This window comes from Lysinibacillus fusiformis, from assembly GCF_016925635.1.
Classification (GTDB): domain Bacteria; phylum Bacillota; class Bacilli; order Bacillales_A; family Planococcaceae; genus Lysinibacillus; species Lysinibacillus fusiformis_F.
In genome coordinates, this window is the sequence record NZ_CP070490.1 from 980,414 (window position 1) to 1,038,084 (window position 57,671).

Annotated in this window: 58 protein-coding genes and 1 riboswitch (2 of these 59 running past the window's edge); of the genes, 19 read left to right on the plus strand and 39 right to left on the minus strand. The window is 37.7% G+C overall.

Annotation, left to right across the window (positions count from 1 at the left end):
- From JTI58_RS05000 to mutY, 6 genes are all read right to left on the minus strand, one after another.
- Positions 1-581, minus strand: the 5' portion of a protein-coding gene (locus JTI58_RS05000) for an ABC transporter ATP-binding protein (protein WP_205445605.1). Its footprint begins 400 nt before the window's first position; only the first 581 of its 981 coding nucleotides appear in the window; the start codon lies at positions 579-581; the stop codon falls past the left edge of the window.
- On the minus strand, positions 556-1,569 hold the full coding sequence (locus JTI58_RS05005) for an ABC transporter ATP-binding protein (RefSeq protein WP_205445606.1): 1,014 nt from the start codon (positions 1,567-1,569) through the stop codon (positions 556-558). The genes JTI58_RS05000 and JTI58_RS05005 overlap by 26 nt, the downstream gene beginning before the upstream one ends.
- A gap of 295 nt (positions 1,570-1,864) precedes the next feature.
- Entirely contained in the window at positions 1,865-3,610 is a 1,746-nt protein-coding gene (locus JTI58_RS05010) for an ABC transporter ATP-binding protein (protein WP_279381305.1), read from the minus strand.
- 183 nt (positions 3,611-3,793) lie between these two features.
- Entirely contained in the window at positions 3,794-4,342 is a 549-nt protein-coding gene (gene ntdP / locus JTI58_RS05015) for a nucleoside tri-diphosphate phosphatase (RefSeq protein ID WP_205445608.1), read from the minus strand.
- A 333-nt stretch (positions 4,343-4,675) separates the two neighbouring features.
- The gene (locus JTI58_RS05020; protein WP_008173504.1) at positions 4,676-4,852 is read right to left on the minus strand and encodes a gamma-type small acid-soluble spore protein; all 177 of its coding nucleotides are present in this window, start codon (positions 4,850-4,852) and stop codon (positions 4,676-4,678) included.
- Between the two features lie 80 nt (positions 4,853-4,932).
- Positions 4,933-5,982: an A/G-specific adenine glycosylase gene (mutY, locus tag JTI58_RS05025; protein WP_205445610.1), complete on the minus strand. Its 1,050-nt coding sequence runs from the start codon at positions 5,980-5,982 to the stop codon at positions 4,933-4,935.
- 197 nt (positions 5,983-6,179) lie between these two features.
- On the opposite strand from mutY, the gene JTI58_RS05030 reads away from it, so the two are divergent.
- Entirely contained in the window at positions 6,180-7,166 is a 987-nt protein-coding gene (locus JTI58_RS05030) for a metal-dependent hydrolase (RefSeq protein ID WP_205445612.1), read from the plus strand.
- A gap of 35 nt (positions 7,167-7,201) precedes the next feature.
- Here the strand turns inward: JTI58_RS05030 and JTI58_RS05035 are convergent, their stop codons facing one another.
- Genes JTI58_RS05035 through recX form a run of 3 tightly spaced genes read right to left on the minus strand, consistent with a single transcriptional unit; the run spans position 7,202 to position 8,601 of the window.
- Entirely contained in the window at positions 7,202-7,471 is a 270-nt protein-coding gene (locus tag JTI58_RS05035; protein WP_205445613.1) for a YfhJ family protein, read from the minus strand.
- The gene (locus JTI58_RS05040) at positions 7,472-7,801 is read right to left on the minus strand and encodes a YfhH family protein (RefSeq protein ID WP_205445615.1); all 330 of its coding nucleotides are present in this window, start codon (positions 7,799-7,801) and stop codon (positions 7,472-7,474) included.
- Entirely contained in the window at positions 7,798-8,601 is an 804-nt protein-coding gene (gene recX / locus JTI58_RS05045; RefSeq protein WP_205445617.1) for a recombination regulator RecX, read from the minus strand. The genes JTI58_RS05040 and recX overlap by 4 nt, the downstream gene beginning before the upstream one ends.
- Before the next feature lie 209 nt (positions 8,602-8,810).
- On the opposite strand from recX, the gene JTI58_RS05050 reads away from it, so the two are divergent.
- The 3 genes from JTI58_RS05050 to rlmD all read left to right on the plus strand — a co-directional run bounded on the left by JTI58_RS05050 (position 8,811) and on the right by rlmD (position 12,043).
- Positions 8,811-9,719, plus strand: a complete 909-nt coding sequence (locus JTI58_RS05050) for a TIGR01777 family oxidoreductase (RefSeq protein ID WP_205445619.1) — start codon at positions 8,811-8,813, stop codon at positions 9,717-9,719.
- A gap of 67 nt (positions 9,720-9,786) precedes the next feature.
- Complete coding sequence (locus JTI58_RS05055; protein ID WP_205445621.1) at positions 9,787-10,611, plus strand: polysaccharide deacetylase family protein; 825 nt, start codon at positions 9,787-9,789, stop codon at positions 10,609-10,611.
- Between the two features lie 37 nt (positions 10,612-10,648).
- Complete coding sequence (gene rlmD / locus JTI58_RS05060) at positions 10,649-12,043, plus strand: 23S rRNA (uracil(1939)-C(5))-methyltransferase RlmD (RefSeq protein ID WP_205445623.1); 1,395 nt, start codon at positions 10,649-10,651, stop codon at positions 12,041-12,043.
- 599 nt (positions 12,044-12,642) lie between these two features.
- On the opposite strand, the gene JTI58_RS05065 is transcribed toward rlmD, so the two are convergent.
- The 3 genes from JTI58_RS05065 to JTI58_RS05075 all read right to left on the minus strand — a co-directional run bounded on the left by JTI58_RS05065 (position 12,643) and on the right by JTI58_RS05075 (position 15,828).
- On the minus strand, positions 12,643-13,281 hold the full coding sequence (locus JTI58_RS05065) for a hypothetical protein (RefSeq protein ID WP_205445625.1): 639 nt from the start codon (positions 13,279-13,281) through the stop codon (positions 12,643-12,645).
- Positions 13,282-13,769: 488 nt separating this feature from the next.
- On the minus strand, positions 13,770-14,405 hold the full coding sequence (locus JTI58_RS05070) for a hypothetical protein (protein ID WP_205445626.1): 636 nt from the start codon (positions 14,403-14,405) through the stop codon (positions 13,770-13,772).
- A 238-nt stretch (positions 14,406-14,643) separates the two neighbouring features.
- On the minus strand, positions 14,644-15,828 hold the full coding sequence (locus JTI58_RS05075) for an MFS transporter (RefSeq protein WP_205445628.1): 1,185 nt from the start codon (positions 15,826-15,828) through the stop codon (positions 14,644-14,646).
- Positions 15,829-16,201: 373 nt separating this feature from the next.
- On the opposite strand from JTI58_RS05075, the gene JTI58_RS05080 reads away from it, so the two are divergent.
- Positions 16,202-16,387 (plus strand): SE1561 family protein, encoded by a 186-nt coding sequence (locus JTI58_RS05080; RefSeq protein ID WP_016995373.1) that lies wholly within the window; start codon positions 16,202-16,204, stop codon positions 16,385-16,387.
- Between the two features lie 40 nt (positions 16,388-16,427).
- On the opposite strand, the gene JTI58_RS05085 is transcribed toward JTI58_RS05080, so the two are convergent.
- Positions 16,428-17,228: a YwqG family protein gene (locus JTI58_RS05085; protein WP_205445629.1), complete on the minus strand. Its 801-nt coding sequence runs from the start codon at positions 17,226-17,228 to the stop codon at positions 16,428-16,430.
- 155 nt (positions 17,229-17,383) lie between these two features.
- Here JTI58_RS05085 and JTI58_RS05090 point away from each other — a divergent pair, with 155 nt between their 5' ends.
- Both JTI58_RS05090 and JTI58_RS05095 read left to right on the plus strand, forming a co-directional pair.
- Complete coding sequence (locus JTI58_RS05090; protein WP_205445631.1) at positions 17,384-18,922, plus strand: fumarate hydratase; 1,539 nt, start codon at positions 17,384-17,386, stop codon at positions 18,920-18,922.
- Positions 18,923-19,196: 274 nt separating this feature from the next.
- Positions 19,197-21,101: a heavy metal translocating P-type ATPase gene (locus JTI58_RS05095; RefSeq protein WP_205445632.1), complete on the plus strand. Its 1,905-nt coding sequence runs from the start codon at positions 19,197-19,199 to the stop codon at positions 21,099-21,101.
- 191 nt (positions 21,102-21,292) lie between these two features.
- Here the strand turns inward: JTI58_RS05095 and JTI58_RS05100 are convergent, their stop codons facing one another.
- Together JTI58_RS05100 and JTI58_RS05105 are read right to left on the minus strand one after the other, a co-directional pair.
- Positions 21,293-22,210 (minus strand): YihY/virulence factor BrkB family protein, encoded by a 918-nt coding sequence (locus JTI58_RS05100; RefSeq protein WP_205445633.1) that lies wholly within the window; start codon positions 22,208-22,210, stop codon positions 21,293-21,295.
- Between the two features lie 22 nt (positions 22,211-22,232).
- Positions 22,233-22,559: a YtxH domain-containing protein gene (locus JTI58_RS05105; RefSeq protein ID WP_205445635.1), complete on the minus strand. Its 327-nt coding sequence runs from the start codon at positions 22,557-22,559 to the stop codon at positions 22,233-22,235.
- 177 nt (positions 22,560-22,736) lie between these two features.
- On the opposite strand from JTI58_RS05105, the gene JTI58_RS05110 reads away from it, so the two are divergent.
- Positions 22,737-22,958, plus strand: a complete 222-nt coding sequence (locus JTI58_RS05110; RefSeq protein ID WP_016995366.1) for a DUF1128 domain-containing protein — start codon at positions 22,737-22,739, stop codon at positions 22,956-22,958.
- Positions 22,959-23,025: 67 nt separating this feature from the next.
- Here the strand turns inward: JTI58_RS05110 and motB are convergent, their stop codons facing one another.
- Together motB and motA are read right to left on the minus strand one after the other, a co-directional pair.
- Entirely contained in the window at positions 23,026-23,778 is a 753-nt protein-coding gene (gene motB, locus JTI58_RS05115; RefSeq protein ID WP_004225581.1) for a flagellar motor protein MotB, read from the minus strand.
- The gene (motA, locus tag JTI58_RS05120; RefSeq protein WP_205445636.1) at positions 23,762-24,565 is read right to left on the minus strand and encodes a flagellar motor stator protein MotA; all 804 of its coding nucleotides are present in this window, start codon (positions 24,563-24,565) and stop codon (positions 23,762-23,764) included. The genes motB and motA overlap by 17 nt, the downstream gene beginning before the upstream one ends.
- A 189-nt stretch (positions 24,566-24,754) precedes the next feature.
- Here motA and JTI58_RS05125 point away from each other — a divergent pair, with 189 nt between their 5' ends.
- From JTI58_RS05125 to JTI58_RS05130, 3 genes are all read left to right on the plus strand, one after another.
- Positions 24,755-25,996: an aminopeptidase gene (locus JTI58_RS05125; RefSeq protein WP_205445638.1), complete on the plus strand. Its 1,242-nt coding sequence runs from the start codon at positions 24,755-24,757 to the stop codon at positions 25,994-25,996.
- Between the two features lie 140 nt (positions 25,997-26,136).
- Positions 26,137-26,271, plus strand: coding sequence for a hypothetical protein (locus tag JTI58_RS25030; protein WP_004225590.1), 135 nt, complete (start codon positions 26,137-26,139; stop codon positions 26,269-26,271).
- A 178-nt stretch (positions 26,272-26,449) separates the two neighbouring features.
- Positions 26,450-27,013, plus strand: coding sequence for a beta-class carbonic anhydrase (locus JTI58_RS05130; protein ID WP_205445640.1), 564 nt, complete (start codon positions 26,450-26,452; stop codon positions 27,011-27,013).
- 73 nt (positions 27,014-27,086) lie between these two features.
- Here JTI58_RS05130 and JTI58_RS05135 read toward each other — a convergent pair whose 3' ends face one another.
- Positions 27,087-27,674, minus strand: coding sequence for a GNAT family N-acetyltransferase (locus tag JTI58_RS05135; protein ID WP_205445642.1), 588 nt, complete (start codon positions 27,672-27,674; stop codon positions 27,087-27,089).
- A gap of 160 nt (positions 27,675-27,834) precedes the next feature.
- On the minus strand, positions 27,835-28,659 hold the full coding sequence (locus JTI58_RS05140) for a polyphosphate kinase 2 family protein (protein ID WP_205445644.1): 825 nt from the start codon (positions 28,657-28,659) through the stop codon (positions 27,835-27,837).
- 199 nt (positions 28,660-28,858) lie between these two features.
- Between JTI58_RS05140 and JTI58_RS05145 the strand changes: the two genes are divergently transcribed.
- A complete protein-coding gene (locus JTI58_RS05145) occupies positions 28,859-29,572 on the plus strand; it encodes a TspO-related membrane protein (RefSeq protein ID WP_205445645.1) in 714 nt (237 codons plus the stop codon).
- Between the two features lie 28 nt (positions 29,573-29,600).
- Here the strand turns inward: JTI58_RS05145 and map are convergent, their stop codons facing one another.
- Together map and thiT are read right to left on the minus strand one after the other, a co-directional pair.
- Positions 29,601-30,356: a type I methionyl aminopeptidase gene (gene map, locus JTI58_RS05150; RefSeq protein ID WP_205445648.1), complete on the minus strand. Its 756-nt coding sequence runs from the start codon at positions 30,354-30,356 to the stop codon at positions 29,601-29,603.
- A gap of 162 nt (positions 30,357-30,518) precedes the next feature.
- Positions 30,519-31,079: an energy-coupled thiamine transporter ThiT gene (thiT, locus tag JTI58_RS05155; RefSeq protein WP_205445649.1), complete on the minus strand. Its 561-nt coding sequence runs from the start codon at positions 31,077-31,079 to the stop codon at positions 30,519-30,521.
- A 133-nt stretch (positions 31,080-31,212) separates the two neighbouring features.
- A riboswitch (TPP riboswitch) is annotated at positions 31,213-31,320 on the minus strand.
- 127 nt (positions 31,321-31,447) lie between these two features.
- Between thiT and JTI58_RS05160 the strand changes: the two genes are divergently transcribed.
- Positions 31,448-31,771, plus strand: a complete 324-nt coding sequence (locus JTI58_RS05160) for a magnetosome magnetite crystal formation protein family (protein ID WP_205445651.1) — start codon at positions 31,448-31,450, stop codon at positions 31,769-31,771.
- Between the two features lie 55 nt (positions 31,772-31,826).
- Positions 31,827-31,949 carry a hypothetical protein gene (locus JTI58_RS25035; protein ID WP_279381306.1) on the plus strand — a complete coding sequence of 41 codons (123 nt, stop codon included), beginning with the start codon at positions 31,827-31,829 and terminating at the stop codon, positions 31,947-31,949.
- Between the two features lie 42 nt (positions 31,950-31,991).
- Here JTI58_RS25035 and JTI58_RS05165 read toward each other — a convergent pair whose 3' ends face one another.
- From JTI58_RS05165 to JTI58_RS05205, 9 genes are all read right to left on the minus strand, one after another.
- Complete coding sequence (locus JTI58_RS05165; protein WP_205445652.1) at positions 31,992-35,072, minus strand: SbcC/MukB-like Walker B domain-containing protein; 3,081 nt, start codon at positions 35,070-35,072, stop codon at positions 31,992-31,994.
- Positions 35,069-36,226 (minus strand): exonuclease SbcCD subunit D, encoded by a 1,158-nt coding sequence (locus tag JTI58_RS05170; RefSeq protein WP_205445654.1) that lies wholly within the window; start codon positions 36,224-36,226, stop codon positions 35,069-35,071. The genes JTI58_RS05165 and JTI58_RS05170 overlap by 4 nt, the downstream gene beginning before the upstream one ends.
- A gap of 141 nt (positions 36,227-36,367) precedes the next feature.
- Entirely contained in the window at positions 36,368-37,270 is a 903-nt protein-coding gene (locus tag JTI58_RS05175; protein WP_205445656.1) for an SGNH/GDSL hydrolase family protein, read from the minus strand.
- A gap of 31 nt (positions 37,271-37,301) precedes the next feature.
- The gene (locus tag JTI58_RS05180) at positions 37,302-38,531 is read right to left on the minus strand and encodes an aminopeptidase (protein ID WP_205445657.1); all 1,230 of its coding nucleotides are present in this window, start codon (positions 38,529-38,531) and stop codon (positions 37,302-37,304) included.
- Between the two features lies 1 nt (position 38,532).
- A complete protein-coding gene (locus JTI58_RS05185) occupies positions 38,533-39,681 on the minus strand; it encodes a DEAD/DEAH box helicase (protein ID WP_205445659.1) in 1,149 nt (382 codons plus the stop codon).
- Between the two features lie 223 nt (positions 39,682-39,904).
- A complete protein-coding gene (locus tag JTI58_RS05190; protein WP_205445660.1) occupies positions 39,905-40,606 on the minus strand; it encodes a cysteate racemase in 702 nt (233 codons plus the stop codon).
- A complete protein-coding gene (locus JTI58_RS05195; RefSeq protein WP_205445662.1) occupies positions 40,603-41,835 on the minus strand; it encodes a carboxylate--amine ligase in 1,233 nt (410 codons plus the stop codon). The genes JTI58_RS05190 and JTI58_RS05195 overlap by 4 nt, the downstream gene beginning before the upstream one ends.
- Before the next feature lie 59 nt (positions 41,836-41,894).
- The gene (locus JTI58_RS05200; protein ID WP_243456318.1) at positions 41,895-42,980 is read right to left on the minus strand and encodes a C39 family peptidase; all 1,086 of its coding nucleotides are present in this window, start codon (positions 42,978-42,980) and stop codon (positions 41,895-41,897) included.
- Positions 42,981-43,114: 134 nt separating this feature from the next.
- Positions 43,115-44,611, minus strand: a complete 1,497-nt coding sequence (locus JTI58_RS05205; RefSeq protein ID WP_205445664.1) for a class I adenylate-forming enzyme family protein — start codon at positions 44,609-44,611, stop codon at positions 43,115-43,117.
- A 243-nt stretch (positions 44,612-44,854) separates the two neighbouring features.
- Here JTI58_RS05205 and JTI58_RS05210 point away from each other — a divergent pair, with 243 nt between their 5' ends.
- Complete coding sequence (locus tag JTI58_RS05210; RefSeq protein ID WP_205445665.1) at positions 44,855-45,448, plus strand: metallophosphoesterase family protein; 594 nt, start codon at positions 44,855-44,857, stop codon at positions 45,446-45,448.
- A 605-nt stretch (positions 45,449-46,053) separates the two neighbouring features.
- Here the strand turns inward: JTI58_RS05210 and JTI58_RS05215 are convergent.
- The 5 genes from JTI58_RS05215 to JTI58_RS05235 form a co-directional block, all read right to left on the minus strand.
- Positions 46,054-47,805, minus strand: coding sequence for a methyl-accepting chemotaxis protein (locus tag JTI58_RS05215; protein ID WP_205445666.1), 1,752 nt, complete (start codon positions 47,803-47,805; stop codon positions 46,054-46,056).
- A gap of 287 nt (positions 47,806-48,092) precedes the next feature.
- Positions 48,093-48,677, minus strand: coding sequence for a DUF305 domain-containing protein (locus JTI58_RS05220; protein ID WP_205445668.1), 585 nt, complete (start codon positions 48,675-48,677; stop codon positions 48,093-48,095).
- A 102-nt stretch (positions 48,678-48,779) separates the two neighbouring features.
- A complete protein-coding gene (locus JTI58_RS05225) occupies positions 48,780-48,968 on the minus strand; it encodes a cysteine-rich CWC family protein (RefSeq protein WP_205445669.1) in 189 nt (62 codons plus the stop codon).
- A gap of 77 nt (positions 48,969-49,045) precedes the next feature.
- On the minus strand, positions 49,046-49,243 hold the full coding sequence (locus JTI58_RS05230) for a gamma-type small acid-soluble spore protein (RefSeq protein ID WP_205445671.1): 198 nt from the start codon (positions 49,241-49,243) through the stop codon (positions 49,046-49,048).
- 14 nt (positions 49,244-49,257) lie between these two features.
- Complete coding sequence (locus tag JTI58_RS05235) at positions 49,258-49,467, minus strand: hypothetical protein (protein WP_004225632.1); 210 nt, start codon at positions 49,465-49,467, stop codon at positions 49,258-49,260.
- A 506-nt stretch (positions 49,468-49,973) separates the two neighbouring features.
- Here JTI58_RS05235 and JTI58_RS05240 point away from each other — a divergent pair.
- A complete protein-coding gene (locus JTI58_RS05240) occupies positions 49,974-50,468 on the plus strand; it encodes a L,D-transpeptidase family protein (RefSeq protein WP_205445672.1) in 495 nt (164 codons plus the stop codon).
- Positions 50,469-50,758: 290 nt separating this feature from the next.
- Positions 50,759-52,432, plus strand: a complete 1,674-nt coding sequence (locus JTI58_RS05245; RefSeq protein WP_205445674.1) for a ribonuclease J — start codon at positions 50,759-50,761, stop codon at positions 52,430-52,432.
- 45 nt (positions 52,433-52,477) lie between these two features.
- Here JTI58_RS05245 and JTI58_RS05250 read toward each other — a convergent pair whose 3' ends face one another.
- A complete protein-coding gene (locus JTI58_RS05250) occupies positions 52,478-53,131 on the minus strand; it encodes a restriction endonuclease subunit S domain-containing protein (RefSeq protein WP_205445676.1) in 654 nt (217 codons plus the stop codon).
- Between the two features lie 214 nt (positions 53,132-53,345).
- Between JTI58_RS05250 and JTI58_RS05255 the strand changes: the two genes are divergently transcribed.
- Complete coding sequence (locus JTI58_RS05255; protein ID WP_004225641.1) at positions 53,346-53,735, plus strand: helix-turn-helix domain-containing protein; 390 nt, start codon at positions 53,346-53,348, stop codon at positions 53,733-53,735.
- 40 nt (positions 53,736-53,775) lie between these two features.
- On the opposite strand, the gene JTI58_RS05260 is transcribed toward JTI58_RS05255, so the two are convergent.
- The gene (locus JTI58_RS05260; protein WP_205445677.1) at positions 53,776-54,651 is read right to left on the minus strand and encodes a radical SAM/SPASM domain-containing protein; all 876 of its coding nucleotides are present in this window, start codon (positions 54,649-54,651) and stop codon (positions 53,776-53,778) included.
- Positions 54,652-54,847: 196 nt separating this feature from the next.
- Here JTI58_RS05260 and JTI58_RS05265 point away from each other — a divergent pair, with 196 nt between their 5' ends.
- Positions 54,848-55,261: a hypothetical protein gene (locus tag JTI58_RS05265; protein WP_205445679.1), complete on the plus strand. Its 414-nt coding sequence runs from the start codon at positions 54,848-54,850 to the stop codon at positions 55,259-55,261.
- 885 nt (positions 55,262-56,146) lie between these two features.
- Here JTI58_RS05265 and JTI58_RS05270 read toward each other — a convergent pair.
- Together JTI58_RS05270 and yhbH are read right to left on the minus strand one after the other, a co-directional pair.
- A complete protein-coding gene (locus tag JTI58_RS05270) occupies positions 56,147-57,550 on the minus strand; it encodes a SpoVR family protein (protein ID WP_205445681.1) in 1,404 nt (467 codons plus the stop codon).
- Between the two features lie 44 nt (positions 57,551-57,594).
- Positions 57,595-57,671, minus strand: the end of a protein-coding gene (yhbH, locus tag JTI58_RS05275) for a sporulation protein YhbH (RefSeq protein ID WP_205445682.1). It continues 1,081 nt past the right edge of the window; 77 of the gene's 1,158 nt are visible here — the last part of the coding sequence; its start codon lies beyond the right edge, outside the window — the gene reads right to left on this strand; its stop codon occupies positions 57,595-57,597.

Genomic DNA, 57,671 nt, shown 5'->3' on the forward strand with positions numbered 1-57,671 from the left:
ACCTGTGCCTGGATGGACACATCGAGCGCAGATACTGGCTCGTCCGCAATAATTAAGCGTGGATTGGTCATTAAGGCTCTAGCAATGCCGATACGCTGCCTTTGCCCTCCACTAAATTGGTGCGGATAACGCTTGATATGATATTCATTCAATCCAACAATCTCAAGTAGCTCCAACACTTTCTGTTTGCGCTCCTTGGCATTACCTATCCCATGAACAATAAGAGGCTCCTCTAATATTTTGCCGATGTTATGGCGTGGATTCAGCGAGGCATAGGGATCCTGAAAAATCATTTGAATATCTCTACGTGCTTTCCTCATTTCATTGTTGGATAATTCTGAAATCATTTTACCTGCGAATTCTATCTTACCTCCAGTTGGCTCTAGTAAGCGCATTAACAAGCGACCCGTTGTCGATTTACCACAGCCTGATTCGCCAACAATCCCTAATGTTTCTCCTTCAAATACTTCAAATGAAACATCATCTACTGCCTTTACATCTCCCGTATGCGAATTAAGGACTCCCTTTCGAATCGGAAAATACTTTTTTAACCCCTCAACCTTTAATAGCGCTTTCGACACGTTGCTCCACCTCCTGCTTCTCTAGTAAAAAACATCTCGATTTATGATTCTCAGCTGCCTCAAATAAAGGTGGTGTTTCCTGTAAACAACGTTCCATCGCATACTCACAGCGTGCTGCAAAACGACAGCCAACCTGAATACTTCCTGGTTTCGGTACACTCCCAGGAATGGAGTATAGATTATCCTTTTTATAACGCATATCAGGTACTGATTGAATGAGTCCTTGCGTATAGGGATGTTTAGGATTAGTGAAAATTTCATGAATCGGTGCCTCTTCCACTATTTGTCCTGCATACATAACAATCACTCGCTCACAAGTTTCTGCGACAACACCCAGATCATGTGTAATTAACAACACAGCTGTATTCAAGCGTTTATTCAAGTCTTTCATAAGCTGTAAAATTTGGGCTTGTATCGTAACATCCAATGCAGTTGTAGGCTCGTCCGCAATTAATACCTGAGGATCACAGACAAGTGCCATAGCAATCATCACACGTTGACGCATACCACCAGATAGCTGATGTGGGTAATCCTTTAGCAATTCCTCAGCACGTGGTAGACCCACAAGCTTCATGATTTCAACCGCTCTTGCAAACGCTTCCTTTTTCGACCATTTTGGATTATGGATTAATATCGCCTCTTTTAACTGGTCACCAATCGTAAACAGAGGGTTTAGCGAAGTCATTGGCTCCTGAAAAATCATTGCAATGTCTTTACCACGTATTTTTTGCATTTGTTTATCCGTACATTTAGCAATATTTCTGCCATCTAGCAAAATTTCTCCACCTGTTATTTTTCCTGGTGGTGATGGAATTAATCCCATGATGGACAGCGACGTAACACTTTTACCACTTCCCGATTCTCCTACAATCCCTAAAATTTCTCCTTCATGGACAGAAAAATCGATATCGTCTACAGCAGGAATTTGCCCATTATCTGTGAAAAAGGTCGTTTTCAAACCTTTTATTTCTAGTAGTTTTTTCCTCATGTGTAACGCCCCACCCTACCTATATTTTACTTAAATGTATAATAATATTAATAGAATACTATAACTTTCGTTAAATTCCTTATTTTCAGATAATTCTAACTAAAAATCCCGACTCTTTCAATCATTAATATTCTGCAAATTACATAGAATTTCTACAATAATCGTCTTCGATAATAATTAAATCTTATAAAGAGATAATTTTTTACATTTATCAAAAAAAAATAGCCTTCCATTTTCAAAAAAATGAAAGACTTTTTTTAAAAAAATTTATAAATCGTGGAATTTACGTTAATTTTCAATCCAAATGCTGCACCTGGAATAAATTACAATATGTTCCTTGGCTGTCCATTAACTGCTCATGTGTTCCACTTTCGATTAATTGTCCATGATCGATGACAAAAATTTTGTCAGCATGGGTAATTGTAGAAAGACGATGCGCAATAATAATAGTCGTTCGTTCATGAGCAAGTTTGTCTAATGATTCTTGTATCAGTGCTTCACTTTCTAAGTCTAACGCAGAAGTAGCCTCATCAAGGATTAAAATCGGTGGATTTTTTAAAAACACACGTGCAATGGCAACCCGTTGTTTTTGTCCGCCGGATAGCTTTACTCCTCGTTCTCCAACCTTTGTGTCATAACCATTAGGCAGACTCATAATAAAGTCATGGGCATTTGCTGCTTTCGCTGCTTCGATGACCTGTTCATCTGTTGCATCTGGTCTCCCCATTAAGATATTCTCTTTGACAGAATCACTAAAAAGTATATTATCTTGCAGGACAATACCAATTTGCGATCGTAACGAATGTAAAGTGACGTCTCGTACATCATATCCATCAATGGTCACTTTCCCACTTGTTGTATCGTAAAAGCGAGGAATTAAACTGATAATCGTGGACTTACCACCACCACTCATCCCTACAAAGGCAACAGTCTCCCCGGGATTAATCGTTAAATCGATAGCATTTAAAATAGGAGAACCAGTTTCTTCGTATTGGAAGGCTACATTGTGAAAGCGAACCGCTCCATTTGCGCGTGGGAGTTCACGAGCGTAGTCCTTATCTTTCACTTCATAAGGCTCGTCTATTAAATCAAACATTCGATCCATTGAAGCGATAGACTGTGTTAAAGTGGTGGAAGAACTAACAAGACGACGAAGTGGACCATACAGACGTTCAATATAAGCTATAAAAGCAACCATTGTTCCAACTGAAAGTGACCCATTTATTACTTGATAGCCCGCATAAGCTATCACTAACAATGGTGCAACATCCGTGATTGTATTTACGACAGCAAATGATTTTGCATTCCACTTTGTTTGATCAAGTGCTTTTTCTAAAAACTCGCCGTTTGCTGAATCGAACAATTTTTGTTCATGCTTTTCTAAAGTAAAGCTTTTAATAATGCTCATACCAGCTACACGTTCGTGTAAATAACTTTGTACACCTGCAAGTGCTTGAGAACGTTTCCGTGTTAAATCCCTCAATTTGCCAAAAAAGTACTTCACACTGAATGCATAAAATGGAAATGCGATTAACGCTACTAGTGTTAGCTTCACATCCATTGTTAGCATAATGGCAATTGCAATTACTATCGTCGCAAGATCCAACCACACATTCATTAAGCCCGTCATAACAAAGGTCTTCGTTTGCTCAACATCATTAATAACCCTTGAAATAACATCACCTGCACGTGTATTGGCATAGTATCTTAAGCTTAGGCGCTGTAAATGCGCATAAATCTCCTTACGAATATCGAACAGCACCTTGTTACTAACGTGTTGTGCATAATATTGTCGATAGTACTCAATAGGTGGACGGATAATAAAGAACACAATAATAGTTCCACCCAGCCAATAAAATAGCTCTTTTGTTTTTTCTACATCTGTTAAGTCATCTGCTGCAATAATGTCGTCCAATACAATCTTAATGAGCAGTGGAATAAATAGAGGAATAGCAAATTTTACTATACCAATGATAATCGTTAAAATAATTTCCCATGTATATGGTTTTACAAAGCGCATATATCGCTTTATGCTTCCCAATTTATCATCACATCCTTACAAAAAGAAACAGGCATTCGATGATGAATGCCCTAAGTATTATAGCAATATTTCGATTAGAATACAGTTATGATGACTTTATAGCGAACTATTTTACATTTGCCTTTACAGCTCTCTGATCCCCTCCAATAAAAAAACACCTATTAGTTAAACTAATAGGTGTCATTAACGATCATCTGACTGCATATCAAGCTGGAACTTGTAACGATTTGTCCAGACATCGATGAAATCGGGTGCAAATGGTCCTCTTTTTTGTTGAATCCAGCTTATTAATTTATCGACATTGCGCTTTAAAATCTTATCTATGACATCAGGATAAGACATTTCCTTACGATGGAGCTCATATTCATCCTCGTCTAAAAGGGTATAAGACATGTCAGGAAAAACTTTAATATCTAAATCATAGTCGATATATTTAATGGCATTATTATCGAAAACAAATGGTGAGCTTAGATTGCAATAATAATACACACCGTCTTCACGTAGCATACAGATGATGTTAAACCAGTGTTCCGCATGGAAGTAGCAAATAGAGGGCTCTCTCGTTAGCCATGTACGACCATCGGATTCTGTCACAAGTGTCCGTTCATTCGCACCGATTACGATATTTTTCGTTCCTTTTAAAACCATCGTTTCTTGCCAAACACGGTGGATACGGCCATTGTGCTTATAACTATGTATTTGTATCGTTTCTCCTTCTACCGGTAATGCCATTTTGTTAGCCCACCTTTTCGTCTATGCTACCTAAATCTAGCAGTCTCTAGTATATTATAGCAATGTGTACGCGAAAGGTGTAGTTAGAAAACCACAAATTTCACTACGCTATTTTGAATTTGTATAAAATTTAGTCAATTATAAGCGAATTTTATTATAATGTCAGCTTTGATGGGATTTTTTAGTTAATTCCGCAAATATTCCACTTCTAGAGGATTTCCTTTACAGCTGACGATTTACTTAACTGAACAATTTGAAAGGGGCTGTCTTTTTCATCTTTTCGGATTTAAGACAGCCCCTTAGAGGTAAATGCAATTATGCAGTTACAAAGTGTTACTCACCTAAATCTTGGTTAGTTTTAGAGAAACGACCTGAAGCTGGAGCTTTCTTTTGCTCTGCTTTCGCATTTTGCTTTTGCACTTCATTTACGTCCGTCTCATAACCAAACTCTTCACTTTGACGTTGCATGTTTTTATTCGGTTGGAAATTTTGGTTGTTTTGTTTTTTCATCCTTCATTCACCTCCACGCTAGTTATTGTGTACGGAGATGACGACTTTTATGCTCATGAATTGATTATTTTAAGAAGGTTTTATTTTCCTGCTGTTTGCTTTTTTACTTCTTCCCAAATTTTTAGCATCGGAACAGGCATCGGCAAAAGTTCTATTTGCTCACGACTTAGCCAATCACCCAGTTCAGCGGATTCGCATTTTATATAATAGCTATTTATATGCCAAGTTAAATGTGAAAAAACATGTTTAAATGTAAGCAGCTCCTGTTTGGCCTGTACATTTTCTGTACATTCCTTTGTATAGTTTTCTGCTGAAATTTGGCTCGTTTCCATCATGGGAAATTGCCATAGATTAGCTAGCAGGCCTTCCTCAGGACGTTGTTGCATTAAAAATTGTCCATTGTCATTTTCATATACGAGTACATCATATGTGAGATGCTTCATTTTTGTTTTTTTTGATTTGACAGGTAATTTTTCTGGTTCTCCCTCATTAAAAGCCGTGCAATACTCTCTGACTGGGCATAATAAACATTTTGGAGAGGTAGGTGTACAAATAAGTGCACCCAGCTCCATTAAGCCTTGATTAAACGATGAAGCATGATGAGGATCAATTAGTTCCTCAACCGCCACTTCAAAAATCTTCTTCGTTTTTGGAAGAGCTATATCATCATGTATATCAAGCACCCTACTGAGAACTCGCATAACATTACCGTCAACTGCATGTTCAGGCTTATTATAGGCAATACTTAATATAGCGCCTGCAGTATAGGGACCAACACCTTTTAATTTAGATATTTCATGGCGATTGTCAGGTACTATACCGCCGTAATTTTCTAAAACCTCACGAGCACCTGCTTGTAAATTGCGAGCACGGGAATAATAGCCAAGACCTTCCCAATGCTTTAATAAGTATTCTTGTGGTGCTTCCGCCAGCAAATCTAATGTTGGAAAACTTTCCATAAAACGATTGTAATAAGGAATAACTGTGTCGACACGTGTCTGTTGCAGCATCACTTCCGATACCCAAATCTTATAAGGGTCTGTTGTGTGTCTCCACGGCAAATCACGTTTCTCCGTGTTAAACCAGTCGACTAAAGATTGTCGAAATTCTGTTACATATGGGTAATTCACAGTGACCTCCGTTGTTTTTACGATTTAATTTATGATGAAAAGGGTATACAATGAAGAAAAGAATATTCGTGTATACTCGACAAAAACCGTCTCTTTCACACGAATGTCAGAATATTTCAATATACCTTTTATTATTTTTGAAATAAAGTTGTATGCACATTGTACTCGATTTTAATGCATACTAGGAGTGGATATTTTTGGATTCAGGTACACATTTCGTTATGGGTATAGCCCTTGGCGGTCTTGCATTAGCCGACCCTGTAGTAGCCGATCATTCAATGACTTTTACAGCAGTAATGGCAGGTACAATTATTGGCTCACAAGCTCCAGATGTCGACACTGTGTTAAAACTACGTAATAACGCCATCTATATTCGACATCACAGAGGAATTACACATTCACTACCAGCTGTAGCTATTTGGCCTATTTTAATTACAATTGTTTTATCACTTATTTTGCAAGACGTAAATGTGTTTCATTTATGGCTTTGGACATTTTTAGCTGTTGGTCTTCATGTCTTTGTTGATATTTTTAATGCGTATGGTACGCAAGCAATTCGACCATTCTCTAGAAAATGGGTTGCGTTAGGTGTCATTAATACCTTCGATCCCATTATCTTTTCATTACATTGTGTTGGTATTGTGTTATGGGCATTCGGTACAAATCCAGTATGGACATTTAGTATCATGTATATGGTTATCGTGATTTACTATATTTTACGATTTGCCGTTCAAAAAGCGGTAAAAAATGCAGTGCATCATACTATTCAAGATGAAGAATATGTCATTGTAGCGCCTACTATGCGCTTCTTCCACTGGCGTATCGCAGCCAAATCTAAAACACATTATTACGTTGGGCGTGCATATGGAAGGACTGTTAATATTTACGATAAATTCGAAATTAAGCCTTTACCTAAAACTGCGCTTATAGATGCCGCAATGAAAGATCCTAACTTAGCTGCATTTGTGTCCTTCTCTCCAATGTACCGATGGGAGATTTCAGAGCTTGAAAACGGCCTAATAGAAGTAAGGCTAATCGATTTGCGTTACCGCAGTGACAATCGCTATCCTTTCGTGGCTGTTGCACATTTAAATGATGATAATGACATCGTTACGTCTTACACAGGCTGGATCTTTACAGAAGATAAGCTTCAGAGAAAACTACAAATTGGCGCAAGTAATTAAGCAGTAAACCCTGACCAAGACTGGTCAGGGTTTTATTATTGTGCCATATCATCACTAGCATCTAGTAAATGTATATACTTCGGATTACGTCCTGCAAATGCGTGTAATTTATCACCGTAGCTAGCAATTAATTGACGAACAAGATTTTCTGTATACGCTGCTCCACGATAATCATACCCTGCTTTTGCGGCAGTTGATTCAAAGTCACTCCATAGCAATTCCACCCAAACCCGTGCCCGTCCAACAGACATCTGTGGATTCTTTGCTAATAACTCTGCTGTTAATTTTTCAATTTTCTCATCCATTTATTTGCCCACCTTTACAGGGGAAAGGATAGATACTGGTAATGCCTCTTGGTACTTGTCCCCGCCTAAACGGTGTCCCCAAGCAAAACGTCCCTTTAAATAATCTACTTGGAAAAACTCATTATCTGAACCATCAATACGATACATTTCTCCTGAAACGATCGTATTCAGATCCACCAAATAAGCCGCAGCCATTAAAGCTTTGCGCTCATAAACAGCAAACTCATTGATAATTCCTAGCTGTTCTGCCTTTCGAGCTTTCTCTTTTAGAAAAGCAATTTCCTCTCGCAGTTCATGCTCAGACATAGCTGCATAATTTTTTTCATTCATTCTTCATTCTCCTTCTCTTCAATAAAACAATCTATTACTTCTATAGGAAAACCCTTTTGATAGAGCGCCTGTTTAACCTTCATTTTTAGCTCATAACCAGTATACTTCGATACGTACTTTTTCCAAACTTTTTCGCCTTGAGTATCTAACAATTGCTGCCAGTTGTCATCATCCTGCGCTATCTCCACTTGGCTAAGCACCTCTTCCACGATCGAAAATGCATACCCTTTTCTTAAAAGAAAATCCTGGATTTTGGTCTTTATTTGGGTTGGCGTTTTCTTATTCTCTGAGCGAATAATTTTCTCCGCTAACTGCATTGCCAGTTTTAATTGTTCCTCAAAACTATATGTAGCAAGCACCTCATCCTGCAAGTTTTTCTCAATGCCCTTTTTAATCAAGTCTTGTCTAATGGCTCTTGGTCCTTTTTTCATCGTAGCTTTCTTAGTATCAAGTAATGCCTTCGAATAGTTTTCATCATTAATAAAGCCATAGGATTTTAACTTTTGGATTGCCTCTAACACCACAGCTTCTCCAAATTCTAATGTGAGTAGTTTTTTCTTTACCTCATGCTCACTTCGCATTTGATAAGAGAGAAAGTTTAATCCCTTATTAAATGCCTTACGTATCTCATCTTCATAGGCAATCTCCTGGATTTCGAATTCATCGAGCACCTTCCCCTTTGTTAAACCGAACTGAATGAGAATGGCTTCATCAACCGGAAAAGCATATTCTTCATTTAAATAGATATTATAGCGTTCAGGATTGTTTTTTTGACGTGCAATTTTCGTAATCATACGCATAGCAAACACCTCACTATTGTCATTATAGCATTTCTTTATGGGGTTTCTGATATTTAGCGCGAGTATTTTGCCTTCATTCGCGAGTATTCACTTCCCTTCCGCGAGTAATTCTCATGCTCTGCAATTAATGCCTAAAGATGTTTACTTTCTTGTTACATGATAAACTTATTAGGAAGCGTTTTTATTCGATTAGAAAAGAGGTGCTTGTTATGAAAATCGTTATTGCAGGTGGCACTGGCTTTGTTGGAAAGGCACTTATAAAGCTATTGCAGAACAATGGACATGACCTTTTTGTCTTAACACGTCATGAGTCAAAACTAGAAAATGGCGTTCACTATGTACAATGGCTGCAGCAGCACGAGCAACCTTTGGCAATATTTGAAGATGTGGATGCCTTTGTGAATTTAGCAGGTGTTTCATTAAATAATGGTCGTTGGACAAAAAAACAAAAGAAAGCTATCTATTGGAGCCGAATGAATGCAACATTGGAATTAGTACGCATAATGGACATGCTCACGATAAAGCCAAAAGTACTTGTCAATGCTAGTGCAGTTGGTATATATCCTACTTCCACTCAAGCCATCTATAATGAAGATTTTACGGATTATGCAACTGATTTTTTGGGCACTACTGTTCATGATTGGGAACGACATGCGAAACGAGCAGAAGCGTTAGGTATACGTGTGGCTCTTGCACGCTTTGGTGTCATCTTAGGGAGAGATAGTGGTGCACTTCCACCCATGCTATTGCCCTATCAAATGCATGTAGGTGGAACGATTGGTTCTGGAGAGCAGTGGCTTTCATGGGTACATATTGAAGATGTAGCACGTGCGATTTATTTCGCTATTACAAATGAAAATATTCACGGTCCATTTAATATAACAGCGCCGCACCCGATGAGAATGAAGGAATTTGGTCAAACGATTGCAGAAGTCATGGACAGACGTCATTGGCTACCTGTTCCTAGCTTTGCGATGCGTTGTGCTCTCGGCGAACAAAGCACACTTGTACTAGAAGGACAACATGTGCTGCCAACCCTTTTAGAACAACAACATTTTATATTTAAATACCCTTATTTAAAGCAAGCACTTGAAAATTTGTTAAAGGCTCAAGATTAGAAAAAATTAAGTTGGATAATTTTTTTAGTAATTACGCATTCTAATGAAAAAGAAAGGATGCGTTTTTATGTGGAAACAACATATAGTAGGTGCGGTAATTGCTACTTTTATTATTGCCGCAGGAATTAGCTTTAATCCATATTTTGCTGCTGGTTCTGATGAGCATCATTGGGGCTTTAAGCGAGCTAAAAACGGTGAACAGGCAGAGGCAGGGGCACAGCTCGATCAGTTACTCGACAAATATGGTGCGATTTATAAAGGGAAGGCAGATAAAAAAATTGCTTATTTAACATTTGATAATGGCTATGAAAACGGCTTTACTGAAAGTATTTTGGATACATTGAAAAAAGAAAATGTACCTGCAACTTTCTTTTTAACAGGCCATTACTTAGACAGTGCCAGCGATTTAGTGAAACGCATGGTGAAGGATGGTCATATCATTGGGAATCACTCATATGGTCACCCTAATATGGCACGACTCTCACAGGATGGCATACGTGCCGAATGGAGAAAGTTTGATGGCAAGTTACGTGAACTGACAGGCATCGATCGTACCACATATGCTCGTCCACCTGAAGGTATTTTTAATGCAAAAGTGTTAGAGGTGGGCAATGCTGAAGGCTATCGTCATATTTTCTGGTCTGTGGCCTTCAAGGATTGGATGAAGGATGAGCGTCGTGGTGCAGATTATGCTTATAATGCACTTATGGAACAATTGCATCCAGGTGCCGTTATTTTAATGCATACAGTGGCACAGGATAATGCAGAAGCTTTACCAATGTTTATTGCAGAAGCTAAAAAACAGGGTTATACCTTCTTATCGCTTGACGATTTAGTATTAGAATATGAAGATTTCCCTGTTGCTTTGCAATCGCCTGCTCCTTCGTTATAATGGGGAGATGACATTATAGAGCAGGGACGTGGAATGTTTGACACAGCAAACAACAATGACCGTGGGACAAAAATTCCCACTCACAATAAAAAGGCTAGGCATTAATGGTGAAGGTGTAGGATTTTATAAACGTAATGTGGTATTTGTAAAGGGAGCTATTCCTGGAGAAGAAATCACAGCTCAAATAACGAAAACACAGCGTAATTTTGCTGAAGCAGAGATTTTAGCCATTCGTAAAGCTTCAAAGCATCGTCAGGAAGCACCTTGTCCAGTGTACGATGACTGTGGCGGCTGCCAGCTTCAGCATATGACATATGACAAACAGCTAATAGAAAAGCGTGACATTGTTATGCAAGCATTAGAGCGTTATGCCAAACCTTTAGTTGAAACGATTGAAGTGCGAAAAACACTTGGTATGGATGACCCTTGGCATTACCGTAATAAAAGTCAATTCCAAGTGCGTAAAGAAGGCAAGCGTGTTTACGCAGGTTTATTCGCTGAAGGAAGCAATAAGCTGTTAAACATTAATGATTGTCTTGTTCAGCACCCCATTACTTCTAAAATTACCGTAGCCACTCGGAAAATTTTACAAAAGCTAAATATCACTATTTACGATGGTCGTACGCTAGATGGTTTAGTGCGTACGATTGTTGTACGTACAGGGATTCGTACAGGTGAGACACAAGTCGTTCTTGTCACAACACGAAAAGAAATCCCTCATTTAGCTGAATTGATTACACGTATTAAAAAAATCGATCCAAGTATTGTATCCATTGCACAAAATATTAACCGTGAAAAAACATCATTAATCTTCGGTGATGAAACCATTGTACTTGATGGCAAAGAAACAATTCATGAAGAGCTTGGCGAATTGGCTTTTGATTTATCAGCACGCGCCTTCTTCCAACTAAATCCAACACAAACAGTTCATCTTTATGATGAAATTAAAAAGGCTGCTGCTTTAACAGGAAAAGAAACAGTAGTTGATGCATACTGTGGCGTTGGCACAATTGGACTATGGTTAGCGGATCAAGCGAAAGAAGTTCGTGGAATGGATGTCATTCCTGAAAGCATTCAGGATGCTCGTAAAAATGCTCGCAACCATGGCTTCAAGCATACGAAATATGCAGTTGGTACAGCGGAAAGTGTCCTAGCAAAATGGCGCAAGGAAGGATTTACTCCAGATGTGATTACGGTAGATCCACCACGTACAGGACTAGCACCTGAATTTATTCGAACAGTCCTTAAACTAAAACCTAAGCGGTTTGTTTATACCTCTTGTAACCCATCCACTTTGGCAAAGGACTTACAACAGTTAGCGAAGCTTTATGATGTTGAGTATATTCAGCCAGTCGATATGTTCGCACAGACTGCGCAGGTGGAATGTGTTTGCTCCATGGTTCTTAAATCAGATTATCAGAAGAAATCATAAAATTATTGGCGACTATAAACAGATAACTAATTACAGTTATCTGTTTTTTGTGTGTTTAACAAATTTGGAAGTAAATCAAATAGATGGGTATTATTGAACTCTATCAACATCTGTTATATTATTAATATAACAAAATGAACAAAGATACATAATTTAATAACTATTAAGGAGGTTGCTTATGACAAAGCAAACAAGTATTAAAGAATTATTTATCTTTAGATTGGAATCATTGCAATAGGTTCCTTATATCCTACTATACTATCCAAAATTCCGACCCAATTAGAGCAATTTAGTGAAATGGGGATTTCAGGACTAGGAATACAATTTCATTTGATGGTTTAAAACTAAAAAGAGGATTCGAACAATGCAGGTGGATACGTCTGTTCCATTATTCTTAAAACCGATAGACAGAAATGAAATAACGACTAAAAGGTGCTGTTCTGCAAACTGCGGACTGCACCTTTTTAAGTTAATTGAAGTGCATAAAAAAAGAGGGACTGAACTTTAGGTCCCCCTTAGTCAATTCATTTATAATTTATTATAGCTATTTATATTTATAAAAAACAATTATTACATTCTCTTTGTCATATTCTAACTTCTCAATCATGACATTTATATTTACGGCATGGTGGGAGAGTAAATTCGATATGATAAACTAAATACACTTTATCTTCACATCTAATAAAATCACTTAAATGAACTGAAATTTTTGAATGACAAAGGTCTATCGTGCAATCTGATTCACATTCAGGTAAATAGCACAATACCTGATCTACAGATGTTGAACCTTGACCAGCTGCAGTTCTAAAGTCAAGTTTTTTCTTACAACCATCTATAAAAACTTCCTTAAAATTAAACCAATAACCTAATTGTCCACAAATATGAACTGCATTTAATTTAGTTTTCACTTTTTCTGGAGGACAACCTGGAATATTTATTGTTGCATAAGTAGTACACGGCTTCACTATACAATGAAGTCTTGAAAAATCAGCTGATGCATTGAATCCATATTTAGAAACAGCAAGTAAATTCACAGGTGCCTCTTTTATAAAACATGTAGAGAACTTTTTCTTACAAGGGCTATTACATTTCGAAGGATGTTTGATATATTTCTCCCACATTTCTTCTTTTGAGCCTACAAAGCTCATTTTTTCCTCATCATATAAATCTTTCATTTGCTGAGATAAGTCTATTTCAATATCAACCTGATTCATTTCAAAAAATTCTTCTGACATCATTATCCACCTCCTTTTTGCTTTATTAGTACTAGTTTATTCTGATTTGATTGTCATTTATGGTATATCAAACCATATATTACTTATTATTTTTTTTATGTAAAATAATTAGATGATTTACATAGATTATAATTTACTTTTTTCTTAAGTAACTAGTTTTCAAATAAAAAAAACGTTTCCATATAACAGGAAACGTTTTTTTCTAATGCACAGCACAAGCTGCCTGGTGGATGATGGATGGTCCAGAAAAGTCGATACCTTAACCGATATCCCAGGATTTAAATGATTTTTAAATGTTAAACTTTCAGCTTTTATCAAAAGAACTTTGACACGTAAGCTTTGTACTTTCTTCTTTCACCTTTGAGCTTTCAAATCAGTTTAGTTGAAAGTTACCATTTGTGTAAGGCATGTTTTACGTTTTAACTCGCACACATGCCTTGAAGCGCGAGCGACTTTTCGTTTTCCATTTTCGCTAGGCCATGCAAATCTTGTTAAACTTGCACTTCAATAAAGGTTGTAGCGTTCGATTCTGATAAGACAGCGTCAACCTCTGTTTCAAATTCTTCAATCCGATTGCTCAATCTCTCTATTTGCTGTTTGGCATTTAGGGGGTCAATGATTTCAAACTCATTTCTTTTCATAAATGTTTCGGTATGTAATTTGACTTCCTCTGGCGATTGTTTATCTTTATTGCCCAATATGTTAATTAAATAGGTTTCCAGTTTTCCAGGTAATGCATCATTTTCTTTGGCAACGGTATTGATTGCTGAGCGGTGCTGATGCTGTATAATTTCTAGCAAATTCTTTTCGTATTGAATGGATTGTTTCCGCTCAATTGCCTCAGCTACAGTCATTTCCTCCTTGCCCACCATCACCTTCGTGTTTGCGTTGGACTGCACAACTAGCGCTTTTATTTTATTTCGATAGCTCATTAAGCCTACTACTTTATCATAGGATGCTTGCATTTGCTTTTCATATTCATGAATGTCTACACCATTAATTTTACGATTGCTTTTTCGATTAGCTACGACTGCGCTAACCTCATTTGTGGCTGCTTCAATTCGTAGATTCAGCATCTTTAATTCTGTTAAGGCACGGTGGATAGATAGCTTTTTTATTTCGGTCATAATAAAACCTCCTTTTTAAGCAAGTGTTCTTTCATTATAAATAGAAGGATGAATAATGTCCAAAATTCCCCATTTTCTTTTTTATTGATTTCATTAGAACAAGCCTGTATAATAACTTTCTAGGTGCCAAACCTATGTAACTTGGACGGAACATCCTTGTTACGCCAAAAAACGCCATAACAGCACGGATTTGCTGGGCGTTTTTTGTTTTTTGAGCGGGAGATGAGCCCCGCTCTTTTTATTTTGCCATCGTTGTTTGTTGATGCTTTTGGCGTCCAAATATAAGTAAAACTATTGCAACAGCTAGCAAAAGCATTGCCACTAGTAAAAGGAAGCTATAATTTTTTACATATTCTAAATAAACCCCACCTAAAAATGGCCCTGTTAAACTACCAATACTTAAAGCAATTCCACAAAGTAAATTCCCTGTAGGCAGTAGCTCCTTTGGTGTCAAATCAGCCATAAATGTAATCCCTAAAGAAAACATCGAGCCAACTAGCGTACCCGTTAAGAAAAAGGCGACAGCCACAGCGAATTGTGAATGCTCTAAAAAGCTTGCAATCGCGAACATAATTGCGCCACCAAATGACCCAATCATCAAAATATTCCTTCTCCCTACTTTATCTCCTAGTGCACCAAGCGGCACTTGCGTTAAAATACCACCAAATGTAAACACAGATAAAATGATAGGAATCATGCCGACTTCAAAACCTTTGCGTAATGCATAAACAGGGAATAAGGCATTTAACGAAGATTCCAAAAACCCGTAAACGAAAGGACCTAAAAAGGCAATCCACCCAAATAAGATAGCCATTTTATACCGTTGCCATCCTCTGGCATTTAAGTCACCTGTTAAACGCTCAGGCTTTTCATTTCGTAAGAAAAATACAAAGGACCATGCAAATAGGCACATAATCGAAGATACGATAAACGGTAGGGCTTCAGCAATTTCAATTAGCTTCACCATCAGTGGTCCAACGGCAAAACCTATGCTAAATGACAAGCCATAGATGGCCATTCCCTTCCCTAAGCTTTTATGATCTGCTGTACTTGTAATCCATGTTTGTGTTGCATAATGCAGGGCATGATCGCCAACACCAATTAATAAACGAAGGACAAACCAAAAGGTCACACTTTTCCATAAAGGAAATGCAAGTAAAGACGCAAAAACTAGTGCTCCACCAATTAAAATAATCGGTTTATAGCCCCACCTGCGTAAGGGCTGCTCAATAAATGGTGAAATTAGTAATGTTCCTATGTATAAGCCAGTTGCATTCAAGCCATTCAATGCAGAGGATACCCCATCTCGTTCAAATATTATCGAAATAAGCGGTAATAGCATTCCTTGTGAAAAGCCTGATATGGATACAATTAATACTAAAATGGTAAATCTTTTTTTGCTGTAATCTGAGAAGTACGTCATTTTTTCCTCCAACATCAAGTCATTCTTCCAAAGAACAGCATACCAAAAAGCCTTAGCGCTCACCACATGTGATTTTACGCTAAGGCCTAACTAATACTTATCCTCATTTAATTGTATAAACACGAATTTCGGCTTTTGAGTATTACCGAGTACTTGTTTAAACTCCCTCCTTTTCGAGTTAGCGTTGCAAATGACTTTTTTTCGATCAGCTCCTTTACTTTATCTTAAAACAACTTTAACATACATCTTCAATATTGTAAATATTCTGTCTATTGTTTTTTTGAAATTAATCTTTTAGTCCTAGGTGTTTACCTAAACATTGAAATTTAAGCTCAAATCAGCTACGATGAAAGGGATGAAATGAGGTGTACGAATGTCAAAGCCAATCACTGATAAAGAGCAGCAAGTAACCTATTTAAAAGAGCGTCTTGAGATGTTTTTAGAAGTATTAGATGCCCTTGACCCTGAAACAGCTGAGTTAGAAGATATTGATCGCTTAATCCAAATGATGGATGATTTAGAGGACAAAATGGAGCAGTTTCATGCTCGTGAACAATAATGAATAAAAAACAAGCGAGCATCGTGTGCTCGCTTGTTTTTTAATGGCAATCCCAATTATAAAGTACCTTGCTAAAATCTTTATTGATTAACTCTTCCTCTGTGATAAAGAAATTGCCTACACCACAATCGCCCCAAAGAATATTGTCACCAATACTATCTATCTGTAACAGCATAATGATTGAATCTGTATAATCACCATATGCTCGTGGATCTTCTTGCGTAAAGAATGGATACCCCCCTATTTTATGACCATCACCAGTCATAGCATCATAGAAGCCGTCTTCTAATGCCTCGTCATTCTTCAAAGCTGTTAAGATACTTGCGTACATGTCATTGCTCCTAAAATCATCAATCGACATCGGTTCAACATCTGCTTTAAAGGATAATGCCATTTCACGCTCCACGGGAAAATATAGTTCCTCATCATCTATTTCTACAAATGAAAAGTCTTGAATAAGCTGTGCTTCATCTTGCGTAATTTGTTCATGGAAAATTACACGAAAGCCTTCTTGATTTTGCCCATTATCAAAATCCATTCCTAAAACATCGTCATAACCATCAATATAAAACTGCAGTATTCCCTCTTCTGGGAAATGGGGTAGGTGCTTTGGTACCTCTGCAAAGTTAATTTGAGCTAATAGCTTTAACGGTTGTCCCTTCGTGTTTTTTGGATATTCCATCGCCAACGGAAAATAAGGATCTCCTGCAAACTTACTTTGAAACAAAGATGTTTTTCTTATCTCCGTATCAACCAATACAACAGGCTTCACTGTTCCTTCTATTAACGGTCTATATTGTTCAAACGCTTCTGGTATTTCAAGTAATGTTTTAGCAGCCATACAAGTTCCTCCTAATTATGGATTTATCCTCATTTTAGAACAAATGTTCTATGAAATCAATACTCACCTACCAAATAAGGACTCTTTTTTTCATTAGTTGAAAAGAGTATAATGTAACGTGGAAATAATCAATTTTTCTATGGGGGGCAATACCAATGAATCTACAAACTTTGGAGAAAAGTCTTTACGATTTAATTACTGAAACATCTACGAATTTACCTAAGGATGTACGTCGTGCTATTAAAAAAGCAAAAGAAGCTGAGAATGCTGGTACACGTGCAGCAATGAGCTTAGACACAATCGCGAATAATATTATTATGGCAGAAGATAACGTGTCACCAATTTGCCAGGATACAGGATTACCAACTTTCAAAATCTATACTCCTGTTGGCGTAAACCAATTAGAAATTAAAGCTGCAATCAAAAAAGCAATCAATGATACAACTGCAGATGCTAAATTACGTCCAAATGCGGTGGATTCATTATCTGGTGCAAACAGTGGGAACAACCTTGGAGATGGATTGCCAGTAATGAAATTTGAGCAATGGGAAAAAGATTACATTACAATTAAGTTAATTCTAAAAGGTGGCGGCTGTGAAAACAAAAACATTCAGTACAGTTTACCATGTGAATTAGAAGGTCTTGGTCGTGCAGGTCGTGACTTAGATGGTATTCGTAAATGTATTTTACATTCTGTATACCAAGCTCAAGGTCAAGGCTGTTCTGCTGGTTTCATTGGTGTAGGTATTGGTGGAGACCGTTCTTCTGGCTATGATTTAGCAAAAGAGCAATTATTCCGTCATGTTGAAGATACAAATCCAAATGCTGATCTTGCAAAATTAGAAGAATATGTAGTTAAAACAGCTAACACATTTGGTATCGGTACAATGGGCTTCGGTGGTGAAGCAACATTACTAGGATGTAAAATCGGCGTAATGCACCGTATCCCTGCTTCTTTCTATGTATCAGTAGCCTATAATTGTTGGGCTTACCGTCGTATGGCTGTGGACATCGATCCTCAAACTGGCGAAATTATGAATTGGCACTACCAAGAAGGTGAAAAAATTACCTTCAAAGAAAATGAAGTAGCTGCTACAACAGAAGATACAACTACAGATGTAGTCGAGCTTACTGCGCCAATTACTGAAGAACAAATTCGTTCACTAAAAGTTGGTGATGTCGTTTCTATTACTGGTCGTATGTATACTGGCCGTGACGCCATCCACCACCATTTAATGAGCCACGATGCACCAGTTGATTTAAATGGACAAGTTATTTATCACTGTGGACCTGTAATGGCTAAGGATGAAGAAGACAATTGGACAGTAAAAGCGGCTGGTCCAACTACTTCTATTCGTGAGGAGCCTTATCAAGGAGATATCATGAAAAAATTCGGTATCCGTGCTGTCATTGGTAAAGGTGGAATGGGACCAAAAACATTAAAAGCGCTTAATGAACATGGTGGCGTTTACTTGAATGCAATTGGTGGAGCAGCTCAGTACTATGCAGACTGCATTAAAGGCGTTGATGGTGTTGATTTAATGGAATTTGGTATTCCTGAAGCTATGTGGCACTTAAATGTTGAAAACTTTACAGCAGTTGTAACAATGGACTCACATGGTAACTCACTACATGCAGATGTGGATAAATCATCATTAGAAAAGCTTGCTTTGCATGCGGAAAGAGTTTTCTAATTAAATAATAGGTAGCAGTAACCCTTTTTATTGCACAATTTTGTAAGGCACAGAATATTCCTAGTGAATAGACTGTGCCTTTTTCTATTTAAAAGTCTTTTTCAAATTATTTCAATCTCCTTCAAACTTCCTACTTTATTTTTACAAATTCCTTTGTTATAATAATTCTAAATAAAATAGATGGTAAATGAAATCCATTTTCAATTGAACATCTCTATAAAATGTTATTTAATAAAGGTTTTGATATTGATTTTCATTATCAGGAGGGATATGAATGGAATACTTTAATCGAGAAAATATAAATTTAATTGAGAAAATAAAAGAACATGCAGAATTAATCGCTGCATTGATGGCCGGTATTTTCATCTTACTTGCATGGCGTTTAGACACTGGTGGACAAACAACGGCTTCTGTTCTACTGTATTTAATTGCCTTTTGTGTGGGTGGTTTCGCGAAAGCAAAAGAAGGTATTGAAGAAACGATAGAAGAACGAAAGCTAAATGTTGAGCTGTTGATGGTATTAGCGGCGATTGGTTCAGCAGCAATAGGCTATTGGACAGAGGGCGCTATCCTTATATTTATTTTTGCGGTAAGTGGTGCACTAGAAACATATGCGATGAATAAAAGTCATCGCGAAATATCAGCCCTTATGAATTTACAGCCAGAAGAAGCTTGGTTAGTGCGTGGTGGATTTGAGCCTATGAAGGTGTCAGTGTCCACATTACAAATCGGTGATCATTTATTGATTAAACCAGGTGAACGTATTCCAGCAGATGGTATTATTTTCAAAGGCCAGTCGTCCATTGATGAATCAGCTATAAGTGGAGAGCCACTGCCTATCTCAAAAAGCGAAGGGGACGAAGTATTTGCGGGCACAGTAAACTTAAATGGTGCAATTACAATGGAAATGACAAAGGCGAATTCAGAAACACTTTTCCAAAAAATTATACAGCTCGTCCAAAGTGCTCAAAGTGAAAAATCTCCCTCTCAACAATTCATCGAAAAGTTTGAAGGGACCTATGTAAAATTTGTTTTACTAGGTGTTGCCATTATGATGTTTCTTCCCCACTTCTTGCTTGGCTGGGACTGGACAACAACATTTTACCGAGCAATGGTGTTATTAGTGGTTGCTTCTCCTTGTGCACTCGTAGCATCCATTATGCCTGCCACACTCGCTACTATATCAAATGGTGCAAAAAATGGTGTGCTGTTTAAAGGTGGTTTACATTTAGAGCATCTTAGTGTATTACGTGCCTTGGCTGTCGATAAAACAGGTACTTTAACTCAAGGCAAACCAGTTGTTACAGATTTTATTGTCCGAGATGGCGTAGAGCGTGATATGGCTTTAGCAATTCTTGCAGGAATCGAATCTCAATCCAATCACCCCCTTGCCCAGGCTATTACCTCGTATGCTAAGGCTGAGGGAATCCACGCATTGCCACAAGCAACGATTGAAGATATTCCTGGCTGGGGGATAAAAGGAACGATTCATAATGAAGCTTATCAAGTAGGTAAACCAGAGTTTGTTGGTGCACAGCTTGCTAGTGATTTTGCCAACAATGCGGCTACAAAACTTGCAGCCGAGGGCAAAACAGTTATTTTCATTCGGGATCAACATGGGATTGTTGCATTAACAGCGCTGAAAGATACTGTACGCAACGAGGCTAAGAAAGCTGTAACATTATTAAAAGAGCTTGATATTCAAGTAGTGATGCTTACAGGTGACAACGAAAAAACGGCCAAAGTTATTGCGAAGGAAGCTGGCGTTACTGAATATGTCGCAGAATGTCTGCCTGAAACGAAGGTTACTGAAATGAAACGCCTACTTACACAGCATCAATTCGTTGGCATGGTAGGCGATGGTATTAATGATGCCCCTGCATTGGCTACGGCAACTACTGGCATTGCTATGGGTGAAGGAACAGACGTTGCGCTAGAAACAGCCGATGTTGTGCTGATGAAAAATGACTTATCGAAAATCGCCTATGCTGTTCGTTTATCACGTAAAATGCAACGTATTGTGAAACAAAATATTTTCTTCTCTATTGGGGTCATTATGTTATTAATTGCCTCTAACTTTTTACAAGTAGTCGACTTACCTTTAGGCGTAATCGGGCATGAAGGGAGTACAATACTAGTTATTCTAAATGGTTTACGTATGCTCAATAAAAATGTTTAACATCAATCATGCCTCAGCGTAATTGCGTCCTAATTTTTTTAGAGCTTGCTCGAAAAAATCTGTGACATCCGCTGGGGCTTCAATATTGTTTCAGTCGTTGTGTAAACACCCATTGAACAATGGGTGCATTTAAAATAGCCTCGCTACTCTTTATGAGTTTAGCGAGGCTTTTGTTAATGCTTATTATTTCCTTATCGACGAATTTCCTTTTGAAGTGCTCTTTTCTGCATGGTAGCGTTTAATACGCCACCAAAGATTAAAATGATTCCCGTAAAGTATAGCCAGAGCATTAAAATAATGACGCCACCAATACTACCATATGTAGCAGAATAATTTGCAAAATTATTAATATAAAAAGAGAAACCATATGTGACTGCTAACCAAGCAAGTGTAGCAAACATCGCCCCTGGCCATACGCCCATTACTTTCAAACGTGGACTGGTATTTGGCACAAACCAATAGATGCCCATTAAAACAACAAAAATCAGTAATGGCGGTATCGACCATCTTAATCTATGCCAGACCGATTCAAATTGCTCCTCTATTCCGACGATTGAGAATAGGAAATGTCCAATTTGCTGTCCGAAGACGGGTAATAAGAGAGCAACAGCAATAACAATGACGAGGGCGATTGTAAAAACTAATGATAAGCCCCTATCTAATATACCTGCTCTCCCCTCTGTATCGTAGGCTTTATTTAAAGAACGAATGAGTGCATTAATGCCTTTAGATGCAGACCAAATTGTACCAAGAACCCCAATGGACAATAAACTACTGTTTCTATTCGTTAAAATCTCATTCAGTGTATTTTCAATAAGCTTATACACTTCATCAGGTAATACATTCACTAAAAATGCATAGACCTGTGTCGTTTCTAAGTTAAGATATGGTAGTAGTGTCACTAAGAAAATAAGTAAGGGGAAGAACGATAGTAAAAAGAAATAAGCCAATTGTGCAGCAAGCGCAGATATTTCAACTCGCTTGAGCCGACCTATTAAATCTTGGATAAAGCCCTTGGATGTCATAATATCAATCGCTCCCTCCTCTGGAGAGACAAACGATTTTACAAACCCAAAAGCGTTATGCAATGTTGCTTTATTCTTTTCCATACAATTCCTCCTAAAACGACCTTTACTCCTTATCAGGTAAAGTAAAGGCTGATTTCGTATCTTCAATCATTCCTTGTATCGTGGAAGGTAAATCCTTAAATTCATCCACCTTTTCGGCAATTGTGTTGACATTATCTGACACGCTTTCACAAAGCACCTTTGCCGCTAATACTTTTTCCTCAACCAAAACCTGCAATTCTTCTCGATTTGCTGCATAGTATGAGATGGCTTCCTTCATCTTTTTTGTTGAGGCAATTGTTTTTTCACGTGTTGCACGATCTAACATACTTAATGCTGCTCCTACTGCTGCTCCTGCTACAATAGATGCGAATAATTTACTTTGACCCATATTAAAACCCCCTGCTTGTATAGTTGCATATTCCCTATTATTTCATAAATAAACAGTCTACTGCACTTATTCTACCCAATAACAGTCTATTTTTAAAGCAATGCCCAAATACGGAGTTGACATTTTTTTTATTCAATGAAATGATATGTGCGAGGATTATGAAAGGTAGGGTAAAAAATGGATTTATCTGTTCCATCTAAAGAAAACGTTGTGTATATGGTCGATCAAATGAAGGACAAGCTTCGTATGGTGAATGTCGATGCCATGAAATCAGAAAACTTCGATGAAGCCAATTATGAAGATTTAGTGTATCTATATGAAATGGTTATGAAAAGAGAAACTTTTAGTCCAAGTGAAATGCAAGCGATTGTTGCTGAGTTAGGATCTTTACGTAAATAGGTAAAATGAAAAGCTATTAGCGAAAGACATTTGTCTGCTGCTAATAGCTTTTTTATTACTGTGTACTCTAAGTTTCTGAACCATCCTCAGTAACTAATGGTTGAATTAATACTTCTACACGACGATTCTTCGCACGTCCTTCCGCTGTGTCATTCGGTGCGATCGCACGATACTCGCCGTTTCCTTTTGCACTAAAGCGCGTAGGATCTAATTTGTCATTACTTTCAATAAGCAGTTCTAAAAATTTCGTTGCACGCATTACAGATAACTGAAAATTCGATGTAAAATTCGGACCTGCTGGTACATTATCTGTATGACCTGTAATGACAATATTTCGAGCTGGATCAGATTCCAGCATAGTTGATAGCTCTTTGGCAATAGGGACATACTCAGGTTTAACTGTTGCTTGCCCTGGATCAAATAAAATACTATCACGGATTGTCACAAGCAGCCCTTCATCGGTCATTTCTGTGGCGAATTGATCTTCCATTTCATTGACTGCAATAAAATTATCCACACTATCTTTTATTTCAGCTAACTCCTGTTGATCCTTTAAATAGGCAGAGTTTTGCTGTGGCGTTTGGTCGCTATCCGCATTCGGAGTAGGCACTGGTGCAGGTTGCTCTAGAAAACTAGTTCCACCATCAAATACTTGATTAAAAACTGCCGACATTCTTTCTAGCTTTTCTTGGTCGACTGAACTTGAGGCAAACAAAATAATAAACACGGCTAGCAGTAAAGTTAAAATATCTGCGTATGGAACTAACCAAGATTCATCAATATGTTCATCATGCTTTTTTTTCTTAGCTTTCTTTGCCAAGGCCACCCGCCCCGCTTTCACCAGAAATTTGACGACGTTCTTCCATCGTTAAGTATGATGAAAGTTTCTGTTCAATTACACGAGGAGCCTCCCCTTCTAATACTGAAAGGATACCCTCAATCATCATTCTCTTTTGTTTTACCTCTAAAGCAGACTTACGCTTTAGCTTGTTCGCAAATGGATGCCATAAAACATACCCTGTAAAGATACCGAGTAATGTAGCCATGAAGGCAGCTGAAATAGCATGTCCTAGCTTTTCGATATCGTTCATATCAGCCAATGCGGCGATTAACCCTACTACTGCACCAAGAACCCCTAAAGTAGGTGCATATGTACCTGCTTGTGTAAAAATAGCTGCTCCACTAGTATGACGTTCTTCCATCGCTTCTACTTCTTCCGTTAGAACATCACGTATGTAGTCAGCATTTTGACCATCAATTGCTAATGTAAGACCATTTTTCAAAAATGGGTCTTCAATTTCTGAGGCTTTACTTTCAAGCGCTAATAACCCTTCACGACGAGCTAAGTCAGCCCATTGTGAAAACATTTTAATAATCTCTATATCATTCGCTAATTTTGTTTCTTTAAAAAGAATTTTAAATAGCTTTGGTACACGCTTTAACTCCTGCATCGGAAAGGCAATTGTTACTGCGGACATAGTACCAAAAATGATAATTAGGATAGCTGCAGGGTTATAAAATGCAGATAAACTAACACCCTTCATTACCATCCCTGTTAATAATGCTACAAAAGCAAGTATTAACCCTATAATCGACGACTTATCCATTCTAGAACCTCCAAATCTACTATCTAATGTTATTTCGTCTTTTTTTCCATATTTTAAATATATAATCCTAGTATAAATGTATTTCATATATTTTTCGATGTAATTAATGCTTTTTATTCACATTTCGACCATTTTTGATTATATTGAATTAAGAATATTACACTTAACTGTCTTAAATTGAAAGGGGATATGATTTTGTTATTATCGTTGGACACAAAATTACTAAAATATGCAGAGTTAGCGGTGAAAGTAGGAGTAAATATCCAAAAAGATCAGTATCTTTATATAAGCTGTTCGACTGATAATCTAAAACTCGCACAAATAATTACTAAAATAGCCTATAAAAATGGTGCAAAACAAGTTTTTGTCGATATATCCGATGATGAAATTGTACGTGCTCGCTATGAGGGAGCACCAAAAGACTCATTTGATTTCTTCCCACCTTGGAAAGTGCAGGAACGTGAATGGTTAGCTGAACACGGTGCTGCTTTCTTAAGCATTAGTTCTCAAAATCCAGATTTATTAAAAGGAATTGAACGTGATAGAATCATGACATTCCAAAAAGCATCTGGTCAAGCACTTGCAAACTATTATCAGTGGCTACAGGCAGATAAATTTAGCTGGTCAGTCATTGCTGCACCTTCTAAGGCTTGGGCAGCGAAAGTATTTCCTCACTTACCAGAAGAACAACAAATAGATGCATTATGGGAAGCTATCTTTGCAGCAACACGTATTGACGTTGAAAACTCTGTTGAAGCTTGGCATGCCCATGATCAGGAATTACATAGCAAAGCTGATTATTTAAATGCAAAGCAATTTAAGTCACTACACTATACTGCTCCAGGCACGGATCTAACAATTGAGCTGCCTCCACATCATGTGTGGGCAGGCGGTAGTAGTATTAGCACACAGGGCCAAACATTTATGGCCAATATGCCAACTGAAGAAATTTTTACAGCACCTTTAAGAACAGGTGTTAATGGTTATGTAACAAGCACTAAGCCTTTAAGCTATGGCGGCAATATTATAGACAATTTCACATTAACATTTAAAGATGGTCGGATCATTGACGTCAAGGCGGAGCAAGGCCAAGAAATTTTAGCTTCCCTTATTGAAACGGATGAGGGTGCTCATTACCTTGGGGAAATAGCATTAGTACCACATAAATCACCTATTTCACAATCGAACTTATTATTTTACAATACATTGTTTGATGAAAATGCATCCAATCATTTAGCCATTGGTAGTGCCTATGCCTTTTGCATTGAGGGTGGTAAAGAAATGACTACTGAGGAGCTAAGTGCGCATGGACTTAACCAAAGTTTGACACATGTAGACTTTATGATCGGCTCGAGCAATATGAATATAGATGGAATAACACAGGATGATCAAATAGACCCAATATTCCGCAATGGAAATTGGGCATTCTAAATAATCCATTCCTACTAATAGTATTCTAGGCTAAGTATGTTAAGGTTGTCATAAATTATCCTTAGATTTTCCTAGTAACCTATTGTATAATTGTTTTAGGGAAATTTAGTAGATCATTTAAGTAGAGAGGAGCTCTAATAATGTTCATTACAACTGTTCTTGGCTTTTCAGCAGTTTTATTAATTTCAACGGGATTCTTCATCCACTACCTACAAGTTGGTTTAGATAGCAAGTCTTCAGTAACTGTAGATCCAAAGCCAAACGAAAAATTTTAATGTGTAAAAAACAGCTACTATATAGGTAGCTGTTTTTTTATAGCTTACAAGTTATTTAATCTACTAAAGCGTAAGAAACTGCTCCTTTATTGTAAAAATTATCTGAATAAAGTCTTTATTGTTTGCATATTGAAAATTTTGCTCTACAATATTTTTTGTAAGGAAGGGAGCAATATTCATGACAATGTTACAAGATATTCTAGAATTTAACAAAGAGTTTGTACAAGAAAAAAAATATGAACCATTCATCACTACGAAATATCCTGATAAACGTATTGTTGTTTTATCTTGTATGGATACTCGTCTTGTAGAGCTTTTACCAAAAGCGATGAATTTGCGTAATGGCGATGTAAAAATAGTGAAAAGTGCTGGTGCGTTAGTGAGCCATCCTTTCGGTGCAGTTATGCGTAGTTTATTAGTTGCTGTCTACGGCCTACAAGCCGATGAAGTGTATGTCGTGGGACATTATGACTGTGGTATGAGCGCGGTTGATCCTGATGCCATGCTAAGCGAAATGGTGAAGCGAGGCATTGATCCAGAAACCATCAAAATGTTGGAATATTCTGGTTTCGATTTAAAGGATTTTTTACGAGGTTTCGGTGATGTAGCAACAAGTGTTAAGAAAAGTGTCGATACAATTCGTAATCACCCTTTAATGGTAAAAGACGTGCCTGTCCATGGTTTAATTATTGATCCGAATACAGGTCATCTAGATATAATTGAAGACGGTAACAAACAATAAAATGACTTTTTGATGTACAGTAATAAATGAACAAGTGCCTACCCCTCACTACGAGAGATAGGCACTTGTTATTCTATTCATCCTCTAAACGTGCATACATATAATGATCTATCCAGTGACCATTGATATACAGCAGCTTTCTTAGCAGACCTTCCTGTTGAAATCCAGCCTTCGCTAAGACACGCATGGAGGCGCTATTTTGTGTCGATACATATGCCTCTACACGATGTAGACCAATTTGCTCAAATGCGAATCGAACCACCATATTCACAGCTTCTGTGACAATGCCCTTCCCTACGTAAATTTCATCCATCGCATAGCCAACAAATGCACTCGAGTACGGTAAGCGTTTTACAGCATAAAGTGCAATATGTCCTATTAGATTGTTTGTACCATGCTCAAAAATACCAAACGTAAATTCTCGCTTTGACTCCATTAAATAGAGACTTTCTTGAATTTTTTTGTATTGAGCGTCAACTGTATAGTATTCAGGTCTTTGCAGTGGCTCATATATAGACCAAAAGTATTTATTTCGGCTTACGAGACCCATTAAACTTCGTGCATCTTTTTCTTGGAATGTGCGGATGTAGCATTTTTCCCCCTTTATCGTTACCACATTCCCACCCTTTTTTCTTAATAGATTCCAAATTTTAAGCACCATTCTCCACACTAGCCTTCCAATAAATATCAATACATTCCTTTTTGTTACATTGGCTACAATCCATTGATTGAAAACCCTATTTATATTTTATTGTATGTAAAAAAAGATGCTGCTACAACCAAAACAGCTCATGTCTTATTGTCATAGCAGCACAATTCAATTATTTAGTTTTTTGTTCTTTCTTTTTCTCGTTTACTATTTCCAAACTGGATGATTCAGCATCCTCTAGTTGTGCATTGTCTAACACATTTGTTAAATGAAGACCACGTCTTTGAGCTTCTCGTTCAATGTGTGCAATTGTTTCTTGAAGCACCTGAACACGTGCATACTTTTTGTCATCTCCAGCGACTAAGATCCATGGAGCATCTTTTTTATCGGTCTTTTCAAACATTGCATTTGCTGCTTCAATATACTGCGGCGATTTATCACGATTGCGCCAATCTTCAGCTGTTAGCTTCCAAGATTTATAAGGGTTTTGTTCACGTTCTTTAAAGCGTTTTAATTGCTCCTCATCTGAAACATGAAGCCAGAACTTAATAATTATGTAATCTCCTGCAGTTAAGATCTTCTCAAAATTATTAATTTCTTCATAAGCACGAGACCATTCATCCTTCGTTGCAAATCCTTCGATGCGTTCTACTAATACGCGACCATACCATGAGCGATCAAAAATAGCGATTTGTCCATGTTGAGGCAATTTTCTCCAAAATCGTTGTAAATAGTTGTAGCGTAATTCATGTGCTTGAGGAGCAGATATAGGGTGTACAACATAACCGCGTGGATCGACGCGTTCGATCAATCGTTTAATAGCGCCACCTTTACCAGCCGCATCCATTCCTTCAAATACCAAGATTAAGCCAATTTTATTTTTTAATAAAAACTGTTGCGCGTTTAACATTTCATATTGGAGTACTTTTAATTTCTTTTTATACATCTTTTTGTCTAGTTCAATGGATAGGTCTAGATTTTTCAAATTTTGTGCCATGAAACTTCACTCCTTTTATTTGGATATTCTTATTGTACTAAAGAAATATATGGATGCCTATCAGGCATGGTAAATTGTAGATATTATTAGTAAAACAACACGATACATTGTTAGGAATTTCCGTTATAATAAAAAAAGTGACAGTACTATACTTATTTGTCTTTTCCCTATACAATCTAACACGAAGGGAGAGGAAAACATGCCTCGGTTTATCATGATGACAATCTCTTATCTTGTCTCAATCATCCTAACCTTTTCATCCTTTTTCGTGAACATCAACGGTCAATCTTCGCTAGAAATCGCTAATCGTTTTTCTGTAGTATTTGCACCGGTTAGTATAAGTCATGTAATTTGGATTATCATTTATTTATTACTCGGTTATTGGTTAGTTATGAACATCAAAAAGACAACTTTGAAACAGTCTGCGCTCTTTAGTTGCATAAATATATTACAAGCATTGACGGTATACGTCTGGCATCATGAGTTATTTATTGTTTCTCTTGGCATTACATTACTCTTAGTCTTGTATTTATTTATGCTGTATAATACGTACCCTCTTCAGGACAAAGCCTTGTCTGGTCGTATTCCTTTCTCCATTTATTTAGCATGGATGACATTTATTTTTATCACAAATACAAGCTTTACATTAACGGCTTATGGTTGGAACGGCTTTGGTCTTAGTACGCCTCTTTGGGCAGTGATTTTACTAACATTAGGAGGAGCCATTGCGCTACATATCCGTTTCCATCACTTTGATGTTATGTATCCAAGTGTTTTTATTTGGGCTTATATTGGAATCGCCATACATAATGGTTTTGATGAGCTACTTGTCACTACAGCCGCCTTATTTTTATGTGGTGTTCTCTTTGTTGGCATTTTATTTATTAAAAAAAATCCTGCCTACCAAAAATAAATTGGTTAGCAGGATTTTTCATTATATCCTATTCTTCGTCTAATGACGTTAGGATAATTGGTTTATCCTTTGTCACAATGACTGAATGTTCGATTTGAGCTACAAGTGATTTATCAGGTGTCACGAATGTCCAGCCATCACCAGCTTCTACAATATGCTCTGCTTTTGCTGAGATAAATGGCTCAACCGCAAGCACCATACCTTCTTTCATAATGGTAGAATCCCATGCATCATAATAGTTTAAAATATGATTTGGCTCATCATGTAAAGATTTACCTAAGCCATGACCTGTTAAATTCATAATAACAGTTAAGTCATTAGCACTCGCCTCACGTTCAACTGCTTTACCAATTTGATTTAATTTAGATCCAGCCTTTACCTTTGTCATTGCTCGATCAAAGGCACTTTTGGCAACACGGCATAGCTTTTCTTTGTCTTCATAGCCTTCACCAACAACAAATGAGATACCTGTGTCAGCAAAGTAGCCGTTTAAGGAGCCAGAAACATCAATATTCACAATATCGCCTTCTTGAATAACACGCTTTCCTGGAATACCATGCGCCACTTCTTCATTGACACTAATACATGTATATCCAGGGAAATCATATTCTCCCTTCGGTCCAGAAATAGCGCCTGCCTCCGCAAACATGCGGCCAGCAATTTCGTCTAGTTCAAGTGTTGTAACACCTGGTTTTGTTGCAGCTTTCATCGCTTCGCGAATTTCAGCACAAATGCGTCCTATTTTTTTAAAAGCTTCAATCTCTTCTTGTGTTTTTACAATCATGTATAACGTCCCTTTCATCTAATATCTATTCTTTAATATAACATAACTTTTTATGCGTATAACGATAAACGCTTTAAATATTGTATGCTTTCCTACTTTGCAAAGTGCTAAAAGAGCTATTCACAATAAAAAAGTCCCCCCACTCATGTGAAGGGACTTGCATTAAGCTTTTCTTTGCATTAATTGTGGAGCGGCTGTGAATAAAAGAACACCAACGATTGCCGTTAATATAGTTGCTGGTAGCATATATGTACCGTTATAGATGATGGAATAGATCCAAGCATTTTGATCGCCAGCATATTCTGCAAAAAATACAGCACCAGCAATTGTATGTGCCGCGTATCGTAAGAAGCCTGCGAAAACGGTACCTATTATAATATAAAGTGCCATTTTTGTTTTGTTCATATGTTTAGCAGCGTCCAACACTGGTCCACGTACAACTGCCGCTAATCCTACAACTGTAAAAGCAACACCATAATCTAGTAATCCTTGTAGCCAGTGCACGATATAGGAACCAAACATTGTTTGCATAACACCCACAAGTAGTCCCGTTGTTAGCCCAGCTACTAGGCCCCAACGAAACGCGATTAACATAATAGGTACCATGACAAGACTAACTGAGCCACCTTGTGCCCATACTTTAAAGGATACCTGATCAAGTACTAGCCCAATCGCTGCAAATATCGCAATCTCCACTAGCATTAACAGTCTTTTTTTGTCCATACATATTCTCTCCTTTGTTCCGATGTAGGATACAAGAGCAGGAATAGAAATGCACTGATATGTCTCTTTCTGACACCATTTTCCCCCAAGAATGAAAAAACGATGCCAGGACAGAGCCTCACATCGTACAAGTGTCGGTTTCTATCCACATCCCTACGCAAGCGTTAACTTACAGGTTCGAAGAGTCAAGGCATTACGTGCCCAGTCTCAGCTGACATCATCAGCTCCCCTTGTGGTCGTTACATCTGAATTTATTTGAACATTTTCATTGTACGCAAAGGATAGGAGGATTACAACCTCTTCCATACATTATTTTTTTGAAACTTTGCTATTATTCATGCGTAAATATTAAAAAAGGAGGTACAACTATGGAGAATCAAAAAATTTTAGCTGCCTTTAGTTATCTTAGTATTTTCTTCGCCCCTTTCATCGTTCCATTAATTGTGTACATTGTGACAAAAGATAGTGATGTAAAAAAACATTCGATTCGTGCACTTGTCTCTCATTTAATTCCTTTTGTTTTTGGCATCCTGTTCTTTATTGTCTTTGTTTTTTCCACATTTAGTTTAGATCCAACCTCCAGTAATAATACAGTGATGATTATTTGGTTTGCTTCATTCGCCATCTATGCCCTCGTCTCACTTGGTATTGTGATCTGGAATATTATTCAGGCTGTTCGCGTTATCCGTTAATGTTTTATTTTTAAGAGAAACAGGTAGTAGTAATTGTAAAAGGAGCTGTTTTTGGATGAAAGTATCAAACGTTGTGAAAACCGCCGTAAAGTTAGCACCGATTGTTATTCCTATCGTCAGAAAAGTAATGGCTGCAAAAAAGGGAACAACGCCTACAGCCACACCTCGAAAAAAATAAAACCAAGGCGTATTCCTTTTTTTTCGGAAATACGCCTTCGTTTTATTTCACTTCAAAATGTGTTTGACTATGTCCATTCAATGTTTTTTCTACATGTAAAACTGCTGGCATCGCAGATTTCAATTCAGGTACATGAGAAATAACGCCAATCATACGACCAGAATCCTGTAAATCAATTAATGTATCAATTGCCTTATTTAGTGATTCCTCATCGAGTGAACCAAAGCCCTCATCAATAAACATCGTTTCAATATGGATATTACCTTGGAAGCTTTGAATCACATCTGCCATTCCCAAAGCAAGACTTAGCGAAGCATTAAATTTTTCGCCTCCTGATAATGTTTTAACATCTCGTAATTGATCCGTATAGGCATCATAAACATCAAGACCAAGTCCACTCTGCTTTGCATGCTTTTCCAATCTATCTGAGCGTCTGAGCTCAAATTGACCGTTTGATAAATGATACAGCCGTATATTGGCAGCTTCTGTAATTTGATCTAAATAATTAATTTGTATATAACGCTCAAAGGATAGCTTTTTCGCGTTTTGTCCATTTAATAATCCATAGAGTTCCTTTACTCGCCCTGCTTCCTGTTCAAGTAAATGAAGCTCTCTCGCTATTTCTTCTACCTTTTCAATAAAGCCCTGGCATGCTTGTGCAAAACCATTCATCTGTTGCAAACGTTTAAATGCTTCCTCATAGGAAATACGATGCTGTTCTACCCTTGCTTCCATCAACACTAAATCTTGCTTCTCTTTCCCTTGAAGATATGTAGCCCCTTCGGTAATTTGGATTCGCAAAGTGTGTACTTGTAAAGCATAGTCGCTGCATGTTTTTCGAAGGGCATCTAATTGCATGGCACTCCGTTTGGCAGTAGCATATTCCTCGTAGCTATTGAAACCTATTTTCTGCATATTTGCTGAAAATTGCTGAAGCTTTTCATTCATTTTGAGCTGTAATTCCTCAAAAGACTGTTTGGCAATTTCTACAGTTAATTTTGCATTGCTAGCCGCTTCCTTTGCCACATGCAAATTTTCTTGACTCGCTTGCCATCTTTTTTGCAGATTTTCTTTCTGTTTGCTGACATCAGTAAGTTGTTGCTTTAATTGCTGTATAGTTGGTAAGTTAGCTGGCATCTGCTTCAGCTGTTCTTCTACAACCGCTTGTAATCTTGTCCATTCTTTCATCTGCTCCGCTAAATATTGCTCTAGTTTGCTCTGCTTGTTTCGTAGCTGTTCTATTCGATCATGCTGATGTTTTATTTTTAATCGCAAATCAGCTAATTGGTTATAGATAATTTTTAAGGTAGCAATTTCTTTCTCCACTTCATGTAAAGTAGCGGTGATCTGTGCTCGGTCTTCTTGTTTAATATGCTGTGCCTCAAGTTGTTGACATGCATCTTGAAGAAGTTGTTGTGCAGATGCCAAAAATGCCTCTTGTTCTAGATACTTACGCTCGTCTGAAGATGCCTTCGCTCTTAATGTTTCTACTTCAGCAAGCTCGATAACTTCCAGTTGCTCATTGTGTGCTTTCTGATGAGTCATACTACCACAGACAGGACAAGGGTCCCCTTCCTTCAGCTTTTTGGCTAAAATACTAGCCTGACTCGTCAACCACCGTTGCTGCAATAGCTGAAGTGCCTCTTTGCTTTCTTGATAGAGAATAGCTGAAGCGGCTACATCCTGCTTTGCTAACTCTACTGTATTTTTATATTTCTCAACCTGCTTGACTAAAGCTACCTGTTCCCGTAGTTTCGGTAACTGTTCTAAGTAGCCTTCATATGGCTCACCCTGTTTTTCATAGCCCTCCACCGTTTGAGAAAAATGCTTCAATTGCTCTTGTTCTTTTTCCAAAAGCATAAGGTTATCAGTTACTGCTCGTTTCGCTGTTTCAGCATATTGCTCCGCTATTTGCAGCTGTTGTACATTATTTTCATACGCTTCAAATTTCGGCAATAACGCCTGTAACTGCATTTCCTGCTGTAAGATTTGCTGACGTTCAGGCTCTTTAGCCTCTTCTACTGCATATTCTTCTTGTGCACCTTGCAACTGTTCTTCTGCCTGCTGTTGTTTAACTTTCGCTTGTTGAAAAGCTTGTTCTTTTACGTTCAGTTCAGCACGTAAATCCCTGCCTTGTTGTTCTAGCTGCACAAGTCGCTCTGCTTGTTCTGCTAAAGCAATCTCCTGCTCCTTTGCTTGGTATCTATCCTGCTCTTGTAACAGCATCTGTAGTCGTTGCTGTCGATTAGCTTGCTCATCGAATTGTTCATTAAGCGTTTTAGCTAAGCGATAATATTCTTGCTCTTTTTGATGAAGGCTATAAGCTTCATCGTATTGTAGCTGTTCATTTTCTATACATTTCTTATAGAAGCTAAACTCCTCATCAAGTGCCTGCGTCAGTTGATGTAAATTCCCTGTATTATCAGCAATCAATGTGAATAAAGTGGAAGAACGTTGTGGTAAAGCGCCGACAATTTGACCAAGTAAATGTTCTTTTAATTGTTTGGCACGCTCAAGGTCACTTTCTGCCTCTTTACGTTTGGCATCAAGCTTTTTTGCCATGACGCCGAAACGATCTGTTTTAAAGATTTTCCGTAGAATTACTTCTTTATTTGTAGAATCAGAGGTTAATAGTTTACGAAATTCACCTTGAGGTAACATCACAATTTGGCTAAATTGATCTTTTGTGAGACCTATAATTTCATGTAATTTCTTATCGACTTCAAGGGTTTGCTGCTTTTCTACAATACTATAATCAAGCTTTCCCTCTTTTACTTCAGCTAGCTCTATTTTCTTCCCAGTAACCGTTTTATTTTTTTCTTTAATATGACCTGGCTGTCTTACGATTTGATAGACTTTTCCATGCATTTCAAAGATGAGTTCTACAGCTGTATAGACATCATCATGAGCAAAGCCGCTTCTCAGTAATGCTGTATCCTGACGATCCTCCCCACTGCCTGATCCGTAAAGAGCATAGCAAATAGCATCGAAAATGGTTGTTTTCCCAGCACCAGTTTTACCAGAAATAGCAAACAATCGATGTTCTCCTAGTTCTTGAAAATCAATTACTTCCGTGTCTTTATATGGACCAAATGCAGTAATTGTTAACTTTAATGGCTTCATTTTACTGTCTCTCGCTCCTCATCTAATAATTCCTGTAGCATCTCTGTGAAAAGACGTTCCGTATCTTCATCTGGCTGAATGCCGATAATATCGGTGAAAAATGAACGAAATAAGTCAATATCCTCTAGTTTTTCAGCTTCCACCACTTGTAGTTCACGTGGCGCATCTTGCCTTAGTACCTTACGTTCCACATGCATAGCGTGCGGAAACACACTACGAATGCGTTCCATCGGTGAAGTCACAGATATTGTATCCGTCAATCTAACAAATACATAGTCCTCACTTGGTGTTTGCCTTAATAAGTCCTCCAACTGACCTTCTACTACTCGTAAATCTCTTCTTGGCACAAGTTTTCTTTTACTAACTGTGCTATTACCTTGCTCATCTAAATCGATAATTAAAAAGCCTTTCTCATGTAAATGTTCAGATAACGAATATTTTAATGGAGAGCCTGCATAGCGAATGGTTTCGTTTAAGACAAAATGTGCCTTATGTAAGTGCCCAAGTGCCGTATAGTGGAAAGGTTTAAATAAAGCTGCATTTACACAATCTGAACCTCCAATGGAAAGTGGTCGCTCGGAATCACTTGTATTGGCTTCTTCCTCACCATACTTCGTCACAAAGGCATGTCCAACAAAAACATGTCGCTTACTTGTGTCCATGTCTTCCGTGATATGCTCAATAATTTTTTGCATGGCGTCTTGATGAGAACGGATTGATTCTTCTTCAAAGATGTTGCGAATGGCAGCTGGCTCTGCATAGGGTACTAGATGGAAATGTACTTCTCCATGTTGATCATTCAAAACAATAGGTGCATGATTTTTTGTAAATTGGCCCTTGATATATAAACCACTATCCCTCATTAAACGGCTGCCAAAATTTAAACGTCCTGCACTATCGTGATTTCCCGCCACTGCTAAAACAGGAATCTTCTTCTCTAATACTATTTTCGCTAATACATCATTTAATAAATTAACTGCCTCAATAGGAGGCATCGAACGGTCATATAAATCACCTGCGATGATAATTACATCTGGTTTTTCCTCATCTATCGCTTGTATAAATTGTTGAAGAATATCATGTTGATCTTCTGTCATATAGACACCTTGAACAAGCTTTCCTAAATGCCAATCTGCTGTATGAAATATTTTCATTCTTGTACCTCCTAGTCTTCTCTATATTTTAGCATGACTATTCCCTATCTAGTGCTTTCTAACGGTTTAGTAGTTCTAGCCAAAATTGGTTTTCATAGAAAAAAGCATCTTATTAGGTAAGATGCCTTAGATATCGGTTATTTAGATGTATTTGATAAATGCCTTATATCCTGGGAATCCCTGAATAACGTAAGTCGTAAGAGAAGTTTGATGTTGTGCCACTTTTTGCTTCTGAGGTTTCACTGACGATTGTTGCTTTAGGATTTCCTCAAATGATATGGGATTTGGCTCTGGTAATTCTAATGAAGAGATGTTTAAAGCATCACTACCACTATAAACCCGTAAAAATGAGTTAGCCATTTGACGATAGCCTTCGATATTAGGATGGACATCAGCACTATTTGGTAAGTAGTTGGTCGCATTCAATCCAAAGGCGTCATAGACATTTATATAAGCCGCTCCAGCTTGTTCTGCTTGTTGTTGTAAAATCGTATTTAATCTAACTAGCTGAGCATTGGTTCCTTCTTTTTGCGTCGGATGAACTGTTGGATAAGCAAAATAATAGCCCATGACATAGATCTTTGCTTTAGGCGCACGTTCTTCTAATTCATCCAAAATCGATATCATATTTTTTCTTGCCAAATTTAAAGCGTAATCTGCCTGAAGCTGTGAAAAAGCTAAGGTCCCTGCATTTGGGTTCACTTGGACAAGACGTAATAAATCATTGGCCCCTGCCGAAACCGTAATAAGTGTCGCATTTGCTAATAAATTTTGTGCTTCCTCAGATTGGATTCGTTCTAATACATCTGCCGTAGTAAAGCCAGGAAAAGCAAGTTCTTTTGTATAAAATGATAATTGACCGATCGAGCTTAATTTCATGGCAATCAAATCACTATACCCTGCATCAATTTCTTGGTAGGGTGTTTGACCAGCAGCTAAGGAATCTCCAATCGCCACATAGTTTTCCGTTTGAGCAAAAGCAGATGAAGTCCAATATGTCATGGATAATATCGTTATACCTAACAAGCTCCAAAATCGCTTCATCTGCTCTCCTCCGTTTCTTCTCGTCTAAAGATTAAAAAGCCCAGCTACCCTTACGGAAAATGGGCTCAACCGTACCATCCGGTAAAATACCATCAATGTCCATTTCACCACTGCCAATCATGAAGTCTTCATGTGTCACAGAAATATTGGCACCCAATGCCTCAAGTTGGCCGTTTTCTAGGTCTCTACCGCCTTCTAAGCAAGTCGGATATGCCTCACCAATAGCTAAATGGTTTGAAGCATTTTCATCAAATAGCGTATTGAAATATAAAATCTCCGACGCTGAAATTGGTGATTCATGAGGGACAAGTGCCACTTCGCCTAAATAGCTTGAGCCTTCATCTACTTGAATAAGCTCTTGCAATAAATCATGCCCTACTTCAGCCTCTGCCTTAATAATTTTGCCCTCTTCAAATGTTAATTTAAAGCCATCGATGATATTGCCCTGATAAACTAATGGCTTAGTATTACTAACATAACCGTTTACACCTTGTTTCATTGGAAGTGTATAAACTTCTTCTGTTGGCATATTGGCCACAAAGACATTATCTTCTGGTGTTTTACTACCACCAGTTAGCCATTTATGCTGTGGTGCTAAAGCGATTGTTAAATCTGTACCAGGAGCCGTATAGTGAAGTTTTGCATACTTTTTATTATTTAAAAGTTCTGCACGCGATTCTAAATTAGCTACATGCTGACGCCAATTGTCAACTGCATTGCCTTCCCCGATATGCACCGTTTTAAAGATAGCTTCCCATAATGCAGGCACCTGCTGCTCTTCTGTTAATTGAGTGAATACCTTTGCCGCCCATTTAGCTGAAGGAACGGCTACAATGGACCAAGCAATTAAATCCTTCATGACTGCATTGCGATAGTTTTTCAATGCTGCCCCTGATACTTTTTGATGTGTTGCGAGTCTGTCTGCAGGAATTCCTGTTAGCTTATCAGGGTCTGCTGCATCAATCCATAGTAGAGCCCCTTTACGTTCAATAAGTTCATCACGCATTTTTACAACCCATTCAGGGAAGCGATTAAATTCCTCCTCGGAAGCATGCTCAAAATAAGCACGATCCAATTCATCATCGGAAAAGTTTACATGAACACGGCCTGCACCAGCCTTATAAGCCTCTTTTACAACTAAACGGGCAAAATCTAAAGCATCCACAGATGTATTGACTAATAAGTACTGACCTGGTTGGATGTTAACACCCACTTTTACTGCAAGCTCTGCATATGCCTGTAATTTCTCTTCAAATGTCATACTATTTCCCTCGCTTCTGTCCAATTGTTTTAGAATTGCCTTCAATTAGCTCGCCATCATGCCATATTTTTTGCACAGGCTTGCCTGGAATTTCCCTTGTCCACTTTTTATAGGTTTTTTCATCACGATAAGATAATAACGTTAATACTTCACCATCTGCTCCCGCACGTCCAGTACGACCAGAACGATGCAAATACTGCTCAATTGTTCGTGGGACATCAACATGAATAACATGTGTTAAACCAGCAATATCTAAACCACGAGCTGCAATATCTGTCGCAATTAAAATACGTGCGTCTCCTTTACGGAATGCATCTAACGCTTTTTTACGTTCTTCTTTCTTCATATCCGAATGGAGTGTGACAATCGGTGCTGAGCGGTATTGTAGTTTTGTTTCCTTCATTAATAATTGATCAATATTATTAACAAAAGCCAACGCTCTTAAGCCCTCTGTATGGGAAAGTCGGCGTAGGAAATCAGTTTTATCGCGTTCTTCTACTTTCAAGAAAGAATGAACAACTTTACCCACCTTTAACATATCCTCAGGCTTAATTTTAAAACGTAGAGGCTCAAACATCATACGACTTGCCACTAATTCAATTTCCTCTGTAATAGTAGCCGAAACAACAACAACTTGTCGGCCATAGGCAGAACCTTCTATAAAGGATTTGATAACAACACGGTATTCACGACTTAGTAATTGATCACATTCATCTAAAATAACCGTTTCGACTTCTTTTAGCTTTAATTTTCCTGCTCGTGCTAATTCGTTTAAACGACCAGGTGTTCCAACAACAATCGTAGGCTTTTTCTTCAACTTTTCAATTTGGCGGGCAGAATTGGCACCACCAATCAGCTGCTGAACCGTAATATCTGTGCCAGCTGTCCACTCACGAATGACTTCTACGATTTGCATAGCAAGCTCTTGCGAGGGAGCTACGATCAGTCCTTGTGTTTGCTTTTTTGCCCCATTCACTTTATTTAATAATGGTAAGACATATGCTAACGTTTTACCTGATCCTGTTGGAGATTCTGCTACAATATCTTTGCCCTCAAGCATAGCTGGTATCATTTCATCTTGAATTTTCATGGGTGTTTCAAAGTTCCATTTTGCTTGTATTTCTTCTTTTAATAAATTAATGACTGACATGTTATTTCCCACCTTCTATCTACTTGACACTAGTTTAACACACTCCGTAGGTTCCTACTTTATATGTACGAAAGCAATTATCTAATCGTTTCAAGAAAACATTGCTTCCTTTCATAAAAAATCTGCTTCACTCAACACGGAAAAGTAAGCCTGTCCACAACTCTTTCAAGAATTGTAGCTTACCCGTGAAAAGCAAGCAGATTCTTTTCAATTCATTCAACGACTAATCGACTAATTCATAACCACAAGCCAAAATGGCACATTCAGCTAAAACGATTAATGAATCAATATAAATGTCACTTAGCTTCAAATCTCTATTCACAATAGAAAGCTCTGTACACCCTAATACAATACGATCACAATTTAATGCTAACATCGCCTCTTCTATTGGTTGCCAGTCTTCTAACGTAACATCCTTCCCAGCCTTGACGTAATCATAAATGATTGTCATCACATATGATCTCATTTCATTGTCTGGAACAACGGGTGTAATACCAAACTCCTCAAGCGCTTCCTGATACATCCGTGATGTTAAGGTGCCTGTTGTTGCTAAAATACCAACACGCTTCGCTCCTAAATCAGCAGCACGCTTCGCAGTTTCGCGAATCATATGCAATACAGGTATAGGAGAACCTTCTTCAATTTCATGATAAAACGTATGCGCCGTATTACATGGGATAGCAATTATGTCTGCTCCTACCGAAGCTAGTTTTTTTGCATCCTCAATAATAACTGGAACTGGATTATCCTTTGTATTATCTAAAATAAAAGCCGTACGGTCAGGAATATTTGTATCATTATCAATGATGGTATGTAAATGCTCCTGATCTTTTTGTGCTTTCGTACGTCTTACAATCATTTCTCCAATAAACATTGTTGCAAGTGGACCAACGCCACCAATTATTCCTAAAGTTTGTTTTTTCATGTGTTAGACAGACCTTTATTATTAAAATATTTCTTATAGCTGCGATAAAAGCTTAAATTATCAAGCGTGACATTCAACCAACGTTTTGCATTCATATCCTTATAATTAAAAATAGAATCTGTAGCCATACCTTGACGTATTAAACTTTTCGCTTCAATGACTAGTTGTTCATTTTGTACATATTTGAACAGCACACCATTTGGCACAATGGTCCAAAGATGCTTGTTCTTCACATATGTTAGTGATTGTTTACTTCCACGAACAAAATCGTTCGCGACATACTGCATTAAATTATAGCCACTGGCCGTCACATAATAATTGGAAAGTTCATTATGTAATTCAATACTCAACAATTTATATTGACCATCACGTTCATCATATTTCATATCAAATGTGGCAAAGCCTTGAAATTGTATCGCTTCAAGGAATGACTTCACTTTATCTATTAATTCTTGATGATAGGTTGTCATGATTGCTACATAACGCCCAATGCCTTCTGGAGAATGCTCTTCTAAAATGGGGTTACCCACCGCAAGAAGTTTTGCCTTCCCATCTTGTCCAATATACGCATTCACAACACGCATATTAGCATCTTCTCCAGGAATATATTGTTGAATCATCAGATCATCTCGATAAGCTGATTCTTTATAGATAGCACGTAGTATACTGTCCTTTTCATCCTTATCATATGCAATATATACTTTTTTCTTACCAGGAAAAATACATGTAGCATATTTTGTCATATTCATTGGCTTAATGACAACTGGATAATCAAATGGCATGTCGTAGTCTTCATAATCATTCACCGTGCATACATGTGTTGCAGGGTATTGAAAACCAAATTGTGCGCATAGTTCATACATACTTTCACGAGTTAAAAGTTGATGGGCAAGTGTGGCGTCTACATAAGGAACTAGAAAATCCTCTGCTAACTCCTCTTTATGTTCTACGATTTTTTTGACATAAAATTCATCACAAGCTAATAGCAGTAATTTTTTGTCTTGGAACTCCTCCGCAATGGCTTTTAACGCGGTCACAAACCTTTCTTCGATATGAAGTCGCGGTATCTCACGAAAAGTCCATAAATCACTTTGTTGAATTTTTTCCATGTTCGTATGGTTTAGTGCAAGCGGCTTCACACCATAGGCCTCGTAAAATGCTCTGGCCATACCATAAGCATTCATTTCATCTCCAAGTAAAACCGGTAAAAAAACGTGCTCAATGGCCATTCTACTCAACTCACTTTTACTTTTTTATTAGTGTAACATACTAACGATTTGTAGCTTATTTATTTATGAACAGCTACAGCCTGTTTGCCTAGTTCCTGATAACTTTTGAAAAATTGATCGACATTGTAAGTAACATACCCTTTTAAAGGATCCATTACGACTACTTTATCACCTAAATGCCCCGTCAAGACGACTGCATGTAAGTTCATAAAAGCATCATGTGGAGTTGCTTCACCTTTATAAATCCAGCCTCTTTCTGCATTTCGTTTAGGCTTCGATAAATCTAGCGTCACCCATGTCACAACAGGAATGCCTTCACGAACAAGCTGTAAAATATCATCTTGTGAGGCGTTACTCATATTTTTGACATGTAAGTCAGCTTGTTTATCTGTAATGACTGCCTCAGCCGCTTTGACAATTGGGGCAGCAAAAACATACATACCACGCGCTTTATCACGAGGATTACCTGCAAAAGCTTCATTTGGGTTTGGTCCAAAACGTTGATTGCCTGCTGTGCGTATTTCTTGCTTTGGTAAATACTTGTCAGTCATTTCAAGTTTTGACACATCCATTCCAAAATAATTTAATACGGCTGTGAGTGATGTAATTTCACAGCCATGTGGAAGCTCAGGGTTTTGCATGACAACAGGGACATCTAACTCCTGTTCGTCTCTTAAAAAGTGTGTTTGCAAACGATAGTATGGCTTTGTTGTATCATATGTGAAATTCTCGATTGTCGTATACCCATTATTGTTTGTCGAACTATTTTCAAGTGTCGTTGCTGCAATTGCATATTCTCGCCCTGCCTTTAGCTTCGAAAATACAGCCTCTCCCTCTTCTGAACCAATTGCTTCTTCCACTACATCACCTGTTTGTACGTCTGTCACCGTGAGGAAGAGATTTGGAATAGGTGCCCCGCTATTAAATTCTACTGTTAAAACTGTTAATTGATTTTTTTGTTCAGCATCTTGCTGTGAAAATGGCTGACAGCCTGAAAGTAACATAATAATCAAAATGCCAATAAGTAAAAGGCGTTTATACCCCGTCCACAAGACAAATTCCGCTCCTATTCTAAGGCGAAGAGCAAACCCTTCGCCATTCTCTTTATTCAATTTGTCGTAGACTCTATTATACGATACTTTCATAGCCGTTCCTATTTTATCTTGATTCAGCACCTATTTTTTGTACCGAAAGCGAGCGGCAAGTACACAAGACTCTTTCTTTTCAAGTAAACTTAAAAATTTGGATAACATTTATGCTGAGAAATAATTGAACCGACTCAAATCGTTGTCACTTTCGGCCGTAATGTATGCTTTAGTACCTTACCAGAGGCATTGCGTGGCAATTCTGCTAAAAATTCTATTTCATACGGTACTTTATATTTGGCAAGTCGTGTTTGACAATAGGATAATATCGAATTTTCATCGAGAGACTTGCCTTCCTTCAACACCACAAATGCTTTTGGTACTTCTCCATATACTTCATGTGGCAATCCAACCACTGCTGCTTCTAAAATTTCTGACATTTGATATAGAACTTCTTCTACTTCGATTGGGTAAATATTCTCTCCACCACGGATGATCATATCTTTTTTCCGATCTACAATATATAAATAGCCTTCCTCATCAAAACGTCCTAAATCGCCTGAGTACAGCCAGCCATCTCTAATCGCTCTTGCTGTTTCCTCTGGATTGCGCAAATAGCCCTTCATTACTTGTGGTCCTCTTACGCAAATTTCGCCCACCTCGCCAGCTGGTACGGTCTTTCCTTCGCTATCAACTACACGTACATCTGTCTGTGCTAATGGTTTTCCAACTGAGCCAATTTTCGTCAATGCATCCGTATCTAATAAAGAGGTAGCTGCAGGTGAATTTTCAGTTTGACCATAAAGATTTTGAACCTTTACATTTGGAAATGCTTCTTTCACTTGCTTTACGAGCTCATAAGGCATTGGGGCAGCCCCGTAACATAATAAACGTAAATGTTTAAAGCTATGTTCCTTGAATTCAGGAGTATTTAAAATGATGGTATACATAGATGGAACACCAAAGAAAATGGTTGACTCAGTAGCTGCAATTTGAGCTAACGTTTTAGTTGGTGAGAATGCTTCTTCAATGACTACTGTTCCCCCTTGATAAAACATAGGCATAGCAAAAACATGAAGACCTGCACAATGAAACAATGGCGTACAAATAAACATCTTATCCTTGCTAGACATATTCATAGAAGACGACCATATCTCTGCGGTAGCCACGATATTTTGATGTGTGAGCATAACGCCTTTGGGTTTACCTGTTGTACCAGATGTATACATGACCACAGCTGTGTCATGAGCCTCCAATTGCACAATTTTTCTTTCACGTTTGTCGTATTCTATTATGTTTTTCATTTCTTGAAATCCAATCGTATGTTGGAATGAATAAGAAACGTCCTCTAATGCCTGTGTTAATCTTTCATCAAAAATTAAGCCTTTTGCTTGTGAATGATTAAAAATAAAATCAACCTCAGGAGCAGCTAATTTAGTGTTAATAGGCATCACAATAAATCCAGCTAATTGGACACCTAAATAAGCGATTAAAAATAAATCTGAATTAAGCGTATATAAGGCAATCACATCATCTTTTTCAAAATCTTGTTCCTGCAAGTAAGCCGCAAATCTTTCTACACGTTGATAAAAATCATGATAGCTTAACGTTTTTCCATCATACAATGTTGCAATTGCATTTGGTTGCTGCCCTGCATAGTTTTCTAGAATCTCTGTCATAAACATCGTCATTATAAGCCCTCCATACATTCATTTTTTATTACGGAAAAGACACGAATGGGAAACTATTAAACTTCTTAAAATTCAGAAAATTATGATTATATTTTAACAAGCAATGAATTTCTTGGCAATTTTTCCACACAATCAAAATATGTAATTGAAGTAACGAAATATTCTTAGACATTTTACTTTTCTAGCAATTTCTATTGGGTGTATGATACTTGTACGATCATTTTAAGGAAAGGCCGGGTTTAAATGCTTTATGCACTTTTAGGAGATTTACATTCTAATATAGAAGACACTCAAGCTGTTCTAGCTCATATTCAACAAACAGCAGAAGAAGCAAAAATCATCGGGTTAGGTGATTTATATGAATGCACTGTCAGTAAGAAAAAGGCACAAACCCTATCTGGCTTACCTTTGCAAAAGGCGGCCATAATAGAAAGTGAATTTGAAAAACTACTAACCTTCCCCTCAATACGAGGCAATCAAGAAGAACGCATTACGCAGGTTACTGGCATCGAACGTTTTAAAGCTTTACCTGAGACAATGGAGATTGATGGCGCCACGCTTATGCACGGACATCAATTTAAGTGGAATGTAAGCTGGCAGCCAACATTCCCACCCTTTCAAAAACCATTATTTTTCTTCGGGCATAGTCACGAATCAGGCCTTTATCATCAGCAAAAAAAGTTACCGATTCGTATTCGCTACGGGCAGCCTATTGTATTACAGGACAAACAATATGGCGTTAATGTAGGCTCTGTTATCAATCACCGTGAATGGTGTCTTTATGATAGCAAAAACCGAACAGTGACATTTATGTGTGTCCCACCTATTCATCTATAAGAGAGCAAGCTAGTCTACATACTAGCTTGCTCTGTTAGTGTTGAAAAACAAAACAGTCAATTGAAAGGTAGAAATGGATTTCCGTTGCAGGCTGCTTGCTTTCCTGTGGGCGAGCGCCGAATCGCTTCCTCCGCTACCGCTCCGTGCAGGGCTTCGCCTGTCTCGCTATCCCACGGGAGTCAAGTAGCCTTCCACTTCAACCCACTGACTTTTTAGCAAAGGTTTTCAAATAAAGGGAAGGTGCTCACTACTCTTTATGAAGAGGTGTTGTCACGCATCACTTCTCCACATTGAAAATAAGAGCCTATCCTCTCTCTAAGAATACAAATAATAGGCTATTTAATTGCTAAGCTACTTTGAAAATTTGCAGAATGGTTGATTGGAGTGGAGCCAGCGTCACTCCTAGGGGATTTAGCGTCACAGAGGAGACCCTGGAGCGAACGGAAGTGAGTGAAGCGGCTCATCGGACGCCCCCTGGAAAGGACGCTGGCGGAACGGAAATCAACCCCTCACCTTGCTAAAAGGTCTTTTTCTGCTAGTGACATGATCTTTTTTCAACAATATGAGAGCAAGCTAGTTCTATAGACTAGCTTGCTCTCAATTTTCTAATGAATATATTGCTTCTTCTCGCTCAATAAAATTTCCTTTAGCGCTTTTAATTTTTCAATAACAACATACGATTCATCCGTAATTTCTTTCAGGTATTTTTCAGCGCCCGTTTTATTGCCTACATTGTATTCACGGACTGCTTTTTTTGCAATATCATGAACGTGAATAAATGGCTGTTCTAACTCTGCGTAGACACGCTCATTACCTAACAGTTTTTTTCCTGTGCCGTAATACCATTCGCCAAGGCGAGATTCTTTTGGAGACCCTACATCCTGCTCCGTCATCGTTTCAAAACCTAATAGCAAATTATAGATTTTCCATCTCCACAATAGATGGTCAGTAATGGCTAATTCAATAATATCCTCTTGGCTAATAATAAAGTTTTTAGAAATCGTCGTGGATCGATATCCATCAATCATTTTACTTAACTTATAAATGGCAGAGCCCATATCAAAAACGATTACCTTACTTTTTTGCATGCTCTCCGTAATTGTATGGTTACGTTCTGAAATAGTTGTAGCAGATTGTGCTTGTACCTTTGTCGTTGTGGCTATTTCCTCAAAGCGGGCACCTTGCTGCTGTAAATTTTTATTTAGCTCTGCTAGCGTCTGTGAAATATATAAGGTATCTGTAACACCTTGATGTAAATCTTGTGAAAATTGAGTCGTCAATGAACTAATATTATGGGTAATATGAAGTAGCTCCTGTATATCTGTATGTATAGATTTAACAGATGTACTTGTATCATCAGCAAGTTTACGAACTTCCTCCGCAACAACCGCAAAGCCTTTCCCTGCTTCTCCAGCACGAGCCGCCTCAATCGATGCATTTAAGGCCAATAAATTTGTTTGATCTGCAATTTTCTTAATTAATTCCATCAACTTCGCTACACTATTTACACGTTCAACTAAACGCTTAATATCTTCCTGCATTGATTTATGGCCTTCATCGGTTGTCTGTAAAATAGATGATACTTGTTGCAATGATTCCAAATCCTGATTTAATTTTTTAAAGGCATGCTTTGTTTGCTCTGAGATATCACCAACTGATGTGGCAATTTCTTCAATACTCTCGTCTAACTCATGCATTAATTGATCTGCTGCGACAATCTCCTGTTGCTGAATCTCTTGAAATTCAATCAGTTCCTTAATGGTATCTAACTGTGTATTATAAGTAATAATTTCACCTAACCCATTCACAACAGATCCTGCTTGAATTTCAATATAGGTCTCTAAAATGATTTGTTGATCAATTGTTACTAAACTATCATAGGACAATAAAACATCCAACATTTTTTCTTCATCACGTGATAGTTCTTTAACAATAAGCGGAATGATTAATTGGTTAATCAGTGTATAGGCAGAAATCATCCAGTTCGGTAGTACCCCTATTCGAGCATGAACATAGGCAATTTTACGTCGCTTAAAGACATAATCTAAATCTAATTCATCATCAAATAAGCTAATAAAATGTGAATCAAACAACCCTTTCAAGCGCTCTACTGTTGAATGTGTATTGATGACATGATTAAACTCTGGAATTTCCAGTAGACGAGCATAAAAATTATCGAGTATATACTGTCGATTATTCTCGTAAATTTTACGTAAAAACCCAACAGATTCTCTTCTAATTCTAGATAAAGCAAGGAAATCTAATTTTTCTTTAAAGCGTTCATTTGTTTCGATGTCTGAATTTTTTGTAGCTGAGAAATAATCATAACTTTGATTAATCTTCTTCCTTTTGAACATTGCTCCCACTCCTAGTTGTATTAAATTAAAGTAAAATAAAATTACCAATATTTTAAAGCCAATAATAGATCTCTCTTCATTACCTTCAACTAATAAAACATATATATTTTACCAACAATAGAAAGACAAAAATAGATTCTCATTTAATTCTTTACACTTTATTATTTTTTCGTCCACTTTATTGACAATTTCTTATTTTCCTAGTTAAACACTGTCTTTACGCAGAAAAAGCGCTAAAATCACGTTTGATCCTAGCGCCTTCTTCCCATATAAACTTATCGTTAGTGCTAGCACTCGCAATCGCAATTTTGTAAGCTATCTAGTAGCTTTTCCATGGCTTCTAGTTGCTCACAAAACGTTTGAATCATGCATCGTAGGATTGGTATTAATTCTTGACAAATGCAGAATCTAAGCACATTTTGTGCCAGTCGTATACCACCCTGATGATGGACAATCATTTCCCGCAGATAATTGATATTAATGCTGTTGGAGACTGGCGGTGCACACATTGCATTGAACATAGCTTCTGTAATTTCTTTATAAGCACACATATACTCGTATAATTCATACTCTGAATTTTGCACGACACAACATCGATTTTGTATCGCTTCAAGACTCTCAACCATTTCTGTATGTGTTCGAATGATTTCTAATGCGAGATTTTGTACAGGGATATTCGTTGTATAGCGTAAAACATTTTCAGACATTTGGATTGCTGCAACTTGATGAGGGAGGATTTGTTTAATAAAGTTTTCTGAGATACTACAAGTAATGGTAACATAGGTCATACCCTGCATCATTTTTTTGAGGATTCGCTGATATTCCTCTAGATATGCCTTAGTCACATTACTGAGTTCAATTGGTTTAGCCATTAGACACACTCCTTTCAGAGTAATGTATGCCTGCTAGGTTGTTGTGCGATAGACAATTGTACCAATTGCTCAATTTTTACCAGCCATCATCATCGTAAAAAATTATACTTGCTCTTTCTTATATGTATCTATACATGTAGAACAAATGCATATTTTTAGCTCTCCCTGCACTGCATTTAACAGATGTTCTGGAATGCTAACTGTCATACACCAGCACTCTTTTTCGCCTTTTGCCACGCCACAATGATTTTCTCCCCCACATAATGGACATTTCATTTCTCCAGTTGACATGCTCCTACAACTCCTTTTCTTTTCCCATTGTAAAGTAAAAAAGGAAGAGCACTCAATACCTTGCTCCTCCCAAACGCTTATTGTTGATGCTTGTGTATGTCTTGTTTTACTTCTTCAGTATCTGTGTCACTATAAATGGATGTTCCATGCCCACCACTTTTTGCTAACAATGCCTTCACTTCATTATAGGATAATCCTGCGTCTGCATTTTTTTGCTTCACTTCATTAATATTCGTGCCTGCAGATGTAAATTGGACTTCTTTTTCATGATTCATTGTATTTCTACCTCCTATAATTCATCTGGCTGCATTTCAATCAATTCATCGCCTTCTCTTTTTACTCGCTTATTGAGCTCCTCTATAGGAATGGCATCTACAGTTTGCATATCCTCATGCAAATCGAAAAGACTAATTGTATCTGATTCAACCATGTCAGGCTTGTCCTTGCTATTTAAATTCATGAACATTTTCTTTTCATGTGGTATTTTTTCGATATCCATTCTGTCACACTCCTTTTCCTATAATGTGTGTAAAGCTGGACAGATTATGTGTCTTTCCCTTGTGCGCTTTTATCAATACGGTGATACTCAGCTATTTGAATAACTCGTACATGTTTTGTGTGCAGTTCATGGTATATACCCCTACTATCGGTAAAGGAAATATCTTGATCGCGTTCACTTTTCACTAATTTTTCTGCCTCTTGTTGCGATTCAATATCAATTACGCCTTAGCGTAATTGCGTCCAGATTTTTTTCGAGCTTGCTCGATCATCTCACCGCCTATAGATGGACGTTTTCTGCTGAATCAAGATAAATGAATCTTCGTACATAATGTATCTCATCAAAAAAATACGTAATTTTAAATTCCTTCATCTTTATGCCCCTTAATCCTGCAATGTCACCGCTTATTCTGTCCAGAAACTGAAAAACCTTGCATTCCTAAAATTACATAAAACATATGAAGCATATAGTAGAACAATAAACATTTGCATTGGAGGGAGTAATGATTGATTCATACAGTCAAAGCTGGTGAAACCCTTGCTCAAATTTCTCAAGATTACCGTACACCTTTAGCATCCATTATCGCTGCAAACCCAGGAATTCAGCCTGATCATCTTGTCATTGGTCAACAAATCGTCATCCCTGGCTTGCCCGACCCCGAGACAATTCCTTACCGTATCGAGATCTCTACCAATAATCGCTGGCTACGTTTATATAGAAACAATATCCTTCAAAAACAATACCCTATTGCAGTTGGACGCATGCTTCACGAAACACCCGTAGGTAGTTTTATTATCATTAATAAAGCGCCAAACCCTGGCGGTCCTTTTGGCACGATGTGGATGAGTCTTTCTAAAGAACATTACGGAATTCATGGCACAAATGATCCTAGCTCTATTGGGCATGCTGTGTCACATGGTTGTATCCGTATGCATAATCGAGATGTTGAAGAGCTTGCCAGTATTGTGCCAATCGGTACAGAAGTAGTGATTCATCCCTAACTAAAAAGGCTATCTATACAAATTAGATAGCCGCTTGTTTTCATTATCTTATCCTCTAGTCTGCGCAAGCTTCGTTAAATAGTATTGCTCTTCCCGCCACATATAATCCGCCATCGGAGCTTTAAATTTCAATCCTCCCCATTCTCTTAAAACGTTTTCATAATGCTACATCTCATAGTAGTAAGATTAAGCATTGCAAATTTCGTATAGGATGAAATGCTAAAAGCTATACTACCTATGGCAAAAGCAATTATTTGATAGCTTTATTTAAAACTATAGGAGGGAATACGTTGTCCACAAGTAAACAGTTATTATCCATTTTCGCCCTAGGTGGCATCAATGAAATTGGAAAAAATATGTATGTAGTACAATATGCAGATGACATAATTATTATTGATTGCGGAGCAAAATTTCCAGATGAAACCCTGCTTGGTATTGATCTTATCATTCCTGATATTACGTATTTACTTGATCATAAGGAAAAAATTAAGGCATTAATTGTCACACATGGGCATGAGGATCACATTGGTGGGATTCCTTATTTACTAAAAAAATTAAATGTCCCTGTGTATGCTACTCGATTCACTCTCGGACTTATTGAATTAAAGCTAAAGGAACATAAGCTTTTGAGAGAAACGGATTTAATTGAAATTCACGCTGACTCAGCTCTACATTTAGGACAAATTGATATTAATTTCTTCAGAACCAATCATAGTATACCCGATTGTTTAGGAATCGTTTTAGCTACTCCTGAAGGAAATGTTGTCCATACGGGAGACTTTAAATTTGATCTAACGCCCGTTAATAACCAGTTTGCTGATATTCATAAAATGGCGGAAATCGGTTCAAAGGGTGTGCTAGTTCTGATCTCGGAAAGTACAAATGCAGAAAGACCAGGTTTGACACCTTCTGAGCAACTGGTAGGGCATCATATTGAGGAAGCCTTTTTACATGCTGAACGGAAAGTAATCATCTCTACCTTTGCTTCAAATGTTAATCGTATCCAACAAATCGTACATGCAACAATTGCCACCAATAGGAAGTTAGCTTTAGTTGGGCGCAGCATGGTCAATGTTGTGGATGTCGCGATTGAACGAGGTTATTTATTTGTGCCAGAAGATCTGTTAATTGATGCACGAGAAGTTAAATACCTCCCCCCAGAAGAAGTAGTGGTCCTCTGCACAGGTAGCCAAGGCGAGCCTCTAGCAGCACTTGCACGATTAGCAAATGGCAACCATCGTGAGGTAAAAGTTCTGCCAGATGATACAGTCATTCTTGCCGCTTCTCCGATTCCAGGTAATGAAAAGGGCGTTTCTCGTATTGTAGACAATTTGTTTCAGCTTGGTGCTAAGGTGATTTATGGTTCTTCCAGTCATACAGGTATGCATGTTTCAGGACATGGTCATCAAGAAGACTTGAAGCTGATGCTGACGTTTATGAAGCCTAAATTTTTCATCCCTATTCATGGTGAGTATCGCATGTTACATCAACATCGTTTATTAGCGGAATCTATTGGTGTTCAAAAGGGACATACCTTTATTATGAAAAATGGAGATGTCGTGGACATTGAAAATGCGAAGGCAAGGCAAACGCGTAAAATTCCAGCTGGTGATACGTATGTTGATGGGATTGGCATAGGTGAAGTAGAGGGAATTGTCCTCCGTGATCGCAAGCAACTTTCAGAAGATGGAATGCTTGTTATTGTATTAACACTCAATAAAGCAGATGGTTCTTTTATTTCAGAACCTGATACCATTTCACGTGGTTTTGTTTATGCTAAAGATTTCGAGGCACTTTTAACTAAGGCCAATGTGCTTACCAAAGAAATCGTAAATGAGCTTCAAGAAGAAAGCAGACAGCAAATACATGTCCTACGCCGAGAAATTAAAAGAGCTGTTGGACAATATTTATTTACCCAAACCAAACGAAAGCCAATGATTTTACCGATTATTATTGAAATTTAATAAGTCGGTGCAAGGATTGTCCAATCCATTTTGCACCGACTTATGTTAATTGCTCAACCTTTGAAAGGAATCATTTAGAAGATCTCCATTAAAAACTTTATGTAACATATCAGCATATACATGTTGGAGCTGTTCAAAGCTATGATGTAAGTTTTTTGAATGCTGATTTACTTGGTTTGAAATATTATTGAAATACTGTGGAAGGTCCTCTATCGCTGCGACTAAAGAATCTTTATTCATTAATAAATGTTGAACAGCATTTAATAATTGAGCTGCTCTATGCTGAATATCAAGAGGAGGTAATGCAATTCTTAAACGAAAGATATTACGTCTCTCTTTATTTATTTGAAACCATTTAAAAAAGTGAAATAAATAATCACTGACAACAATGGATTCATTCGGAATAATGGCAATGATATCATGACCGATACACACAGCTTTTTTACATTGATAAATCAAGGTTTCCTGTAAATTAAATTTATTTAGAAGAATGCTTTTAGCAGGCACGATTGACAAATTAAATGAATCAACTGTGTGATCAACCTTTGGCACTTGACTAAAATCATCGTCTCTCAATAATTGCATTAGCATTTCTTCGGTGATAAAAGGAGTATCTTCCCTAGTAAAACATTGATCATTCACAATCAAATGACCAATTTGTATTTTTGCTATTTCTTCTAAAAAAAACTGCTTCACCATGTATGAACCCTCCAATCCTCTGTCCCAATTAATACCCTTAATACAATCTTCATTAACGCATTATACCTAGCTTTTTATTTAGGTCATTTGTCTGATGAAAAGTATTACTCTAATAATTGTACCATTTTAATGTAACTTTTTCTCCATTATACCACTATAATAGTATAGTCATTTCCCTTGTTTTTCACTAGCTTTTAACATAGAGGTGAATCATATGTCAGATTTTTTAAAGCTAGTAGGTGAACAACTTCGGATTATTCGATTATCCAAAGGACTTAGCCAGGAAGAAGTGGCTGAACGGACAGGGAAGTTAGGTTTCAGTAAAGGAAGAGTTTCTAATATTGAACATGGACAATCTAATATTACCTTAAGTACTTTGGAAACAATCATGAAGGCATTAGACATTACCCCTGAGGAGCTATTTAATTTTCAAAAACTATCTGGCGTTACTGATATTGAGGAAAAAAACCTCATGCTAGACATTCATCGCTCATTACTAAGAGAACGAAATTTAGACGAGGTAAAATATGTAGTTCGTATTACGAAGGATTTTTTAGATACAATTGATTCTCAATCGAAGAAAAACAGCTCCAACGGTCAATGACAATTGGAGCTGTTTCTTTATTAAAATTAACTTTTAGTAGCTACATACCAAACTTTTGACGATAGCCACATTTTCTACATAGTTCTTCAACAGCTTCTCTTCGTGAAAAGCCCTCTACAATCTTATTGGCACGTTCCCCTTCAACAATTTCTGAGAAGGGTTTTTCGTGTACATTCCCTAAATTAATGACACCTTCCCCATCCAAGCAACAAGGCACAACGGTTCCATCCACAAGTATAGCCGCTTGGCTACGCAGAGCATGACAGAAACCCTTCCCTTCATCCTCTGGCTCTAGGAGACTTGGCCATCTAAATTCATGATCCTGATTTAAATAAACATGAGGGGCAATTTTTACTCCTTTCCCAGGCTCTACTTTTTCTTCTATGCGGTAATCAAGATTATACTCATTTTCTAATATTTCTAAAGTCTCACGGTTACGACGTGCTGCAACATCCGAAACATGATCCTGTTGTAGATTCCATAAACGATAGGAAATAATCGTATTGTACTCCCTTGATTCTCGCACAAAGTTCAAGATATCCCCTAAATATTTTTCACGGTTTTCAGAGCCCTCATGCCCATCAAAGCTATGCAACGAGAAATTAATTTGACGTAATGCTGGTTTTCCTAATATTTTCTCACGATTCTTTTTTATTAGCGTACCATTCGTTGTAATATTGACTTTAAACCCTTTTGCATGGGCAGCATCTAATAGCTGATCGATTCTTGGATGTAGTAATGGCTCTCCTTTTACATGCAAATAAATATATTTTGTATGTGGACGAATTTCATCTAATATTTTATTAAATTGTTCGACTTTTATAAGCCCCTTTGCACGAGCTGTAGGTGGGCAAAAACTACAGGCTAAATTACAAACACTCGTTATTTCTATATAAACCTTTTTAAATGTTCTCAATGTTGCTTCTCCGTTCCCATTCACTAAATAATCAAATCTCATTCATTCTAACAAATTTATTGGATAGATAGCAAAAATCGTTGAGCTTTCATCTGGGCAGTCCTACCTTTTCTCTAGGTAACATGGCTACACGTACAAGTGGGTTCATGAAGCGCTAATATCTTAATAGTAAGATGAAACGAAGGGAGGAGAAACGATGTCTGGTTTTAATTCTAAAAAATTTTATGGACCTGACGAACCTGAGCAGGAATCCTCTAACAAGCAAGGGAAAAATCATATAACGATCAATTTTACATTCAATATAGGAAACACCGATTTCCACTTTGAGCAACGAGCGGAAGGTGGAGGTCAAATCAATCATGATGTAGGCACAAATGCTAACCAAGGTGGACAAAATGCTAGTAACGGTAGTCATACACGAAATGTCAATTCGCAATTTGCTGACGGTAATGGAAGAAGCGGTATTGCTGGTAATCATAATGATGAGGCTGGTGGCCAACAAGGCATAAAAGTACGGGATAGCCTAGTCATTGAAAGTGATATACATTCATCCTCTAATCATAGTGAAAGTAATGAAGAAACTGATGTATTAACTGAAGAAAATGAGTAGATCATGTTGTTGAAAAAAGATGATGTCAACGGCAGAAAAAGCAACTTGGCAAGGTGAGGGGTTGATTTCCGTTCCGCCAGCGTCCTTTCCAGGGGGCGTCTTAGGAGCCGCTTCACTCACTAGCGTTCGCTCCAGGGTCTCATCTGTGACGCTAAATCCCCTAGGAGTAACGCTGGCTCCACTCCAATCAACCATGTGCAAAAGTGTCTTTTTCTTATCTTTCATACTAGCCGTAGCGATCAAAATAGCACATGATTTGTATAATTAGATAGGCTCTTATTTTCAATGTGTAGTGACAACACCTCTTCATAAAGAGTAGTGAACACCTTCCCTTTATTTGAAAATCTTTGCTAAAAAGTCAGTGGGTTGAAGTGGAAGGCTACTTGACTCCCGTGGGATAGCGAGACAGGCGAAGCCCTGCACGGAGCGGTAGCGGAGGAAGCGATTCGGCGCTCGCCCACAGGAAAGCAAGTAGCCTGCAACGGAAATCCATTTCTACCTTTCAATTGACAGTTTTGTTTTTCAACACTAAGAGATTGGTTGAAAAAAGATCATGTCACTAGCAGAAAAAGACCTTTTGGCAAGGCGATGGATTGTTTCCCGTTCTGCAAAAGTGTCCTTTCCTTATCTTTCATACTTGCCATAGCGATCAACATAGCTCATTATTTGTATAATTAGTGAAAGGATAGGCTCTTATTTTTAATGTGGAGAAGTGATGAATGACAATACCCCTCCATAAAATGAGTAGGAACAGCTTCACTTTATTTGAAAACCTTTGCTACATTGTGGTTTGGAGTGGAAGACTACTTAACTCCCGTTTTTTCAACACTATGAAAAAAACTTCTATCTGTTTGATGATACCGTCAACAGATAGAAGTTTTTTTGTCATACATTGCGTTTATAGTTTTTAGTGCCGTCATATGAATAAAGCATCGGCTTTTTATCCACATAGGTTTCTAAATGAACGGGCCGTCCCCATAGCTGATAAATATAAGGCAATACATTTTCTAAATAGCGAGGATCTAACTCCATCCCTTCGTAACCATGTACTAAATAGAGCTCACCATTACGCAAATAATCACCATTTTTCACTACAATATATGGGAAGCCCCCGTTTACACGCATGGATACAAGCTGATCTCGAACCATCTCATGATCCTTATCCGTTATACGATACTCATTACCTTTCTTTTGGAACAAATACAAATCTTCACGCTTCGCTAAATCCTTTGATAAATAGTTTCGAATAAAGGAAATATCCGATTCTATTTCTCTTACCTCAAAGATCTTTTCACGCCCCGTATTTGGCTGTACACCTAGCCGCTTCATTTCCTCTGTAGGATTATTATAGCGATTTTCAATATCCTCGAAAATTTTTATTCCAAGGTAATATGGATTAATCGATGTTTTGGATGGCTGCACAACCCCTGCATTTAATTTGGCATATTCAATTGTCTCAGCAGTGGTTAGTTTTAACTCCCGCATGATGCGTTGATGCCAGAAGGACGCCCAGCCCTCATTCATTATTTTTGTTTCTAATTGAGGCCAAAAATAAAGCATTTCCTCTCGCATCATTGTTAAAATATCTCGTTGCCAGTCCTCCAATTCACGGCTATACTCCTCCAAGAATAGCAACAAATCTTTTTCTGGCTTTGGCGGAAATTGCTTTAATCTTCGTCTAATTGGTTTATAAACTTTTTCTTTTTCTTCTATACTCCACAAATCATCGTATGGTGATTTCGTTGGAGATTTTTCCTCTTCAAGGTCATCGTCCTCACTCCAGGATAGCTTCGGTCGTAAAATAGATGGATCAATATGTTCCTGAATAGCTAAAACTGCATCTAAAAACTGCTCAACCTCATCCTTGCCATATTCTCTTTCATAATCAGCTATTCGCTCGGCAGTTGCGGTCATACTCTCTACCATATCTCTTCTTGTATTGGAAAAACGCACATTATTTTTAAAGAAATCACAGTGTGCTAAAACATGGGCAATAATCAGTTTATTTTGGGTTAATGTATTGGTATCGAGTAAAAACGCATAGCAAGGATTTGAATTGATCACAAGCTCATAAATCTGGCTAAGTCCTAAATCATATTGAAGCTTCATTTTATGAAATTGTTTCCCGAAGCTCCAATGGGAAAAACGCGTAGGCATACCATAGGCGCCAAATGTATAAATAATATCTGCTGGACAAATTTCATAACGCATTGGATAGAAATCTAAGCCAAAGCTTGAGGCAATTTCGGTAATTTCATCTATTGCTCGTTGAAGCTCTTTTGTGTCCATTTTACGCCCCCTCCTTTGAACGTCGTACTGTGCAAACATCCATGTTATTCTTCATTTTTTTTGAAAAAGCTCTTTAAGGCATCATATACATCGCCTTTTTTTCTCAAAATATGGTATCTGA

Bases quoted from the DNA above. Each gene is read 5' to 3' on its own strand.
- JTI58_RS05005 (WP_205445606.1), bottom strand. From the start codon at position 1,569: ATGAGGAAAAAACTACTAGAAATAAAAGGTTTGAAAACGACCTTTTTC.
- ntdP (WP_205445608.1), bottom strand. From the start codon at position 4,342: ATGGCATTACCGGTAGAAGGAGAAACGATACAAATACATAGTTATAAG.
- JTI58_RS05020 (WP_008173504.1), bottom strand. From the start codon at position 4,852: ATGAAAAAACAAAACAACCAAAATTTCCAACCGAATAAAAACATGCAA.
- JTI58_RS05035 (WP_205445613.1), bottom strand. From the start codon at position 7,471: ATGGATGAGAAAATTGAAAAATTAACAGCAGAGTTATTAGCAAAGAAT.
- JTI58_RS05040 (WP_205445615.1), bottom strand. From the start codon at position 7,801: ATGAATGAAAAAAATTATGCAGCTATGTCTGAGCATGAACTGCGAGAG.
- recX (WP_205445617.1), bottom strand. From the start codon at position 8,601: ATGCGTATGATTACGAAAATTGCACGTCAAAAAAACAATCCTGAACGC.
- JTI58_RS05050 (WP_205445619.1), top strand. From the start codon at position 8,811: ATGAAAATCGTTATTGCAGGTGGCACTGGCTTTGTTGGAAAGGCACTT.
- JTI58_RS05055 (WP_205445621.1), top strand. From the start codon at position 9,787: ATGTGGAAACAACATATAGTAGGTGCGGTAATTGCTACTTTTATTATT.
- JTI58_RS05065 (WP_205445625.1), bottom strand. From the start codon at position 13,281: ATGATGTCAGAAGAATTTTTTGAAATGAATCAGGTTGATATTGAAATA.
- JTI58_RS05070 (WP_205445626.1), bottom strand. From the start codon at position 14,405: ATGACCGAAATAAAAAAGCTATCTATCCACCGTGCCTTAACAGAATTA.
- JTI58_RS05075 (WP_205445628.1), bottom strand. From the start codon at position 15,828: ATGACGTACTTCTCAGATTACAGCAAAAAAAGATTTACCATTTTAGTA.
- JTI58_RS05080 (WP_016995373.1), top strand. From the start codon at position 16,202: ATGTCAAAGCCAATCACTGATAAAGAGCAGCAAGTAACCTATTTAAAA.
- JTI58_RS05085 (WP_205445629.1), bottom strand. From the start codon at position 17,228: ATGGCTGCTAAAACATTACTTGAAATACCAGAAGCGTTTGAACAATAT.
- JTI58_RS05090 (WP_205445631.1), top strand. From the start codon at position 17,384: ATGAATCTACAAACTTTGGAGAAAAGTCTTTACGATTTAATTACTGAA.
- JTI58_RS05095 (WP_205445632.1), top strand. From the start codon at position 19,197: ATGGAATACTTTAATCGAGAAAATATAAATTTAATTGAGAAAATAAAA.
- JTI58_RS05100 (WP_205445633.1), bottom strand. From the start codon at position 22,210: ATGGAAAAGAATAAAGCAACATTGCATAACGCTTTTGGGTTTGTAAAA.
- JTI58_RS05105 (WP_205445635.1), bottom strand. From the start codon at position 22,559: ATGGGTCAAAGTAAATTATTCGCATCTATTGTAGCAGGAGCAGCAGTA.
- JTI58_RS05110 (WP_016995366.1), top strand. From the start codon at position 22,737: ATGGATTTATCTGTTCCATCTAAAGAAAACGTTGTGTATATGGTCGAT.
- motA (WP_205445636.1), bottom strand. From the start codon at position 24,565: ATGGATAAGTCGTCGATTATAGGGTTAATACTTGCTTTTGTAGCATTA.
- JTI58_RS05125 (WP_205445638.1), top strand. From the start codon at position 24,755: ATGATTTTGTTATTATCGTTGGACACAAAATTACTAAAATATGCAGAG.
- JTI58_RS25030 (WP_004225590.1), top strand. From the start codon at position 26,137: ATGTTCATTACAACTGTTCTTGGCTTTTCAGCAGTTTTATTAATTTCA.
- JTI58_RS05130 (WP_205445640.1), top strand. From the start codon at position 26,450: ATGACAATGTTACAAGATATTCTAGAATTTAACAAAGAGTTTGTACAA.
- JTI58_RS05135 (WP_205445642.1), bottom strand. From the start codon at position 27,674: ATGGTGCTTAAAATTTGGAATCTATTAAGAAAAAAGGGTGGGAATGTG.
- JTI58_RS05140 (WP_205445644.1), bottom strand. From the start codon at position 28,659: ATGGCACAAAATTTGAAAAATCTAGACCTATCCATTGAACTAGACAAA.
- JTI58_RS05145 (WP_205445645.1), top strand. From the start codon at position 28,859: ATGCCTCGGTTTATCATGATGACAATCTCTTATCTTGTCTCAATCATC.
- map (WP_205445648.1), bottom strand. From the start codon at position 30,356: ATGATTGTAAAAACACAAGAAGAGATTGAAGCTTTTAAAAAAATAGGA.
- thiT (WP_205445649.1), bottom strand. From the start codon at position 31,079: ATGGACAAAAAAAGACTGTTAATGCTAGTGGAGATTGCGATATTTGCA.
- JTI58_RS05160 (WP_205445651.1), top strand. From the start codon at position 31,448: ATGGAGAATCAAAAAATTTTAGCTGCCTTTAGTTATCTTAGTATTTTC.
- JTI58_RS25035 (WP_279381306.1), top strand. From the start codon at position 31,827: ATGAAAGTATCAAACGTTGTGAAAACCGCCGTAAAGTTAGCACCGATT.
- JTI58_RS05165 (WP_205445652.1), bottom strand. From the start codon at position 35,072: ATGAAGCCATTAAAGTTAACAATTACTGCATTTGGTCCATATAAAGAC.
- JTI58_RS05170 (WP_205445654.1), bottom strand. From the start codon at position 36,226: ATGAAAATATTTCATACAGCAGATTGGCATTTAGGAAAGCTTGTTCAA.
- JTI58_RS05175 (WP_205445656.1), bottom strand. From the start codon at position 37,270: ATGAAGCGATTTTGGAGCTTGTTAGGTATAACGATATTATCCATGACA.
- JTI58_RS05180 (WP_205445657.1), bottom strand. From the start codon at position 38,531: ATGACATTTGAAGAGAAATTACAGGCATATGCAGAGCTTGCAGTAAAA.
- JTI58_RS05185 (WP_205445659.1), bottom strand. From the start codon at position 39,681: ATGTCAGTCATTAATTTATTAAAAGAAGAAATACAAGCAAAATGGAAC.
- JTI58_RS05190 (WP_205445660.1), bottom strand. From the start codon at position 40,606: ATGAAAAAACAAACTTTAGGAATAATTGGTGGCGTTGGTCCACTTGCA.
- JTI58_RS05195 (WP_205445662.1), bottom strand. From the start codon at position 41,835: ATGGCCATTGAGCACGTTTTTTTACCGGTTTTACTTGGAGATGAAATG.
- JTI58_RS05200 (WP_243456318.1), bottom strand. From the start codon at position 42,980: ATGAAAGTATCGTATAATAGAGTCTACGACAAATTGAATAAAGAGAAT.
- JTI58_RS05205 (WP_205445664.1), bottom strand. From the start codon at position 44,611: ATGACGATGTTTATGACAGAGATTCTAGAAAACTATGCAGGGCAGCAA.
- JTI58_RS05210 (WP_205445665.1), top strand. From the start codon at position 44,855: ATGCTTTATGCACTTTTAGGAGATTTACATTCTAATATAGAAGACACT.
- JTI58_RS05215 (WP_205445666.1), bottom strand. From the start codon at position 47,805: ATGTTCAAAAGGAAGAAGATTAATCAAAGTTATGATTATTTCTCAGCT.
- JTI58_RS05220 (WP_205445668.1), bottom strand. From the start codon at position 48,677: ATGGCTAAACCAATTGAACTCAGTAATGTGACTAAGGCATATCTAGAG.
- JTI58_RS05225 (WP_205445669.1), bottom strand. From the start codon at position 48,968: ATGTCAACTGGAGAAATGAAATGTCCATTATGTGGGGGAGAAAATCAT.
- JTI58_RS05230 (WP_205445671.1), bottom strand. From the start codon at position 49,243: ATGAATCATGAAAAAGAAGTCCAATTTACATCTGCAGGCACGAATATT.
- JTI58_RS05235 (WP_004225632.1), bottom strand. From the start codon at position 49,467: ATGGATATCGAAAAAATACCACATGAAAAGAAAATGTTCATGAATTTA.
- JTI58_RS05250 (WP_205445676.1), bottom strand. From the start codon at position 53,131: ATGGTGAAGCAGTTTTTTTTAGAAGAAATAGCAAAAATACAAATTGGT.
- JTI58_RS05255 (WP_004225641.1), top strand. From the start codon at position 53,346: ATGTCAGATTTTTTAAAGCTAGTAGGTGAACAACTTCGGATTATTCGA.
- JTI58_RS05265 (WP_205445679.1), top strand. From the start codon at position 54,848: ATGTCTGGTTTTAATTCTAAAAAATTTTATGGACCTGACGAACCTGAG.
- JTI58_RS05270 (WP_205445681.1), bottom strand. From the start codon at position 57,550: ATGGACACAAAAGAGCTTCAACGAGCAATAGATGAAATTACCGAAATT.